This is a genomic window from Labrenzia sp. THAF187b (assembly GCF_009363375.1).
In the GTDB taxonomy this organism is placed as follows: domain Bacteria; phylum Pseudomonadota; class Alphaproteobacteria; order Rhizobiales; family Stappiaceae; genus Roseibium; species Roseibium algicola.
The window spans coordinates 4243579-4299335 of sequence record NZ_CP045344.1; the positions used below are offsets into that span (position 1 = coordinate 4243579).

At 57.1% G+C, this 55757-nt stretch carries 61 protein-coding genes (2 of these 61 only partly in view); 39 read left to right on the plus strand and 22 right to left on the minus strand.

Annotated elements, in window-relative coordinates; genetic code table 11:
- On the plus strand, positions 1 to 723 hold the 3' portion of the coding sequence (gene lpxI / locus FIV03_RS19565) for a UDP-2,3-diacylglucosamine diphosphatase LpxI (RefSeq protein ID WP_152510675.1). 183 nt of this gene lie to the left of the window's left edge; the window shows 723 of its 906 coding nt (coding positions 184-906); the start codon falls outside the window, past its left edge; the stop codon is at positions 721 to 723.
- Between the two features lie 11 nt (positions 724 to 734).
- Positions 735 to 1907, plus strand: coding sequence for a lipid-A-disaccharide synthase (lpxB, locus tag FIV03_RS19570; RefSeq protein ID WP_286202209.1), 1173 nt, complete (start codon positions 735 to 737; stop codon positions 1905 to 1907).
- On the opposite strand, the gene FIV03_RS19575 is transcribed toward lpxB, so the two are convergent.
- The 7 genes from FIV03_RS19575 to gltX form a co-directional block, all read right to left on the minus strand.
- Positions 1888 to 2937 (minus strand): aminotransferase class I/II-fold pyridoxal phosphate-dependent enzyme, encoded by a 1050-nt coding sequence (locus FIV03_RS19575; protein WP_152510677.1) that lies wholly within the window; start codon positions 2935 to 2937, stop codon positions 1888 to 1890. The genes lpxB and FIV03_RS19575 overlap by 20 nt on opposite strands.
- The gene (locus FIV03_RS19580; RefSeq protein ID WP_152510678.1) at positions 2912 to 3244 is read right to left on the minus strand and encodes a hypothetical protein; all 333 of its coding nucleotides are present in this window, start codon (positions 3242 to 3244) and stop codon (positions 2912 to 2914) included. Before FIV03_RS19580 ends, FIV03_RS19575 begins: the two co-directional genes overlap by 26 nt.
- A gap of 86 nt (positions 3245 to 3330) precedes the next feature.
- Complete coding sequence (locus tag FIV03_RS31625; RefSeq protein ID WP_173013890.1) at positions 3331 to 3492, minus strand: hypothetical protein; 162 nt, start codon at positions 3490 to 3492, stop codon at positions 3331 to 3333.
- Between the two features lie 68 nt (positions 3493 to 3560).
- Positions 3561 to 3977, minus strand: a complete 417-nt coding sequence (locus FIV03_RS19585; protein WP_152510679.1) for a hypothetical protein — start codon at positions 3975 to 3977, stop codon at positions 3561 to 3563.
- A gap of 400 nt (positions 3978 to 4377) precedes the next feature.
- On the minus strand, positions 4378 to 6804 hold the full coding sequence (locus FIV03_RS19590; RefSeq protein ID WP_173013891.1) for a methyl-accepting chemotaxis protein: 2427 nt from the start codon (positions 6802 to 6804) through the stop codon (positions 4378 to 4380).
- A gap of 435 nt (positions 6805 to 7239) precedes the next feature.
- Positions 7240 to 8532 carry a citrate synthase gene (gltA, locus tag FIV03_RS19595; RefSeq protein ID WP_022998477.1) on the minus strand — a complete coding sequence of 431 codons (1293 nt, stop codon included), beginning with the start codon at positions 8530 to 8532 and terminating at the stop codon, positions 7240 to 7242.
- Between the two features lie 236 nt (positions 8533 to 8768).
- Positions 8769 to 10193: a glutamate--tRNA ligase gene (gene gltX, locus FIV03_RS19600; RefSeq protein ID WP_152510680.1), complete on the minus strand. Its 1425-nt coding sequence runs from the start codon at positions 10191 to 10193 to the stop codon at positions 8769 to 8771.
- A 380-nt stretch (positions 10194 to 10573) separates the two neighbouring features.
- On the opposite strand from gltX, the gene FIV03_RS19605 reads away from it, so the two are divergent.
- A complete protein-coding gene (locus FIV03_RS19605; protein WP_173013892.1) occupies positions 10574 to 12733 on the plus strand; it encodes a ComEC/Rec2 family competence protein in 2160 nt (719 codons plus the stop codon).
- A gap of 4 nt (positions 12734 to 12737) precedes the next feature.
- Here the strand turns inward: FIV03_RS19605 and lexA are convergent, their stop codons facing one another.
- The 3 genes from lexA to FIV03_RS19620 form a co-directional block, all read right to left on the minus strand.
- Positions 12738 to 13448 (minus strand): transcriptional repressor LexA, encoded by a 711-nt coding sequence (gene lexA / locus FIV03_RS19610; RefSeq protein WP_022998485.1) that lies wholly within the window; start codon positions 13446 to 13448, stop codon positions 12738 to 12740.
- A 121-nt stretch (positions 13449 to 13569) separates the two neighbouring features.
- Entirely contained in the window at positions 13570 to 14373 is an 804-nt protein-coding gene (locus FIV03_RS19615; RefSeq protein WP_209009716.1) for a hypothetical protein, read from the minus strand.
- A 92-nt stretch (positions 14374 to 14465) separates the two neighbouring features.
- Complete coding sequence (locus FIV03_RS19620; RefSeq protein WP_152510682.1) at positions 14466 to 16046, minus strand: acyl-CoA synthetase; 1581 nt, start codon at positions 16044 to 16046, stop codon at positions 14466 to 14468.
- A gap of 153 nt (positions 16047 to 16199) precedes the next feature.
- Between FIV03_RS19620 and FIV03_RS19625 the strand changes: the two genes are divergently transcribed.
- Both FIV03_RS19625 and fumC read left to right on the plus strand, forming a co-directional pair.
- Positions 16200 to 17009, plus strand: a complete 810-nt coding sequence (locus FIV03_RS19625; protein WP_152510683.1) for an alpha/beta hydrolase — start codon at positions 16200 to 16202, stop codon at positions 17007 to 17009.
- A 21-nt stretch (positions 17010 to 17030) separates the two neighbouring features.
- Positions 17031 to 18416: a class II fumarate hydratase gene (fumC, locus tag FIV03_RS19630; protein WP_152510684.1), complete on the plus strand. Its 1386-nt coding sequence runs from the start codon at positions 17031 to 17033 to the stop codon at positions 18414 to 18416.
- Between the two features lie 59 nt (positions 18417 to 18475).
- On the opposite strand, the gene FIV03_RS19635 is transcribed toward fumC, so the two are convergent.
- The 4 genes from FIV03_RS19635 to FIV03_RS19650 all read right to left on the minus strand — a co-directional run bounded on the left by FIV03_RS19635 (position 18476) and on the right by FIV03_RS19650 (position 21749).
- A complete protein-coding gene (locus FIV03_RS19635; RefSeq protein ID WP_152510685.1) occupies positions 18476 to 19627 on the minus strand; it encodes a fumarylacetoacetate hydrolase family protein in 1152 nt (383 codons plus the stop codon).
- 196 nt (positions 19628 to 19823) lie between these two features.
- Entirely contained in the window at positions 19824 to 20582 is a 759-nt protein-coding gene (locus FIV03_RS19640; protein WP_152510686.1) for an FCD domain-containing protein, read from the minus strand.
- A gap of 243 nt (positions 20583 to 20825) precedes the next feature.
- Positions 20826 to 21026, minus strand: coding sequence for a hypothetical protein (locus FIV03_RS32055; protein WP_324252086.1), 201 nt, complete (start codon positions 21024 to 21026; stop codon positions 20826 to 20828).
- 177 nt (positions 21027 to 21203) lie between these two features.
- The gene (locus tag FIV03_RS19650; protein ID WP_152510687.1) at positions 21204 to 21749 is read right to left on the minus strand and encodes a hypothetical protein; all 546 of its coding nucleotides are present in this window, start codon (positions 21747 to 21749) and stop codon (positions 21204 to 21206) included.
- Between the two features lie 193 nt (positions 21750 to 21942).
- Between FIV03_RS19650 and flgB the strand changes: the two genes are divergently transcribed.
- The 31 genes from flgB to FIV03_RS19805 all read left to right on the plus strand — a co-directional run bounded on the left by flgB (position 21943) and on the right by FIV03_RS19805 (position 47535).
- Positions 21943 to 22323, plus strand: coding sequence for a flagellar basal body rod protein FlgB (flgB, locus tag FIV03_RS19655; RefSeq protein ID WP_022998493.1), 381 nt, complete (start codon positions 21943 to 21945; stop codon positions 22321 to 22323).
- Between the two features lie 12 nt (positions 22324 to 22335).
- Positions 22336 to 22752 (plus strand): flagellar basal body rod protein FlgC, encoded by a 417-nt coding sequence (gene flgC / locus FIV03_RS19660; RefSeq protein ID WP_152510688.1) that lies wholly within the window; start codon positions 22336 to 22338, stop codon positions 22750 to 22752.
- 2 nt (positions 22753 to 22754) lie between these two features.
- Positions 22755 to 23087: a flagellar hook-basal body complex protein FliE gene (locus FIV03_RS19665; protein ID WP_022998495.1), complete on the plus strand. Its 333-nt coding sequence runs from the start codon at positions 22755 to 22757 to the stop codon at positions 23085 to 23087.
- A gap of 48 nt (positions 23088 to 23135) precedes the next feature.
- The gene (gene flgG / locus FIV03_RS19670; RefSeq protein WP_075282136.1) at positions 23136 to 23924 is read left to right on the plus strand and encodes a flagellar basal-body rod protein FlgG; all 789 of its coding nucleotides are present in this window, start codon (positions 23136 to 23138) and stop codon (positions 23922 to 23924) included.
- Positions 23925 to 23937: 13 nt separating this feature from the next.
- Positions 23938 to 24393, plus strand: a complete 456-nt coding sequence (gene flgA / locus FIV03_RS19675) for a flagellar basal body P-ring formation chaperone FlgA (RefSeq protein ID WP_152510689.1) — start codon at positions 23938 to 23940, stop codon at positions 24391 to 24393.
- Positions 24394 to 24397: 4 nt separating this feature from the next.
- A complete protein-coding gene (gene flgI / locus FIV03_RS19680; RefSeq protein WP_152510690.1) occupies positions 24398 to 25504 on the plus strand; it encodes a flagellar basal body P-ring protein FlgI in 1107 nt (368 codons plus the stop codon).
- A 193-nt stretch (positions 25505 to 25697) separates the two neighbouring features.
- The gene (locus FIV03_RS19685) at positions 25698 to 26240 is read left to right on the plus strand and encodes a MotE family protein (protein WP_209009717.1); all 543 of its coding nucleotides are present in this window, start codon (positions 25698 to 25700) and stop codon (positions 26238 to 26240) included.
- Positions 26240 to 26944: a flagellar basal body L-ring protein FlgH gene (gene flgH / locus FIV03_RS19690; protein WP_022998500.1), complete on the plus strand. Its 705-nt coding sequence runs from the start codon at positions 26240 to 26242 to the stop codon at positions 26942 to 26944. The genes FIV03_RS19685 and flgH overlap by 1 nt, the downstream gene beginning before the upstream one ends.
- Positions 26945 to 26974: 30 nt before the next feature.
- Positions 26975 to 27475 (plus strand): flagellar basal body-associated FliL family protein, encoded by a 501-nt coding sequence (locus tag FIV03_RS19695; RefSeq protein ID WP_152510691.1) that lies wholly within the window; start codon positions 26975 to 26977, stop codon positions 27473 to 27475.
- Complete coding sequence (gene fliP / locus FIV03_RS19700) at positions 27472 to 28215, plus strand: flagellar type III secretion system pore protein FliP (protein WP_022998502.1); 744 nt, start codon at positions 27472 to 27474, stop codon at positions 28213 to 28215. Before FIV03_RS19695 ends, fliP begins: the two co-directional genes overlap by 4 nt.
- 307 nt (positions 28216 to 28522) lie before the next feature.
- The gene (locus FIV03_RS19705; protein WP_031268437.1) at positions 28523 to 29425 is read left to right on the plus strand and encodes a flagellin; all 903 of its coding nucleotides are present in this window, start codon (positions 28523 to 28525) and stop codon (positions 29423 to 29425) included.
- Positions 29426 to 29592: 167 nt separating this feature from the next.
- Complete coding sequence (gene fliF / locus FIV03_RS19710; protein ID WP_152510692.1) at positions 29593 to 31239, plus strand: flagellar basal-body MS-ring/collar protein FliF; 1647 nt, start codon at positions 29593 to 29595, stop codon at positions 31237 to 31239.
- Positions 31239 to 31877, plus strand: a complete 639-nt coding sequence (locus tag FIV03_RS19715) for a hypothetical protein (protein WP_055654457.1) — start codon at positions 31239 to 31241, stop codon at positions 31875 to 31877. Before fliF ends, FIV03_RS19715 begins: the two co-directional genes overlap by 1 nt.
- A complete protein-coding gene (locus FIV03_RS19720; protein WP_152510693.1) occupies positions 31877 to 33373 on the plus strand; it encodes a MotB family protein in 1497 nt (498 codons plus the stop codon). Before FIV03_RS19715 ends, FIV03_RS19720 begins: the two co-directional genes overlap by 1 nt.
- Positions 33373 to 34608, plus strand: coding sequence for a chemotaxis protein (locus FIV03_RS19725; RefSeq protein ID WP_152510694.1), 1236 nt, complete (start codon positions 33373 to 33375; stop codon positions 34606 to 34608). Before FIV03_RS19720 ends, FIV03_RS19725 begins: the two co-directional genes overlap by 1 nt.
- Positions 34598 to 35881 carry a flagellar hook-length control protein FliK gene (locus tag FIV03_RS19730; protein WP_173013893.1) on the plus strand — a complete coding sequence of 428 codons (1284 nt, stop codon included), beginning with the start codon at positions 34598 to 34600 and terminating at the stop codon, positions 35879 to 35881. Before FIV03_RS19725 ends, FIV03_RS19730 begins: the two co-directional genes overlap by 11 nt.
- Positions 35835 to 36410: a transglycosylase SLT domain-containing protein gene (locus tag FIV03_RS19735; protein WP_152510696.1), complete on the plus strand. Its 576-nt coding sequence runs from the start codon at positions 35835 to 35837 to the stop codon at positions 36408 to 36410. The genes FIV03_RS19730 and FIV03_RS19735 overlap by 47 nt, the downstream gene beginning before the upstream one ends.
- A gap of 169 nt (positions 36411 to 36579) precedes the next feature.
- Positions 36580 to 37854: a flagellar hook protein FlgE gene (locus FIV03_RS19740; RefSeq protein WP_022998510.1), complete on the plus strand. Its 1275-nt coding sequence runs from the start codon at positions 36580 to 36582 to the stop codon at positions 37852 to 37854.
- Between the two features lie 33 nt (positions 37855 to 37887).
- On the plus strand, positions 37888 to 39378 hold the full coding sequence (flgK, locus tag FIV03_RS19745; protein WP_152510697.1) for a flagellar hook-associated protein FlgK: 1491 nt from the start codon (positions 37888 to 37890) through the stop codon (positions 39376 to 39378).
- Positions 39379 to 39383: 5 nt separating this feature from the next.
- Positions 39384 to 40430, plus strand: coding sequence for a flagellar hook-associated family protein (locus FIV03_RS19750; protein ID WP_152510698.1), 1047 nt, complete (start codon positions 39384 to 39386; stop codon positions 40428 to 40430).
- 51 nt (positions 40431 to 40481) lie between these two features.
- Positions 40482 to 40832 (plus strand): flagellar biosynthesis regulator FlaF, encoded by a 351-nt coding sequence (gene flaF, locus FIV03_RS19755; RefSeq protein WP_022998513.1) that lies wholly within the window; start codon positions 40482 to 40484, stop codon positions 40830 to 40832.
- A gap of 4 nt (positions 40833 to 40836) precedes the next feature.
- The gene (flbT, locus tag FIV03_RS19760) at positions 40837 to 41310 is read left to right on the plus strand and encodes a flagellar biosynthesis repressor FlbT (RefSeq protein ID WP_022998514.1); all 474 of its coding nucleotides are present in this window, start codon (positions 40837 to 40839) and stop codon (positions 41308 to 41310) included.
- An 11-nt stretch (positions 41311 to 41321) separates the two neighbouring features.
- Entirely contained in the window at positions 41322 to 41717 is a 396-nt protein-coding gene (flgD, locus tag FIV03_RS19765) for a flagellar hook assembly protein FlgD (RefSeq protein ID WP_022998515.1), read from the plus strand.
- 14 nt (positions 41718 to 41731) lie between these two features.
- On the plus strand, positions 41732 to 41998 hold the full coding sequence (fliQ, locus tag FIV03_RS19770; protein WP_022998516.1) for a flagellar biosynthesis protein FliQ: 267 nt from the start codon (positions 41732 to 41734) through the stop codon (positions 41996 to 41998).
- Between the two features lie 385 nt (positions 41999 to 42383).
- On the plus strand, positions 42384 to 44474 hold the full coding sequence (gene flhA / locus FIV03_RS19775) for a flagellar biosynthesis protein FlhA (protein WP_152510699.1): 2091 nt from the start codon (positions 42384 to 42386) through the stop codon (positions 44472 to 44474).
- Entirely contained in the window at positions 44471 to 45247 is a 777-nt protein-coding gene (gene fliR, locus FIV03_RS19780) for a flagellar biosynthesis protein FliR (RefSeq protein ID WP_022998518.1), read from the plus strand. Before flhA ends, fliR begins: the two co-directional genes overlap by 4 nt.
- Before the next feature lie 30 nt (positions 45248 to 45277).
- A complete protein-coding gene (locus tag FIV03_RS19785; RefSeq protein WP_055656561.1) occupies positions 45278 to 45658 on the plus strand; it encodes a hypothetical protein in 381 nt (126 codons plus the stop codon).
- 179 nt (positions 45659 to 45837) lie between these two features.
- Entirely contained in the window at positions 45838 to 46260 is a 423-nt protein-coding gene (locus tag FIV03_RS19790) for a rod-binding protein (protein WP_031268441.1), read from the plus strand.
- On the plus strand, positions 46260 to 46688 hold the full coding sequence (locus FIV03_RS19795; protein ID WP_022998521.1) for a hypothetical protein: 429 nt from the start codon (positions 46260 to 46262) through the stop codon (positions 46686 to 46688). Before FIV03_RS19790 ends, FIV03_RS19795 begins: the two co-directional genes overlap by 1 nt.
- Positions 46685 to 47140: a hypothetical protein gene (locus FIV03_RS19800; protein WP_022998522.1), complete on the plus strand. Its 456-nt coding sequence runs from the start codon at positions 46685 to 46687 to the stop codon at positions 47138 to 47140. Before FIV03_RS19795 ends, FIV03_RS19800 begins: the two co-directional genes overlap by 4 nt.
- A 200-nt stretch (positions 47141 to 47340) precedes the next feature.
- Entirely contained in the window at positions 47341 to 47535 is a 195-nt protein-coding gene (locus FIV03_RS19805; RefSeq protein WP_152510700.1) for a hypothetical protein, read from the plus strand.
- A gap of 67 nt (positions 47536 to 47602) precedes the next feature.
- Here the strand turns inward: FIV03_RS19805 and FIV03_RS19810 are convergent, their stop codons facing one another.
- The 8 genes from FIV03_RS19810 to motA all read right to left on the minus strand — a co-directional run bounded on the left by FIV03_RS19810 (position 47603) and on the right by motA (position 53623).
- Positions 47603 to 47860, minus strand: a complete 258-nt coding sequence (locus FIV03_RS19810; protein WP_152510701.1) for a hypothetical protein — start codon at positions 47858 to 47860, stop codon at positions 47603 to 47605.
- A gap of 229 nt (positions 47861 to 48089) precedes the next feature.
- Positions 48090 to 48536, minus strand: coding sequence for a hypothetical protein (locus FIV03_RS19815; protein ID WP_209009718.1), 447 nt, complete (start codon positions 48534 to 48536; stop codon positions 48090 to 48092).
- Positions 48537 to 48561: 25 nt separating this feature from the next.
- Entirely contained in the window at positions 48562 to 49635 is a 1074-nt protein-coding gene (gene flhB, locus FIV03_RS19820) for a flagellar biosynthesis protein FlhB (protein WP_152510703.1), read from the minus strand.
- A 52-nt stretch (positions 49636 to 49687) separates the two neighbouring features.
- Positions 49688 to 50752, minus strand: coding sequence for a flagellar motor switch protein FliG (locus tag FIV03_RS19825; protein WP_022998527.1), 1065 nt, complete (start codon positions 50750 to 50752; stop codon positions 49688 to 49690).
- Positions 50753 to 50821: 69 nt separating this feature from the next.
- Entirely contained in the window at positions 50822 to 51214 is a 393-nt protein-coding gene (gene fliN / locus FIV03_RS19830) for a flagellar motor switch protein FliN (RefSeq protein ID WP_152510704.1), read from the minus strand.
- Positions 51214 to 51783, minus strand: coding sequence for a hypothetical protein (locus tag FIV03_RS19835; RefSeq protein WP_152510705.1), 570 nt, complete (start codon positions 51781 to 51783; stop codon positions 51214 to 51216). Before FIV03_RS19835 ends, fliN begins: the two co-directional genes overlap by 1 nt.
- Complete coding sequence (locus tag FIV03_RS19840; protein WP_006934597.1) at positions 51764 to 52723, minus strand: FliM/FliN family flagellar motor switch protein; 960 nt, start codon at positions 52721 to 52723, stop codon at positions 51764 to 51766. The genes FIV03_RS19835 and FIV03_RS19840 overlap by 20 nt, the downstream gene beginning before the upstream one ends.
- 3 nt (positions 52724 to 52726) lie before the next feature.
- Positions 52727 to 53623 carry a flagellar motor stator protein MotA gene (gene motA / locus FIV03_RS19845; protein ID WP_022998531.1) on the minus strand — a complete coding sequence of 299 codons (897 nt, stop codon included), beginning with the start codon at positions 53621 to 53623 and terminating at the stop codon, positions 52727 to 52729.
- A gap of 186 nt (positions 53624 to 53809) precedes the next feature.
- Between motA and FIV03_RS19850 the strand changes: the two genes are divergently transcribed.
- The 3 genes in view from FIV03_RS19850 to FIV03_RS19860 are tightly spaced (at most 3 nt apart) and all read left to right on the plus strand, a layout consistent with a single transcriptional unit that may run on beyond the window.
- The gene (locus FIV03_RS19850; protein ID WP_022998532.1) at positions 53810 to 54598 is read left to right on the plus strand and encodes a DUF1217 domain-containing protein; all 789 of its coding nucleotides are present in this window, start codon (positions 53810 to 53812) and stop codon (positions 54596 to 54598) included.
- A 3-nt stretch (positions 54599 to 54601) separates the two neighbouring features.
- A complete protein-coding gene (gene flgF, locus FIV03_RS19855) occupies positions 54602 to 55333 on the plus strand; it encodes a flagellar basal-body rod protein FlgF (RefSeq protein WP_022998533.1) in 732 nt (243 codons plus the stop codon).
- A protein-coding gene (locus FIV03_RS19860; RefSeq protein WP_152510706.1) for a hypothetical protein crosses the window boundary here: on the plus strand, positions 55330 to 55757 show its 5' portion. The gene runs 364 nt beyond the window's last position; only the first 428 of its 792 coding nucleotides appear in the window; the start codon lies at positions 55330 to 55332; its stop codon lies beyond the right edge, outside the window. The genes flgF and FIV03_RS19860 overlap by 4 nt, the downstream gene beginning before the upstream one ends.

Consider the following 55757-nt stretch of genomic DNA (forward strand, 5'->3'; position numbering starts at 1 on the left):
ATCGGCCGGCTTTACAAATTTCTGAAAAAGACCGGGTGCCGGGACGTGCTTCTGATCGGAGGTGTATCCAGGCGCCCCGATTTCACGTCCATACTTGGCGATTTGGGTACCTTGAAGCGATTGCCGACGATCATCCGGGCACTGGCCGGCGGTGATGACAGTCTGTTGACCAAGGTGATCCGGCTGTTTGAAGTTGAGGGGTATCGCGTTGTGGGGATCAAGGATGTGGCGCCGCAACTGCTTGCCTCAAGTGGTGTGCTTGGCAAAGTTCAGCCGAACCAGGGAGACTGGCGGGATGCTGAGCTGGCCTTGCGGGCGACGGAAAAGCTCGGTGAACTCGATATCGGTCAGGCGGCGATTGCCGTTGGTGGGCGGGTTGTTGCGCTTGAAGGGGCAGAAGGGACCGACGCCATGCTGCAGCGCTGCGCGGAGCTCAAGCGCATTGGCAGGATCCGTTCCAAAGGCCGCGCGGGTGTCTTGGTAAAGACAGCAAAGCCGAACCAGGACTTGCGGGTGGATCTTCCAACCGTCGGCCCGATGACTATTGACCTCGCAGCTGCAGCAGGCCTTGCCGGCATTGCAGTTGAGGCGAGCGGCGCACTGATCGCGGAAAAGGAAGAGACGCTCAGGAAGGCGGACAATGCCGGCCTTTTTGTCATCGGTATAGAGCACGGCACGAGGATTGGTGCCTCCTCAAAGGGACAATCGGACGAGCGTTCGTGATGACAGGAAAAATGCCCACGATTTGCCTGGTTGCAGGCGAAGAATCTGGTGACCAGCTCGGGTCGGAATTGATGAAAGCGCTCAACGAACGGTTGGGCGTAGGTGTCCGTTACTGCGGTGTCGGCGGCGAACGGATGATGTCTCTGGGCCTCAAAAGCTTCTTTGACATGTCTGATGTTTCCGTCATGGGATTGACGGCAGTACTCGCCAGATTGCCGTTGATCATCAAGCGGGTCTACCAGACCGTGGATGCCGTGGTTGCGGCCAATCCGGATATTCTGGTTATCGTCGACAGTCCGGACTTCACGCATAACGTTGCCAAGCGCGTGCGCAAGCGCGCGCCTCATATACCCATCGTTGGTTATGTTTCGCCTTCTGTCTGGGCTTGGCGTCCAGGCCGGGCCCGCAAGATGAGCGTCTACGTCGACGACCTTCTGGCCTTGTTGCCGTTTGAACCTGATGTGCACCGCAAGCTCGGTGGCCCGCGCACCCATTACGTCGGCCATCCCTTGAGTGAAATCGCTTCCGAACTGCGTCCTTCAACTGGCGAAAGAGCGCCTGTAGAGGCAGAGGAGAAGATCCTGCTTGTGCTTCCGGGGAGCCGGCGAAGTGAAATCGACAGGTTGCTAGGCGACTTCGCCAAGACCGTTGCGATCGTCAAAGAAAAGTTGCCCGGGCTCAAGGTTATTCTGCCGGCAGTCGCGCACCTTGAAGACAAGATCCGGCAGGATACGGCCCATTGGCCTGTTCCGGTCGAGATTGTGACCGGCCTGGACGCCAAGCGGGCGGCCTTCAGAAAGGCGCACGCAGCCTTGGCCGCGTCAGGCACTGTTTCACTTGAGTTGGCTCTATCAGGCGTTCCGATGGTCGTTGCCTACAAGGTCGACTGGTTTTTCAGACGGATGAAGGAACTCAACCGGGTCTTCAAATTCTCGAGCGTTGATTCCTTTGTCCTGCCAAACATCATCCTGGGAACAAAAGCCATTCCGGAGTTCCTTGATGAGGAAGTCCAGCCAAAGGTGCTGGCGAACCATCTCGTTGAGCTTCTGAACAGCGGTCCTGAACGCCAGCAACAGATCGAGCATCTGCAAAAGCTTGATGATGTTATGCGATTGCCGGACGGGCATAGCCAGCGCGGGGCTGCAGCCGATGTCGTGCTTGCTGCTATGAAGACAGGATCCTGACGATGTCGTCGCCTCGCTCAAAAGCGGCGGGGAACAGTTTCACCACGTCTTCATAGCCGGGCAGCGGTTCATAGGCGAGGGCGGGTATTCCACTGTCATTCATCGTGCGGACGATTTCGCTGCAATCGCTGCGTCCGGTGCGTATCAGAAGAAAGTCGCAACTACCAGAAACCGGATGGCATCGCGTCTCCTGCGCGATCCTGCGTCCGGTGTCGTCGCGCATGCCCGCGAGACGGGATGCCATGCGCCGGAGCTCATCGTATTTGCCGAACAAGCGTATCGCCATGGCAGCTTGAATGGCACTTATCATACTGCTCACGCGTGACTGGAGGAACTCCACGGCAGTCGTCTCGCTACAAAGCATATAACCAAGCCCAAGACCCGCAAGACCGCTCTTTGAGGTGCCGCGCAAAAGAACCAGGTTGGGATGCTTCTTCAAAAAGGCGAGGCGGTGTTCTGGGTCTTCTGAGAAAAGCACGTAAGCCTCGTCCAGGAGCACCAGTCCTTCTCTGGCACTCACCAGGTCCGCCAGTTCGCAAGGTGAAAGATCCTGCGTGGTCGGATTGTTCGGTGCACTTAGCAGGACAGTGTGATGCGAAGGAGATTTCCTGACCAACTCGTCCAGTGTCGGGAACTTCTCCTGTGCGATACCGAGTTTCATCAAGGTCTTGTCGAACAGGAAGAAATCCTTGTTCAAGGTCGCCACTGGATGGTTCTCGGATCGGGTGATCAGAACCTGCTCCAGGAGCTGGATAATACTGTGGCCGAAGACAGCCGAGACACCTTCCGAAAGTTCCAAAGCAGTGCGCGCTGCTCTCTCAGCTTTTTCCTGAAGGTCCGTTTCTAACCCGGCCAGTACGCCTGCGCTGGCAGCTTCGCCAATGTGGGCCGTTATTGCATGAATGTCAGCTTCGAAGGTTTTGGGCCACCTGAAAAGGTCTTGGCGCTCCTTCAGAAGATGATCCAGCCTGAAGGGAGCAGCAGTTCTCGGGTGTTTGAGACGGTTACTGGCCGGGCAAAACTGGTTCATGGTGCAGATATTGTCCGAAGACCGCTTCGCAGTCCTTGAAGTATTCTCGCGTGAAGAGGATGTGGGTGTGCCAGAAGATATCGACGACGTGGGTTGGCTGCAGGTGCACACTCATGTTGGCGCCATTTTGCATCTGGTCTCTGGCAGATTTGAGGAACGACCTGTAGGCCTCTTCAACCTTGCGGGCCGAGGAGACAGGCCAGTTGTATCCGCCGGCGGTATCCGAGGCGGTCAACTTGGTGATGATGCATTCCAGATCAAGCTCATCGACAGTATCGAAGGGCAAGGCAAATTCAGCTGTCGGCATCGCATTCCCTTTCTCCGTGATGCCCGATTCCCGGGGCAACGTAGGCTCACCTTTTGGTCCGGGAAACGGGTAAAATGTTGGAAGGGTTACTTCTTTTCTGACGTTTTACGGTCGACCGTTTCACCCTCGGCAGAGGGATCAATGTGTACAACGCAATGACCGCCGTAGCAGAGAGCCTTGCTGTCGGCCTGGTTGATGTCGTGCGGAAAACGATTTGCTTGCTGGTAGAGTTTCAAGAGATTTTTCATGTGATTTTCTCCCAATTCGATGAAAGCGGGAACAAAAAGGAAATTATGGAAGTTGCGGCTTCGCCGGTTCAGGACGCTGACATATCAACGTGGCCGCGGCAGGTGCCATCCGAGAAAGTTCCACGGAACACCGGTTCGCCGACCAGACCGGTCGCCCACAGTTCAGCTGAAACAGGGTCCGTTTCACCATCAAAGGACATCAGGTAGGTATTGTGAAACGAAACGACTCCCATGTTCTGAGAAACATCGTTGCTGACTACTTTGAACGAGTGTCCGTTGTCCGTCACCCGGTGCTCAGCACCTTTGTCAGATGCGCTTGTCTTGTAACCGGATCCATACCTTTTGGTGCACACCGACATGTCACCGTCAGCTTCGACAGTTGTTATCTTGTCAAAAGAAAGATTTATGTCGGCTGCGATTGCTGGCAACCCGAAGAGGCTAATTGTTGCCGCAACTGTAAGTGATTTAATACTACAAGCAGTCATTATTTTCTCCCTTCATTTCAAAGAAACGAAATGACTTAGGGAGCGTAGCAGCAAATTTTTTAAGTGATAATCGAATAAAAGTAATGAAATTACCAAAAATAACTTTAGGTGAATTTCAGCTTAATCGATAGTATTTTAACGAATATTGATTGGAATATTGTGAATATTCTTATCTTCTTCAAGTGATTGTTTTTACGCGAGAAACACTCAGCTTTCGCTGAAATGGCAACTCTGTCGCGACGACATTTTCATGCTGAAAATTAAGACATGAAGCAGTCGCGCCCCTGAATGGGGCAAACTTTTGGAAGCTCCGATGAACCGGTGCAGGCCAGACAAACAAAAAAACCGGGTGCAGTACGCCCCCGGTTTTTCCAAGTTTCGTGGGATCAGGTTGCTTTGCTCAGGCGTTCGCCACGTTGTCCAGGAAATGTCCAACTTCATTCTTCAGAATATCGGTTTTCTGAGACAATTCGCTTGAAGCGCCGAGAACCAGATTGGCGTTCTGACTGGTCTGGGCGACTGCCTGCGATAGATCCGACATGTTGGTCTTTACGGAACCAGTGCCCTCGGCGGCCCGCTGAACGTTGACCGAGATTTCGCTCGTTGCAGCACCTTGCTGTTCGACTGCCGCTGCAATGGTTGAGGTGTATTCGTTGACCTCTTCCATAGTCTGTGTGATCGCCTCGATTGCGACAACGGCGTCCTTGGTTGCGTTCTGGATTTCGGATATCTGCGAGCTGATTTCCTCAGTGGCCTTGGACGTCTGGGTTGCCAGTTCCTTCACTTCGGCGGCAACGACTGCAAAACCCTTGCCGGCCTCGCCGGCGCGTGCAGCTTCGATCGTTGCATTGAGGGCCAGGAGATTGGTCTGCTCTGCAATCGCCTGGATCAGGTTGACGACTTCGCCGATCTTGGTGGCTGCAGTTGAAAGGCTTTGAACCTTTTCGTTGGTAACCTGGGTGCCTTCGGTTGCCCGGTCGACAACCTGCGTGGTCTGGTTCACCTGACGGGAGATTTCCTGAATAGAAGCGGCAAGCTCTTCTGCAGCGCTCGCAACCGTCTGAACGTTCTGTGTCGCTTCGTCGGTGACGCCATAGGTGCTATCGGCAAGGCTGGAGTTCTGGCTGGCGATAGCGCTGAGATCCTGAGCGGTGCCATCAAGTGTCTGAGCCGTCTCTGCAACGGAGCCCAGGACTTCTGTCGCTTTCTCACGGAAACCGGAAATCAGCGCCTCAATGCGGGCTTGCCGCTCTGCACGCAGGTGCTGGTCTTGCTCTGTTTCCGACTGCAGGCGCAGTCTTTCAACGGCGTTGTCGCGGAAGACCTGCATGGTTCGGCTCATGTCGCCAATCTCGTCACCACGCCCGGTACCGTCGATCTCGACATCCGTGTCACCTTCCGCCAAGCGGGACATGGTTTCGGTCGTCCGGCGAAGAGGGCGTGTCACCGCGAAGTTGAGTGCGATAGCCATTCCAACGCCGGCCAGGATGGCTGTCAGAAGGGCGAGGCTGATAACGCCAAGTGCGCTGGTGCTGGAGGCCTGTGCAGCAGCGCTCTGATTGGTGGAGATGGTGGTGATTTGCGTCTGCACTGTCTGAGACAGATCCGTCATGGTATCGATCTGTCCGGCGAGCTGGAGCTGGTTTGAAGCCAGTTCGGAAAAACTCGCAGCGAAGCTGTCGATAGAGCTCTTCACCGCCGGAACGATGTCGGAGATCGCCGGGAAGTCCTTGGCGCTCGATTCGAGTCGGGACGCCAGTTTGTCGAGGCCCTCGAGACCGGTCGTCACGGCCTGCTGAGACGTGTCGCTCGGCGACAGCATGAAGTAGAACGCGGCGGCCTTTACCGCGTTTGCGTCTGCCTCGATCTGCATAACCGTGTCCGCGACGCTGTCGACGACATAGAAGCGCTGGTTGATCTGGTCGGCCTGTGCATAGACATTGTCGATGGCCACATTTGCCTGTGAACGGATTTCCTTCACATCGGAAACAAGCTGCTCGAACCCTGCCTTGGCGGCATCTGTCAGGTCGAAGATCGCGATGTAGTCCTTCGTCTCGGTCAGTTTGCCGAGTGTCTGCTCCAGTTCGGCTGTTTTGGCGGCAAGCTGCTGAAACTTGCCCGGGTCGACGCCGTCAAAACTGTTTGCGGCCATCTGCTTGGCAGAAGGCACAAGCAGGGCAACCCGGTCCTTGATGTCTGAAAGCTGCTTGGCGTTGTTGGCTGCGGCGTTGAAAAGATTTTGAAGGGTAAGTGCCTCTTCCTGAAAGCCGGCAGCAGCCTGGCCGACCTTGTTGGCGAGCACCAGCGTCTTGCGTGCGTTTGTCTCGTCCTGGCTGACGCCGTCTCGCGCCATCAGGGCCTTGCCGAGGATCTCCGAAGAGATCTTCTCAAGATTTTGCACAGCGCCATCAAGTTGCTGTTGCTTTGCGGTCTGTGTCTGCGTCAGGCCGACGACCTCTTCGAAAGCCTCACGGAATTGCTTTACAGCAGTAGCTGCTTCAGCGACGGGAACCTGAGCTTCGGGATCAGCCTTCAGCTGGTTCTGGAGCGTTTCAAGTTCGGCGCTCAACACACCGATGTCGGAGATCGTTGCCTCAGCTGTCTGAAGGTCCTGTGAGGACAGGAAGCTTTCCTTCTTGCTTGCGAGGTTCTGCAACTGCGCAATGGCGGAAGTTGATTGTTTGGCAACCTCCATGCGCTCCGAGAGGGTCAAGACGCTGTATGCGCCAACACCACCTACGATGCCTGTAAGGGCAACAACGGCAGCAAAACTACCGCCGACTTTTACCCCAAACTTCAAGTCAGAAGCGAACTTCAGGAAACTCATGTTAACCCCTCGAAACCCCGGCGTGTTCAATGCGCGCTATTTGTTTGAAAGGGTAAGCAAAGATTCCTTATTATTCGTGAAAATTTTCAATAATGGGAATTTATGATATAATTATAACGATCAATTCTTTATATCCGTAGTAATTTTGCAAATTAGAAGAATCCTATTTCGATTTTTGAACGCGTTATTTTTGTTTTTTATTTCTTTTTATTTTCTTGGTAAATATTCGATCATTTCTATTCTTTTTAGAAATTATGGGTGAAATCTTTTTTTCTCTCCTGGATTGAGCTGAAATAATATTTCTTGGATTTGTTTTGTTTCCGCTGGGTAACAAAATGAAGAAGACGCCCGGCAATAAAGTCGAGCGTCTTCCGTTTTGATATGCATACAGCTGAAATGCTGCTGCAAATTCCAGACGCTTGTCTGTGTGCTGTCTTAACGGCGCTGGTCGATCGGCGTGTAGTCGCGCAGTTTCTCACCAGTGTAGAGCTGGCGCGGACGGCCGATGCGCTGGGACGGATCTTCCACCATTTCCTTCCACTGGGCGATCCAGCCTACGGTACGGGCCAGAGCGAACAGAACGGTAAACATCGTGGTCGGGAAGCCAAGCGCGCGCAGCGTGATGCCGGAATAGAAGTCGATATTCGGGTACAGCTTCTTCTCGACGAAATATTCGTCGTTGAGCGCGATTTTTTCGAGCTCCATTGCCACGTCCAGCAGCGGATCGTCCTTGATGCCAAGCTCGCCGAGAACTTCGTGCGTGGTCTTCTGCATGATGCGCGCACGCGGGTCGTAGTTCTTGTAGACGCGGTGACCAAAGCCCATCAGACGGAATGGATCGTTCTTGTCCTTGGCGCGAGCGACATATTCCGGAATGCGGTCCACGGAGCCGATTTCCGACAGCATGTTGAGCGCTGCTTCGTTGGCGCCGCCGTGTGCCGGCCCCCAGAGGCAAGCGATACCGGCTGCGATACAGGCAAACGGATTTGCACCCGAAGAACCTGCCAGACGAACCGTAGAGGTCGATGCATTCTGCTCATGGTCGGCGTGAAGAATGAAGATGCGATCCATGGCGCGGGCCAGAACCGGGTTCACCTTGTATTCCTCGCAAGGGACCGCAAAGCACATGTGCAGGAAGTTTGCCGCATAGCTCAGGTCGTTGCGCGGATAAACGAATGGCTGACCAACGTGGTACTTGTAAGCCATTGCGGCGATGGTCGGCATCTTCGCGATCATGCGCAGGGACGCAACCATGCGCTGGTGCGGATCGGTGATGTCGGTCGAGTCGTGATAGAAGGCGGACAGCGCCCCAACCGTGCCGACCATGACTGCCATCGGGTGGGCGTCGCGACGGAAGCCGGAGAAGAACCGGTTCATCTGTTCGTGGATCATCGTGTGGTAGGTCACACGATTGACGAAGTCGTCCTTCTGGGTCTTCGTCGGCAGTTCGCCGTAGAGCAGAAGATAGCAGGACTCCAGGAAGTCGCCGTGGTCTGCGAGCTGCTCGATCGGGTACCCGCGGTAGAGCAGGGTGCCTTCGTCACCATCAATATAGGTGATCTTGGACTCGCAGGAGGCGGTGGAGGTGAAGCCCGGGTCGTAGGTGAACATGCCCGTGTCCTTGTACAAGGACGAGATGTTCACAACCGACGGTCCGATGGATCCGTCAAGAACGTCGAATGCGTGGTCGTTACCACCGACATTGAGCTTGGCGTTGTTGTCGGCCATTCAGAAACCCCTTTACGTTAAACGGATGTGCTGTCCTGGTTTGACCCTTCTGGCGATGGGTCCCGTTTCCGGTTGCCGGACCAGCACTGGAGACTTTTTCGCGTCTTGCGTAGCCCATTTACTGCACTGCCGCAAGCTGGCCGATATAACGCTTTGGTCAAAGACGGATTTCGCCAACCAGAGCGACTGCCGGAAGCTTGGCTTTTGCCTAAAAATGCATCCGGCAGTGCTTTGTCTCAGGCTGCCTGATCCTGAATTCTGGCAAGGGATTCTTCCCGGCCAAGAGCGATAAGGACGTCATAAATGCCGGGCGACGTGCCTCGGCCCGTCAGCGCGGCCCGTAGCGGCTGCGCCACCTTGCCCAGTTTCAATTCCTTGTCTTCCGCGTAGGCCTTTACTGCAGTTTCCAGCGGGTCCGCGCTCCAGTCAGAAGCGCTGGAAAGAACTTCGTGAAGATCCTTCAGGATCGCCCGGGCGTCGTCGTCCAGGATCTTCTGGGCCTTTTCGTCGGTGTCGAGCGGGCGCTGACGCCACAGGTAGGAAGCGCTTTCCGTCAGTTCGACCAGGGTCTTGGCCCGTTCCTTCAGTCCGGGAAGTGCTGCAAGCGCGGTGTTCTCGTTGTCACCATCGGCAAGCCAGGCGAGAATCTGGTCGCCGCCTTCGGCATGTGCGAGATAGACCTTCCAATGGCCCAGCAATTCGCCGTCATCGGTCGCGCGCATGTAATGGCCATTGAGGTTCTCAAGTTTCTTGAAATCGAAACGCGCAGCCGACTGGCCGACAGCGTCGAAACCGAACCACTTGATCATGTCTTCGAGCGAAATGATTTCCTCGTCACCATGGCTCCAGCCGAGACGTGCCAGATAATTCCGCATGGCCTGCGGCAGATAGCCCATCTCGCGATAGGCTTCGGCGCCGGTCGCACCGTGACGTTTGGAAAGTTTTGCGCCGTCCGGCCCGTGAATGAGCGGAATATGCGCCATCGCCGGCACATCCCATCCCAGAGCCTTGAAGATGAGCGTCTGGCGGGCTGCATTCGTCAAGTGGTCGACGCCGCGGATGATGTGTGTGATGCCCATGTCGTGATCGTCCACCACAACGGCGTGCATGTAAGTCGGCGTCCCGTCGGAGCGCATCAGTACGAAGTCATCAAGGTCCTTGTTCGGGATCACGACACGACCCTGAACGAGATCGTCGACCACCGTCTCGCCTTCCTGAGGGGCCTTGATGCGGATGACCGGGTCAACTCCGGCCGGGGCTTCGGAGGCGTCTCGCTCGCGCCATGTTCCGTCATAGCGGGGCGGCTTGCCCTCGGCGCGGGCTTTCTCGCGCATGGCGTCGAGCTCTTCCGGGGTGCAATAGCAGCGATAGGCCGTGCCGTTGGCCAGCATTTCCTCGACCACTTCCTTGTGGCGCTCAACACGGGAGAACTGGGAGATCGGGTCTCCGTCCCAGTCGAGCCCAAGCCAGGACAGGCCGTCAATCAATGCGTCCACCGCTTCCTGCGTGGAGCGAGCCCGATCCGTATCTTCGATCCGCAGCAGCATCTTGCCGCCGTGATGACGTGCGAAGAGCCAGTTGAAGAGCGCGGTGCGGGCGCCGCCGATATGCAGGAACCCGGTCGGGGACGGGGCGAAGCGCGTGACGATGTTCTGTGCCATGGTGCTTTATGAAAGTCTCTGTCAGTATGACGGCGCGGAGCGCGCCGGATTGGTGGCGCGGTCTTAGCACAGGCTTTGGCGAGGCTAAATAGGGGCTCCGGCCATTTCTTGGACCAAAACGAGGAGCTGAAGTGACGTCACGGTCCGGTCCGCTCGATATTTCTGCCGGCCGGTCGAAAACGGCAACCCTTGATGTTGAGCGCGAGGATTTATCACCTGCCGTGCTCAAGCCTGAAATACGCGAGAAACGACGTTCAAGGCTAGCGGGCGCTGGTCACACTTATTCCGCTCACAATGCGTCAGCAGATCGTCTTTGGGATTCGCAAGGGCTGTTGTGGTGTGCCTTCGCGTTTGCCGCGGGAATTGGAGTTTACGTTTCGTTGCCCGAAGAACCTTCCTGGGTTCTGTTGGGATTTCTGGTCGTGCTGGTAAGCGCGGTTCTCTGGCGTGTGAAGCAGCGAGGCACGGTGGCGGTTTCCGTCGTTCTCCTCCTGGCATTCTTTGCCGGACTGGCAGCCTCCAGTCTTCGCACGGCATATGTTTCGGCGCCGCGCCTTGCCGAACAGATGAACACGGATCTTGTTGGTTACATAGAAGAGATTGACAGCGGGGCAGCCGGTCACCGGATCGTGCTGGCCGTATCCACGGTCAATGGGCGTCCTGTCGAGGAAGGCGAGTTCCCCGTTAAGGTGCGCTTGCGCGTTCCGGCAGGAAGCGACATTGAAGTGGGGCGCACCGTGAGCGTCAGTGCGCGGCTGTTTCCTCCTGCAGGTCCCGTCTTTCCAGGAGGATACGATTTTTCCTTCCGGGCCTTCTTTCAGCAGATTGGAGCGACGGGTTTCAGTTTCGGGTCCCCCGAGGTCATCGATACTGAGGACGTTGGAAATGAATTTCGCCCGGCCGTTGCCGTTTCCAAGCTTCGAATAGACCTCGCGGAGCGTATCAGGGGCAATCTTTCGGAAGGGCCGGAAACAGCACTGATCGTTGCTCTTCTGGTTGGAGACCGCAGCGGAATAACCGAAGAGCATGAAGAGATTTTGCGGGCCGCCGGACTGGCTCACATTCTTGCAATTTCCGGACTGCATATGGCGCTCTTTGCCGGCGGCGCCTATGGCGCGGTCTTACTGCTCTTTTCGTTGGTGCCTGTCCTGACGCTCAGGTGGCCGGTGCACAAATGGGCTGCACTTTCAGCTCTTGGTGCTGCAGTTATTTATCTGCTTCTGTCCGGTGGTGCAGTTGCGACGCAACGCTCGTTCCTGATGATTGCGATTGTCTTTGTCGGAATTCTGGTGGGGCGGCGCGGCCTGACCCTGCGAAGCGTGGCGTTGGCCGGCCTCGTGCTCTTGCTGATTGCTCCCGAGCGGTTGTTTTTTCCCGGCTTCCAGATGTCCTTCGCTGCCGTGATCTGCCTCGTCGCCGTTTATGACCTGTGGCGGCAGCGAGATCGTTCCCTGTCATCTGGTGAAAGAGTGTCCGGATGGGGCATGGCGACTTGTCTTTACCTAGGCAAGTGGGTTGCGGGGCTGTTCGTCACCGCATTGGTCGCAGGGCTGGCGACCGGCATCATAGGAGCTCATCACTTCAGCCGCATCGCGCCCTATGGCCTTGTCGGCAACTTGCTGGGAATGCCGGTGTTTTCACTTGTTGTGATGCCGATGGGAGTACTTGCATTCGTTCTGATGCCCTTCGGCCTTGCAGCTCTCCCTCTGGCTGTCATGTCTCTAGGCGTTTCACTTCTGTTGAAGGTTGCTTCCTTTACCGCAACCCTGGATGCCGGCAGCGGAACTTCCGGAAGGCTCGACGGGGCTGCTGCGTTGCTGTTGCTATCAGCATTATTTGCCGGATTGTTGGTGCCTGGCAGAAAGCGTGTGCTCGCCGGACTGCCTCTTGTCGCAGGAATATTGATTATACTCACCAGCCGGCCTCCGGATATCCAGATTGCCGCAAGCGGCTCTCGAATTGCTGCCCGCGATGAATCGGGAACTTTGCGCTACGCAGCAAGGGGGAGATCGTTTGCAAGTGATCTCTGGCTGCAGTCGGAAGGAGTGAGGAGTGATGCGATCTTGTCGCACAAGATGAAATCGCCTCAAAGAAATTGCGATGGGGACGGTTGTGTCATCAGGGCCTACGTCAATTCAGAGGACGCAGAACGATTGGACGGCAGGCGATCCTTTCTTGCAATCGCGCAGCCAAAGACATTTGAAGCGTTTCAGCTGGATTGCCGATATGCCGATTTGGTCGTGACCGATCTTGTCGCTCCGGAGAGCTGCGGTGTAGCCCTCGTCCTGGATCACGGAACGCGCACCGAACGTGGTGCCGCCTCCATCTGGCTATCGCCCGGTGATTTCAGCCAGGCCACAGATGCTACGAGCGGTGCCAGTGCACCGGGCCATCCGCCAAACGAAAATCTGAAAATCGAGAAACTGAAGTTTGCCATCCCTGATCCACCGCGCCCCTGGCATCAGCAGGGAACGGTAACAAGAGACAGCTTGCGCCAAGCCGAGCGCGCCTCGGTGGCCGAAGCGCGCGCAGAGGAGTGACTGGTCAATACTGACGAAACAGGGCAACGAGGCGGCCCTGAACACGAACGCGGCCGGGGCCGAAGATCCTGGTTTCATACGCCGGGTTGGCTGCTTCAAGAGCGATGGAAGCGCCTTTCTTGCGCAGCCGTTTCAAGGTGGCTTCTTCATCGTCCACAAGTGCGACAACGATGTCGCCACTGTCGGCGCTGTCGGTCCGGCGGATAAGAACGGTATCACCGTCCAGAATGCCGGCCTCAATCATGGAATCGCCACGAACCTCCAGCGCGTAGTGTTCGCCGCGACCAAGCAGGTCCTGCGGCACTGTGATGGAATGGCTGTGTGTTTGAATGGCCTCGATGGGGACGCCGGCTGCGATGCGGCCCATGACGGGGATTTCAGTAACACTGGACACCGGAACCGGTGCAGCTTTTTCCGGCTCCGGTTTGCCGAGTGAGCCTTCAATGACTTCAGGTGAGAAGCTGCCTCTTGGCCGTGGAGCGCCCAGGCCGGGTGCGATGGAGTCCGGAAGACGAACAACCTCCATGGCTCTGGCCCGGTTCGGCAGGCGTCGAATGAAGCCACGTTCTTCAAGCGCGGTGATCAGGCGGTGAATGCCGGACTTGGAGCGCAGGTCGAGCGCATCCTTCATTTCGTCGAAAGACGGCGGCACACCGGTTTCTTTCAGTCTTTCGTGAATGAACATGAGCAGTTCGTACTGCTTGCGCGTCAGCATGTAGGCGTCCCCTGACCGAGAAAACATCTGGTACAAATCAAGAACATGGTACCTGTTCTCATTGTGTTCTTCAAGGGTAAATGTTCTCTTACTGTTCTTGGCGTCGAACAACGTGCCGTATTCAATCCGTCTCCGATATCGGATTTAGGTCGTCCTTCGATCCGGTCATGATCAGCAGTTCACAGGTGATCAAAGTCGGCGCTCCACCAGAGGCAAGAATGCCCCGATGCAGTCCACCGTCGAGATCAACGGCGCGGATTGGGACGCAAAGCTCTTGATCCGGTTTCGCGCCAGCGTTTGCAGACAGGAGTATCTCCGAAATCAGACCTGTCATCGGCTGGGCATCGCGGAACGCTGCTCCGGCCAGACTGCCCAGTCCATAGACTTCGTAGGAGGGGGCTTTCAGCTCTTTTGCGAGTTCTTGGATGCTTTCCGTCAGGTCGGCAAACGGAGCGAGTGTGGTGATGAGCGCATTGTAGTCGGTTGTCCGTGACTGTTCGTCATCCTGTTGCACACGAAACAACGTAAATTCGGTTTCCGGATCCAGCGATGCCACGAACGCTGCGCCTTGCAGGCCGTACCCCTTGATGGCCCCCTGATGCGCAACCTTCAGCGTATGCGGCAGTAAGTGGCCAAGGTGCTCGACTTCTTCCTCGTGCCAATAAGCGTGTACATGAGCGAACCATTCACCATCTCGCATCCCGAGAATGGCAACTGCGGACTCCAGTGTTGCGCCTTTCGAGGAGTGCGTGTCGCTGTACCAGGCTGCATGTCGGTCATCGATTGCACAGGCAGGCATTACGAAGTCGAACGCTTCGAGCATAAGCCCGGAAAGATCGAGAACGGCGGAGCTCAGTCCCTGGTGCGTGGCGAAACGGCCCAGCGCCTCCAGCAAGGGAGTTTGCTCTGCCAGGGAGATTTCCAAAGGATTCGCCTGACATCTGGCAAGGGGGAGCCGATTGATGGCAGAAGGGCCGGGATGACGAATGTCGGACAGAGACCTGGGGGCGGGCCGTCTCACAACAGGCCTTTCTCGGTCAAATGCTCCCGCACCAGTTTCTTGGTGATCTTGCCATAGGCGCTTGTCGGCATTGCGGGAATGAAGAGATAACGTGCAGGCATCTTGTAGCGGGCGATCTTGCCATTCAGATAGTCGCTGAGTTCCTGTGGGTCGGGTGACTTGTCTGGGGCAGGGACACAAACGGCAAGGCCGACTTCACCCCATTGCCGGTCCGGAATGCCGAGAATTGCGACCTCGGAAATATCCGGATGTGTAAGCAGCACTTCCTCGACTTCCTTCGGGTAGACGTTGGAGCCGCCAGAAATGTACATGTCCGAAGCTCGGCCTGTCAGGAAGAGGTACCGCTGTTCATCCATGTGACCGATGTCTCCGGTGCGGAACCAGCCGTTCCGGAAAGACTTCTGGTTGGCGTCTTCGTCTTCCAGATAGCCGGCACAGACTGCCGAACCGATGACGCAGACTTCACCCGTTTCATTGGGGGGCAGATGATTGCCATCCTCGTCCTGAATCGAAACCTCTATACCAGTGCGCTCCGTACCGCATGTGCCGCTGCGTGTCTCAGGTCCATCCTCCAGAAAATGATCCTGTGGCCGTAGCACGGTGATGTTTCCGGTGACCTCGCCAAGTCCGTAGTATTGCACCAGAACGTGCCCCAATTTCTGGAGAGCCAGCTTCTGGTCCTCCCTGTACATGGGAGCCCCCGCATAAATGACATGACGAAGGCTCGAGTGATCGTGCTGATCGACAGCAGGGTCTTCCACCAGGCGTTTGACGATTGTGGGAACAGTGAAGAGATTGCTGACCTTGTGTTTTTCGATCAACTCGAATGCAGTCGAGGGATTGAAGCCGCCTCCGGGCAAAAGAACATGAGTGGAACCAACTGATAGCTGGGCAATCAGTTGCAACCCTGCGCCGTGCGACAATGGAGCTATGACCAGCGACGCATCGCGCTCCGTCGTCCCCGGCAACAGGTCTGCCATGTAGTTGACGCAAACGAATCCGATCTGCCCGTGACTGAGGACAACTGCCTTCGGGCGGCCAGTCGACCCTGAGGTGAAGAACAGCCAACAGGGATCGTTATAGTCCACTGCCTCGTTCGGCAGGACCTGTCCCTGGTAACGGGAGAGGAGATCCTCATAGCTTGTGCCAAAGTCGCTGGCTCCAATTGTAATGCATCCTGACAGCTGAACTCTGGCGTTTCGTATTGCTTCGGCCTGAGCACCAAAATCCGCGTCACACAGGAAAACCTTCGCCTTCGCTTTTTCCGCAGCATAGGCCGTTTCCCCCGGAGCCTGTCTGAAGTTGCAGGGAACCCAGATGGCTCCAAGACGAAATGCGGCCAACATGATCTCGATCATCTGGTGCGAGTTCTGGGCCTGGACCAGCAAGCCGTCGCCCTTGGAAACTCCGAATTCCGATTGGAGGCCCTTGGCAAGTGCGGAGACACGCGAATCGATTTGTGACCAGCTCAAGGTGACCCCATCCTGGACAACCGCGGGACCTGAGGGCCACCGGGCAGCGTTCCTGGACAGAAAATGCGCAAGATTTGCCACGCGATTGGAACAGCGCTCCACCATCTAAGTTTGCCTCCCGACTACTGGTTTTTTCAGACGTTAGGTTGATGGCTGTCCGTTTGACAAGTTGAGATTGGCATTCAGACCGTTCCGCTTTCTAGGTAAATCGTGCAAGGATGCCGCCAATTGGTTTCGACGTTTGCCTGAGGATTTCGAATGAGTGAGATGACGACTTTTGATTGGGACGATGCCTATTCAAATGCTGCCTATATTCCGGGCGCTGACGATTTCATCGTGCGCTGGGCGCAGGAAGCGGAGACCTTCCGGAAAAGCTGGGTCGAAAAGGATCTGGATGTCGTTTACGGCGAAGGAGATCGTCAGCGGTTCGATGTGTTTCGGCCGCAGAGGAAGTCCAAAGGGCTCGTCGTGTTCGTGCACGGGGGCTACTGGCTGAGATTCGATAAGAGTTCCTGGTCGCATTTTGCTAGCGGCTGCCTGGCAAGAGGTTGGACCGTATGCATGCCGTCGTACGATCTGGCTCCTGATGTGCGGATCGCAGATATTACGCGGCAAATCTCCGTTGCGATTACGAAGGCGGCTGCTCGCGTTGGTGGCCCGATCCGTCTTGCCGGGCATTCCGCCGGAGGGCATCTGGTCACACGCATGATTTGCGAAGACAGCCGGTTGCCGAAAGACGTTCTGGATCGAATCGAGCGTGTTGTTTCCATCAGCGGATTGCACGACCTTCGCCCGCTCAGAAACACGGTGATGAACAAGTCCTTCCAGATGAACGAAGACGATGCCATGGCCGAAAGTGCGGCATTGATGGTGCCCGCCGTCGACTGTCCGGTAGTCGCCTGGGTCGGCGGAGCGGAGCGCCCGGAGTTTCTAAGGCAATCGAAACTCCTTGCGGATGCCTGGCCAATGGCCACCTACAAGGAGGATCCGGGCCGCCATCATTTCGATGTCATAGACGGTTTGAAGGATCCCGATAGTGAACTGACGGAAACCTTGCTGGCCCCTTGAGCCACTCACGAGGAGGCGCATATGCGTACTGAAAGCGACAGCATCGGCGAAATAGACGTGCCGGAGGACAAATACTGGGGGGCACAGACACAGCGCTCCTTGAAGTATTTTTCCATCGGTAGCGACCTGATGCCGATAGAGCTTGTCCACGCTTATGGCATTTTGAAGAAGGCGGCGGCCCTTGCAAACGAAGAGCTGGGGTTGCTGGATGCAGATCTTGCGCGGTTGATTGTCCTGGCAGCCGACGAAGTTATTGATGGAAAACTTGACGACCATTTTCCGTTGCACGTCTGGATGACCGGCAGCGGAACACAAACCAACATGAACGTGAACGAAGTGATCTCCAATCGCGCCATTGCCCTTGCCGGTGGTGTGCTGGGGTCAAAGGATCCGGTTCATCCGAACGATCACGTGAACCTGTCCCAATCGTCCAATGACAGCTTTCCCGCAGCGATGCACATGGCCGCTGCACTCCAGGTGACACATCGCCTCTTGCCCGGCGTGCAGATGCTCCACAAGAGCCTGCAAGACAAGGCCGACGCCTGGGACGACATCATAAAGATCGGCAGAACGCATATGCAGGACGCCACGCCTTTGACGCTTGGTCAGGAGTTTTCCGGTTATGCGGAAATGCTGCGTCAGGACATTGAGCGCATCAGTTTTGCCCTTAAGGATGTCTATGGACTGGCGCTGGGCGGAACCGCAGTCGGGACGGGCATCAACGCTCATCCCCTTTTTGCGGAGTTGTCTGCCACCCGGATCGCGGAACTGACGGATTTGCCGTTCTATACGGCTCCGAACAAGTTTGCGGTTCAGGGGGCGCATGATGCTCTCGTCATGTTGAGCGGAGCCTTGAAGACGCTTTCAGTTTCCTTGTTCAAGATCGCAAACGACATCCGCCTCTTGTCCTGTGGACCTCGCTGCGGTTTCTTTGAGCTGAAAATTCCGGCAAACGAGCCCGGCTCTTCGATCATGCCAGGCAAGGTAAACCCGACGCAGTGCGAGGCACTGGCGATGGTTGCGGCACAGGTGATGGGCAATGACGTCGTCGTCGGGATAGGTGGCGCCAGTGGCTACCTGGAAATGAATGTCTACAAGCCGCTGATGATCAATGCGATCCTGCAGTCGGTAAAGATCATGGGCGACGGTTGCACCAACTTCTCCCTTTTCCTGGTGGAAGGCATGGAGCCGAACGAGAAGCGCATCAGGGAGTTTCTGGATCAATCCCTGATGCTGGTGACAGCGCTAAGTCCGGTGATCGGATATGACAAGGCCAGTCATGCCGCACACCATGCGTTCGAGCACGATCTGACCTTGAAGCAGGCGTGCCTTGACCTTGAATTCGTCAGTGCGGAGGAATTCGACCGGGTTGTTGTTCCGGCGAAGATGGTCCAGCCGTCGCTTTAGGTCGGCCGAATGCTTCCAGATGAGCGCTTTCGTGATGCGCTGGGCAATTCGGCGTACGACTACAAGAGACCCCTTTGTGCGAGATTGCGCATGAGGGAGCTTATGCCGAATGTCCATTCCGGACATTCGGTCGAAAGCCGGACCGTGTTGCTCAATCGACCAAGGCCCGGACTTTCGATTGTGACGACGTCGCCCAGTTTGTGAGTGAAACCTTCTCCGGCAACGTCCCGGTCCTGCGTCGGTGCGAAGAGGGTACCGAGAAACAGCATGATCCCGTCGGGATACTGATGGTGACGGCCCAGGGTTTGCCGGACCAGATCCACAGGGTCCCGACTGATTTCCTTCATCGAAGATCTTCCCTTCAGGATGAAGCCGTCCGTTCCCTCCACCGTCAGGTCCAACTCTGCCAATCGAACGTCATCCAGCGAATATCCCTGGTCGAATAGTCGGATCATCGGTCCGATAGCACAGGATGCATTGTTGTCCTTTGCCTTGGACAAGAGCAGAGCCGAACGGCCTTCGACATCACGCAGATTGACGTCGTTTCCAAGAGTCGCGCCAACAATCACCCCCTTTGAGGTGACTGTCAGAACCACTTCCGGCTCTGGGTTGTTCCAGCTGGACACCGGGTGCAGTCCGACGTCGGCTCCGGTGCCGACAGAGGAAAGAACCTGCGCCTTGGAAAAGACCTCGGCATCCGGGCCAATGCCGACTTCCAGGTATTGGCTCCAGAGGCCCTCGGAGATAAGCGCTTGTTTGACCTTGGCAGCTTCTTCGGATCCGGCTCGCAGGTTACGCAGGCTGTCGCCGATGGTTGCACCTACCCGTGCCCGGATGGCTTCGGCCTTTTGAGGATCTCCTGCCGCTTTCTCCTCGATCACGCGTTCGACCATGGAATTTGCGAAGGTCACACCACATGCCTTCACTGCCTGTAAATCGCTGGGAGCCAGAAAATGCAGGTTGGCGAGATCGCTGCAGGTACCAGCCGCGATTTCATCCAGAGTGCCAAGATCTTCTCCTTTAGCTGCGGCAACATAGGCAGCCGGTTCCGTTAGTTCGCAAATATCCCGAACGGTGGGGGCGGCTGCGGACGTGATGTCGAAAACGCGGTTTTCTCGCAGTGTGACGACGGCAGGACCCTTGACATCGGGTCGCCAGACACGGCCCAAAAAAGTGCCGGAGGACAATTCGGTTTCTGAATAGAATTTCATGGCGTTCCCGGATTGGCCGTTAGGCCATCATTGTTGGTTTTCCCTAGTCTGCTGGGAAAATTCTCAGTTGTCCAACAAATGTGAAAACGCAGGCGTCACTCCACGGGTGCTCTTGAGAGAGCGGGTATCCGGTTAAGAAATAACCGGTGTCTGTCTCTGTTTACCAGACAGACCAACAGGTGTGCCGCGAACCACGTCACTCGTGGATGGTCGAAGCGACCAGCTTGTCCGCCATGGCCTTGTTTTGCACCAGCATGTCTTTCATGCGTCCACGCGCCAGTTCTGCATCTCCGGAATCGATCGCTTCAGCAACGCCGACGTGATTGCGACGCGCAATCTTTTCTTCCGGAGGGGTTCGTTGTGAGGCGGCATAGGAAAAGAGCATGACCGCGTAAATCAGATTCTGGAGCTGGGAAAGCATCTGATTGCCACTGGCCTGCAGGATCGTGGCATGGAACATGTAGTCGGCTCCGATCATGCTTTCCTGACCATCCAGGGGATGGATGGCACGTGCGGCTGCAAGAATGGTGTCGCGTTGCTCCCGGCTTGCGTTGACGGCCGCCAGGGCGGCGGCCTCCGGCTCGAAAATCAGTCTGAGGTCGGTTGCTTCCGCATAGATTCTCGCAGTTTGCGGACTTCTTGGGTCATGCCAGCGAATGACGTCCGGATCGAGAAGGTTCCAGTCGTCAAAGGGGCAGACCCGAGACCCATATCTGCGTGCCGTTCGAACGAGTCCCTTGCCGCAAAGCACCTTGATGGCTTCTCGGACCACAGTTCGCGAAACACCGAGGCTGTCGACAAGTTCGTCCTCACGCGGAAGGATCGCGCCTGTCGGATATTCTCCCCGCGCAATCTTTCTACCGAGATGTTCGACCGTATCTTTGACTGCCCCCGTCGGCAGGGATGTAAGGACCTTGTCCGGAAGTTCGAAGAAATTACGCTTTTTATTATCCATTCAACAGACTCAGGCAGTCGGGTCTTTCCAATCGTACTTGATCGGCGAGACCGGCGTTGTGTCCTGCGCATGTTTTACAAGCGAATTTTATAAAATACTAGATTTAATGAGTTGCCACGACCTTTTGCAAAGCTAATACGTCGCTTCTGGAGTCTCTTTATGTCGCTGCTGTTTGAATTATTGACCATTCAGGCAAGGAAATGAATTTGCTGCTTTGAAATTTGTAGGACAATTACTCGAGACCTAGCCATCCAGAGCATAAAGCCTCTGTGCAAGTTTTCTGACGCCGGTGTTCTTGAAGTGTCGGATACTTGCAGGTGGAACTAAATAGACAACTCCGGCGGCCAGTCCATCGCGCCAGCGCAGCTGCACTTCGGCAACCGTTTTGGGGACGGCATCGAAGACGTAGAACTCTTCCGGCAGGTCGGTAACCTCGTTCAGCACTAGACGGACACCTCCATCGGAAATGTCCCTGATCGTGCAATCGCAAATAAATTCATTGTCCAGACTTGCAAGTTTCGCGGGGCGCAATCTTGTGCGTTGGCGCGGATGCAGGCGACGCTGAATTGCTGCGGCAATGGAGTCCCGTTTCGAAGACAGAAATGAAAACATGGCACAACCTCAGTTGTTGGGTCTTGATGGGGCAAGCGGTCCCGTTGGCCTTAAGGGCTCTGGTCTGCTGGAACCGGGGAGTGCGGGCCGATAGCTGGGATCTCCCAGCGTCGAGGGGCGGTGTGTGACTGGTGATTGTGCGTTCCGGCAAAGGCGATATGCAAGATCGTACAAACCGCGCCAACCAGCCGGAGTGCTGCCAAGGTTGTCCAGCACTGCAAGTGCCCCGCCTGTCAATGCCCCCCTGCGTGCTCCACTTGGGCCTTCCCAGGCGCCACCTGCAACGGCTCCTTCCATCGCGCCGTCGACGATCGGCATGTCCGATTGATCCGGGTTGATATGCGCATCTGCGTAGGCTCTTGCGTAAGCGTCGCAGTTCGTGGTCTGGGCAGAAGCTTCTGGTACCAGGCAGGCAACTGAAGCAGCGATTGCAGCCTGCAGGAGCCCAGCCTTCACCAACGGGACACGGTGCATCATGAAGGCGCGATATATGAATGGGTGGCCCGAGGGTCTGGCTGCTTTCCTTGCGCAGGTCGGCGGCTGCAGACGTTTCATACGCTTCTCCCGAATACCGAATACTGAAAGGGCAGGGACGCCCGCACCGGTAATGCATGCACACCGAAGATTGTGCGAAACTTGCGTCGCAGGCGTCCGGAAAGGAACCCTGCCCAATCATCACGGTCGAACAGTTTCGGGCAAGCTTGGCTGACTATCCCTTGGGGCAACCTGAGCTGATAGGAGGTCTTCTATGGAACCTGTGTTCCTGACCAAACTCGTTTCGAATAGCAATGACTGGCTGTCCGTCCGCCAGGCGACCATTGCCGAAAACATTGCCAACGCCAATACGCCAGGCTTCCGCTCCAAGGACCTGGAACCTTTCACTACAGTGATCAGCAAGACCCAGCTTGCCATGACCGCGACCCATGACGGCCATCTTGGCCAGACCATGGAAGCTGCGCGCAAATCCGATGTCGAAAAGGCGGATAGCTGGACGGTTACGCATTCCGGTAACTCCGTCAGTCTGGAACAGGAACTCATGAAGGCAGGAGAGGTCGCGCGCGATCATTCGTTGAACGCCAGTATCGCGAAGTCCTTTCACCGCATGTACCTCTCCACAGTGAAATCCTAAAGGAAAACAATCATGTCCGATCCGCTTTCCGCAACCTTGCAGATTTCCGGCGCCGGTCTCAGAGCGCAGTCGGAGCGGTTGAGAGTTGTGTCCGAAAACCTCGCCAACGCCCGCTCCACCGGTGAAGCCGCCGGCGATGATCCCTATCGGCGCAAGACCATCACGTTTGAAAGTGAATTCAGCCGCGCCGTCCAGGCCAACCTGGTGTCCGTGAAGGACATCGGCAAGGACAAAGCCGAGTTCGCGGTGGAATACGACCCCGGCCATCCGGCAGCGGACGAAAGCGGCTACGTCAAGATGCCGAATGTCAACACGCTGCTTGAACTGGCCGACATGCGTGAAACCAACCGCTCTTACGAAGCCAATCTGAAAGTCATGACGCAGGCCCGCGAGATGGTCATGCGCAACATTGACCTGTTGAGGAACTGATCATGATCAATGAAATCTCCGCGCTGACATCGTCGACCGACGGCGTCCTGAAAGCTGCCTCCACCACCAGGTACACGGCGAGCACGCCGGATCTTGGCGGCACGGGCGCCGTAGGCGAAACCAGTTTCTCCGATGCGATGGCGAAAGTTTCGACCGATGCGATCGACAAGATCAAGCAAGGCGAAGCGGTATCGATTGCAGGTGTCGACGGACAGGCTTCGGTTCAGCAGGTGGTCGAGGCCGTAATGGCTGCTGAATCGACCCTCCAGACCGCAATTGCCATCCGCGACAAGGTCGTGAGCGCCTATCAGGAAATCAGCCGCATGTCGATCTGATCGAAGGCTTGGCCTCGATAAGCGATTGTAATTACCAGGAGAAAATCCATGAAAGCCCTTGCTATCGCCGCGACCGGCATGAGCGCCCAGCAGACGAATGTCGAAGTGGTCGCCAACAACATCGCCAACATGAACACCACGTCCTTCAAGCGTTCGCAGGCGGAATTCTCAGACCTTCTCTATCAGGCCGAGCGCCTCCAGGGCGTGCCGAACCGGGGTGGTGAAGATCCGGTTCCGGAAGGCGCTCAGCTTGGTCTGGGTGTTCGTACCGCCGGGATCCGCAAACTCCATGCCCAAGGCTCGCTGACCAACACCGGCAACCAGTTCGATGTTGCGCTCGACGGGCGGGGATGGTTCGAAATTACCGGCCCTGATGACGAAACGCTGTTTACCCGGGCCGGTTCGTTCAACAAGAATGCCGACGGCAGACTGGTGACCATTGACGGCTATGCCGTCGAACCGGCGATCATCATTCCGGAAGAAACCATTGAAGTTGTCGTCAATGAGTCGGGTCAGGTCTATGCCAAGGTCGATGGCGAGATGACGCCTCGTGAACTCGGACAGCTGACGCTTTCCAATTTTGCCAACGATGTCGGTCTGGAACCAGTGGGTGGCAACCTTTTCCGTGAAACCGAGGCCTCTGGCACGCCTGTTACCGGTGTTGCGGGTGATCCGGGTTTCGGCGTGGTTCGCCAGGGGTATCTGGAAAGCTCAAACGTTGATCCGGTGAAGGAAATCACTGCCTTGATCAGCGCTCAGCGCGGCTATGAAATGAACTCCAAGGTCATGAAAGCCGCCGACGAGATGGCCGGTACCGTCACCAACGGCATTCGCTAACAGGGAGAAGGTAATGACGATCCGATCCCTTTTCCTGGCGCTGGTCATGATCTTCAGCACCGGGGCAGCGAAAGCAGCGGGAGGCATAGATCTGCCGGTTCCGCGCCAGACCATACCGGCTGGAACCGAAATCACTCACCAGGATCTGATCGAACGATCGTTTCCAACGCGGACAGCGCAGCAATTCGCGGTGTCTACCAACAGGGGCCAACTGGTTGGCATGGTTGCACGGCGTACGTTGCTTCCAGGACAGCCGGTACCGATCAATTCGGTCGAAAAGCCGGTCCTTGTTCGTCGTGGTGAGCCGGCGCGACTGGTCTTCCGTGAGCAGGGGCTGGTGATCATCATGCAGGTGGAAGCTCTTCAGAACGGCGGAGCCGGCAACTTCGTACGCGTACGCAATGTCGATAGCGGTCTGGTTGTTTCCGGACGGGTTCAAGAAGACGGCACCATACGTGTGGAGAACTGAATTTATGACCCGGTTACTCGTTTTTGTTCTGGCTGCACTATTGGCCTTGCCGGTGTCGGCAATGTCCATGGTGCGGATCAAGGACATCGCCAGTCTGCAAGGGGTGCGCGACAACCAGCTTGTCGGTTATGGCCTCGTTATCGGTCTGAAAGGATCCGGCGATACGTTGCGCAATTCCCCATTCACGGAGCAATCGCTGCAATCGATGCTCGACAGTCTGGGGGTGAACGTACGCGATGCGCGGCTTCGGACGCGTAACGTAGCGGCCGTTGTCGTGACCGCCGAAATGCCGTCCTTTATCGGTCAGGGATCGACGATCGACGTAAGTGTCTCCTCGCTTGGCGATGCTACGTCACTTGCCGGGGGGACCCTCATCGCTACCCCTTTACTGGGGGCTGATGGGCAGATCTACGCGGTCGCGCAGGGCCCCGTTGCAGTGTCCGGTTTCGCGGAACTGGGGCAGGCGGAAAGCCTGACCCAGGGTATACCGACCGTCGGTCGGGTTCCAAACGGTGGTCTCATCGAAAGAGATTTGCCGGCTAAATTTTCGCAAATACCCAACCTGGTTCTCGAACTTTCCAATCCGGATTTCCGCACTGCAGTGCGTATTGCCGACGCGATCAACCAGTTCACCAGGGAGCGATACGGCATCAAGGTGGCCAAGGAGCGCGACTATCGCACCGTCGTACTCACTCCGCCGCAAAACATCAGTGTCACGCGGTTCATCGCGGAAATTGAAGCTATTCGGGTGACGCCTGACCAGATTGCGAAGGTCGTGATCGATGAGCGAACAGGGACTGTGGTCATTGGCAAGGATGTTCAGATTTCGACCGTTGCGATTACCCATGGCAATCTGACGGTTCGTATATCGGAAGCACCCGAGGTTTCGCAGCCGTCGCCGTTCTCGCTGAACGGCCAGACTGTGGTCGTGCCACGAACATATGTCGATGCTCAGGAAAGCGGTGGTCAACTGGCTGTTGTCGGTGGAACGGACCTGCCCACGCTGGTGCGAGGTCTCAACCGGATCGGTCTGCGACCAACCGGTATCATCGCCATCCTTCAGGCGATCAAGACAGCCGGTGCGCTACAGGCGGAACTCGTGGTGCAATAAGTCAGACCTGCTCCTATTCAGACAGGGAAACCAGCACTTATGTGGTCTGAAACCCTGAAGGGCGGGATGACGTCACCTTCATGAAAGTAATTCTGAAACGCCGCTTTTTGAAGCGGCGTTTTTTTGCGACAGCCTCACGCAAGCTCGATCTCCGATTGTGCGGTCAAAGAGGTTCTGCACAAGGGAAGGCCTTATGCCACGACATTTGGACCGCGGCCGCACATTCACGCTTCTGGTGCTTGCGGCAGTTTCGCTCACATTCGGCGGCCAGGCCATTGCCCAGGCGCCGCGTCAGAAGCCGCAGGCAGGCGAAAGCGCGATTGCGCCCGTACCGCCACAGGACAGCGAGCTCTATTGCAAGAACATCGCCGAAGCGGCTTCGGATGCGCGTATCAAGTGGCAGACCTGGAAACTGATCAGCCTGGAGGCAAGCCTCCGGGACAGGATTGAAGAATTGCAGCGCAAAGAGCGCGAATTCGAAAAATGGGTCGAGCGGCGCGAAGACCTTCTCAACGAAGTCGAGGACCAGGTCGTCTCCATTATCGGGCGCATGCGTCCGGAAGCAGCTGCGGCGCAGCTGCAGACGACCGACGAGGAAGCCGCCGTTGGCGTTCTCCTGAAACTGAAGGCCCGTGTTGCCAGCAGCATTCTCGACGAGATGGAACCTTCCCGTGCTGCCCAGCTGACCCAATCGATGATGGGCCTGACCCATCCCGAAATACAACGGAGTTTCTGATGCGCGCTTTTGTGATCTCCCTAGGAGCTGCGATGCTGACCGGCTGTGCCGGGCAGCTGGAAGACGTTGGCCGCGCACCGGAGATGTCTCCGGTCGGATACGGACTTGCCGTTCAACAGCCGGCAGCTTATCCGCTAAGCACTTTCGGCCAGGGCACGGTCAAGGACTACAACTCCTTGTGGGCCAGCGGTCGCGACAATTTCTTTGCAGACCCGCGTGCAAAGAAAGTCGGTGATGTGCTGACCGTGACCATCCAGATCAATGACCGCGCGAACATGGACAACAGTTCGGATCGCCGCCGCACTTCCGATATCGGCTGGGGCGGCACCATGGATTACGACTGGGATGGCATCGGGCATGGTGGCAGCGGCAATCTTGGCGTTGATTCCGGCTCCGGATCCGCAGGTTCCGGCTCTATTGATCGGTCGGAAGAAATCCAGCTGTCCGTTGCGGCCGTGGTCACGGACCGCCTGCCGAACGGCAACCTGGTGATCTCCGGCTCGCAGGAAATGCGCGTCAACTTCGAGATGCGCATCCTGCAAATCGCCGGAATCGTGCGTCCGCGGGATATCCAGGCCAACAACACCATTCCTTACGACAAGATTGCCGAAGCGCGGGTCTCCTATGGTGGCCGCGGCAGGATCACCGAGGTTCAGCAACCGGCCTGGGGGCAGCAGATCTACGACATCGTGACGCCCTTCTGAGCACTTCCTGAAAGTACCGGAAAGACCCAAATGCCTAATATCATCGAAGTTCCTTTTGAGGGTGCGCAGGAAAATCAGCGCAGCTCCGGTTTCGTCGCGGCGTTGGTGCTCCTGACGCTGATTGGCGGTGGCGCTGGAGCGGGCCTTGCAAAATATGTTGCTGACTACACCGAAGAGGAAGTTCATGGCCGGCTTCGCCAGCAACAGAGCTTCACCGAAACGTTGCCGTTTTCGCCTTCGACACGCCTGCAGACGCTTGAACCGCTCGTGACAAATCTGGCGTCGCCGCAAGATGCCTGGATAAGGTTGCAGGCTTCAATTCTTCTGGAAGACGATCCGGACGGTGATGTTGGTGTGCTCAAGAAAAAGGTCGAGGACGATTTTCTCGGCTACATGCGCACGCTTACGCTCTCTCATCTGGAGGGGGGGATCGGTTTGCAGCATCTTCGCGAAGATCTCACCGAGCGCGCTCAGACACGCACCAGAGGTCAGGTGAACGAAGTCATTCTGGAATCGGTGGTTATTCAATGAGCCGTCTTCTTGTTGCCGGCCTTGTACTGGTCGCGATGACGGGTGCTGCTGCTGCCCAGGTGCCGGATCTTTCTGCGTTGCTACCTGCAGGAGAGGGAAGTGCCAGCGGCCGTATCATCCAGATGATTGCACTCTTGACTGTGCTTTCTCTGGCTCCGGGCATCCTCATCATGGTGACGAGCTTCACCCGTTTCGTGATCGCTTTTTCGTTCCTGAGGTCCGGTATCGGTCTTCAAACAACACCGGGTAACCTGATCCTCATTTCGCTGGCCCTCTTCATGACTTTTTATGTCATGGCTCCAACCTTCGACAAAGCCTGGGAGCAGGGTGTTCAACCTCTGATGAACAACGAAATCTCCGAGGAAGAGGCCTACGTGCGGATCACAACTCCCTTCCGGGACTTCATGCTCAGCCAGGTTCGCGAAGAAGATCTCGTTCTATTTGATGACCTAGCGGCCGGCCGCGTGACAGAAAACGAAGCGGCCTCTGCAGAGGAAGTTGAACTGCGTGTCTTGATACCGGCTTTCATGATTTCCGAATTGCGCCGGGGTTTCGAAATCGGATTTTTGATCGCGTTGCCTTTTCTCGTGATCGATATGATCGTAGCAACGATCACCATGTCCATGGGCATGATGATGTTGCCGCCAACGGTGATATCGTTGCCTTTCAAGGCGTTGTTCTTTGTTTTGATCGACGGATGGAACCTACTGGTCGGTAGTCTTGTGCGATCATTCTTGTAACCGACGGGGGCGTCGGGGCGCAAAAGGGCGGGGCCGAAAGGCTCCGCTTTTTTGTTTTCAGCGATATGATCGCGAGCGATTATATCTTCCGATTTAACGTTGCGTCTCGGTGAAATTCGAAAAAGATCAAATTGCCCGTATCGACGTAAGCTTCACGCAAGATTGAGCCGCTAGGGTCATTTTCACAGCAGGTTGAACCCCAAACTACCCACGGTTCAAAAGCATGACGCTGCTCCTGCTGTGCCGGTGCAAACCCGGCATGTCCCAATCCAATCCAGTACACACTGACACATTGAAGGGACATATCATGTCTAGCTTGATGACGAACGCTTCCGCAATGACCGCTCTGCAGACTCTGCGGAACACCAGCGCCAACCTGGCAGAGACGCAGAACCGCATCTCCACCGGTTATCGCGTTGCCGGCGCGGAAGACAACGCTGCCTACTGGTCCATCGCAACCACCATGCGTTCTGACAACATGGCTCTTAGCGCCGTTGAAGACTCTCTGGGTCTGGGTGCTGCGACCGTCGACGTCATGTACACTGCTATGGACAGCACTGTTGATGTCATGAACGAAATCAAAGCCAAGCTTGTTGCTGCCCGTACTCCGGGTGTCGACCGCGGCAAGATCCAGTCCGACATCAACGAACTGCAGAACCAGCTTAAGTCGACTGCCGAATCCGCTGTTTTCAACGGTGAAAACTGGCTGTCTTCCGACGTGACCACCGTTACGTCGAAAGAAATCGTCAGCTCCTTCACCCGCGTCGGTGGTGCGGTTTCCGTTCTGACGACCACGGTTGATATCACCGCTACCCAGCTCTATGACACCACTGGTGGTGGTACCGGTATCCTTGACCGTGCTCTGACGAACGGTAACGTTGTCGACACCATCGACATCTCCGCTCTGACGGACAGCGCTGCCGACCTGACCACTCTGGAAGGCATGATCTCGGATGTCGACGAAGCTCTGGGCCTCATCACAGACTCCGCAACCCTGCTCGGATCCACCAAGAAGCGCGTTGATCTGCAGAAGGACTTCGTGTCCGCTCTGATCGACTCGATCGACCGTGGTGTCGGCCAGCTCGTGGATGCTGACATGAACAAAGAATCGACCCGCCTCCAGGCTCTGCAGACTCAGCAGCAGCTCGGTATCCAGGCTCTGTCGATCGCCAACCAGGGTTCGCAGAACATTCTGTCCCTGTTCCGTTAATCCAACCAGTTTATCTGACCGGATTTCCAGGCAAGAGGACCGCACCCTTCGGGGCGCGGTTTTTTTGTGTTCAGAATTTCCGTCTTCAAGCCCGGGTGACAGGCTCGCACAAGGTCCAGTTCCGATAGTGGGTCAAACAGAACGTTACGTGCATGAAGGGGTTATGCATGCCGGGCCGTGAACACGCCGAAAAACTATGGGCAAACCTGATGGAACTGGGAGTGCGCAGACTTATCGCGCTCGCCTTGATCGGGCTCGCCACAATCGCAACCGTCGGCGCGGGAGCATATTACTTGAGCCGACCGGAACAGACCGTCCTCTATACGGGTCTCGACGGTGAAGACGTCACTCGCATCGGTTCCGCGCTGCGGGACGCAGGCATTCCTTTCGACATCAATTCGGAAGGCTCCGCCGTCATGGTGAGCCATGCGCAGACAGCCAAGGCGCGCATGCTTCTGGCCGAAAAGGGTCTCCCGCGTGGAGCCAACTCCGGCTACGAGCTCTTCGACGAGTTGGGGTCGCTTGGCTTGACCTCCTTCATGCAGGAAGTGACCCGGGTGCGAGCGCTTGAAGGCGAGCTTGCCCGAACCATCCAGCTCATGAAGGGGATCCGGGCAGCGCGCGTTCATATCGTGTTGCCAGAGAAAGGATCTTTCAGGCGCGATCAGCAGCCGCCGTCGGCATCTGTCGTCATCCGTTCCGATGTGCCGGACGATGTTCGAACCGCCGATGCCATCCGCCACCTGGTTGCTGCCGGTGTTCCGGGCATGCAGGCCGACAAGGTTACAGTGCTCGACACGTCCGGAGGTATCCTGGCGGCCGGCAAGGATCCGACCAAGGCCTCCGCAGGCCAGCTTGCCAGCCTTGAGACTGCTGTCAGCAGCCGGATCCAGGAAAACATTCGCAAGACCCTGACACCATATCTTGGCCTGGACAACTTCGAGGTCAGTGTCGCCGCAGAACTGAACACGGACCGCAAGACGATTGCCGAGACGATTTTCGATCCGGACTCGCGGACCGAGCGATCCATCCGGACCATTCGCGAAAACGAGAACGCTCAGAATTCCAGCGTCTCGGCACCGACAACGGTCGAGCAGAACCTTCCTGAAGAGGATGTGTCCGCGGACAACGGTGAGCGTTCCAGCGAAGAAAACGAGCGGCGCGAGGAAACCGTCAATTACGAGATTTCCTCCAAGCGCATCGAGACCTCTCAGGATGGCTATCGTGTCGACCGTCTGTCCATTGCGGTTCTGGTTGATAAGTCCCGTCTTGCACAGTCTCTTGGCGGCGAACCGACCCAGGCTCAACTGGATGAACAGCTGACGGAAATCGAAGCTCTGGTTGCCTCTTCTGCGGGGATTGAAAAAGAACGGGGAGACCTGGTCAAGGTTGCTGTTGTCGACTTCATCGACGGCGGCCGGGCCATGGAGCCGATCCCGCCGATCAGCATCACCGAGTATCTGATGCGCCAGTCCGGCAACATCATCAATGCGCTCGCAATCCTGACCGTGTCGATGCTTGTTATCTGGTTCGGTCTGCGGCCTGCCGTGGCTGCCCTGGTGCCGCAAATGGCCAAGCCGCAGGTCGAAATGGCCGAACTCGGAATGCTGCCGGAGGCTGCGGAAGGGGCTGCAGAAGCAGTCGACGGGGATCAGACTTTCCTGATGCCGCCGGATCATTCCGACATGCTGCAGGACCTCAACAGCCGGCGCAACAAGTCTGCGCTCCGGAAGCTGGAATCCTTGCTGGAGTTCAACGAGGAACAGTCTGCAGCGATCCTGCGCCAGTGGCTCTATGAATCGGAGCGCATCTAATGACCACCTCAATCGCTTCCCATATTCCCGTCCTGTCCGCCTCCAGGTTCAAGTCCTTCGGTGCATTCGATCCCGCTCTCGTGGACGTTCTGGAGCCTTGCGAGGAAGCTGTGCCCGAACCCAGCCTGGAAGAACAGCTCCAGGCCGAATACGAGCGCGGTCTGGCGGAAGGCAGTGACCGCACGATGGCTCATTTTCAGGCCATCCTGGAACAGGAGCGCGAGGAGCACGCAAGGCAGCTCAAAGACGAGCGTGACCGGTTCGACATGCGTGAATCGGCCAACGTCAGCGCCTCCATCGAAGGCTTCCTCAATGTGATGGAGCAGCGGATCTCCTATTCGCTCTCCAAGCTTCTTCAACCTTTCCTGACAGAGCAGATCGTCGACCAGCTGGTCGATGCCTTTGCCGGCAATCTTCGGCAACTGACCGAGGAAACGGAGGGCAAAATGATCAGGCTGCGCGGACCGGAAACTCTGGTCAGCCGAGTGCTGGAGCAGTTGCCGGCCTTGAGAGACCGGATCGACGTTCAGCATGCTGATCAAGTCGAACTGGTGGCTCTGCTTGACGAGACAACCATTGAAACACGGCTCGGACAATGGCTCGGCCAGCTTGAAGCCTTGAAAGGGGAGGCAGACTGATGTTGGACGGCGTCCCGAATGAAATCGTAATTGTCCGGCGCAAGAACAGCTGGGAAGACGATCAGCTGCCACATGGCGTCTGGAAGATTGCCTACGCGGATTTCATGACCGCATTGATGGCCTTTTTCCTGGTCATGTGGCTGATCAACGTGACCGACGACAGCGTGCGTCGCGGCGTTGCGCAGTATTTCAACCCGGTCAAACTTGCCTCCACGGCTCCGAACCGCAAGGGCCTGAACGATCCGGAGATCAACGGCGATACCAACGAAGCCGGCACCAAGCTTTTCACCGGCAAATTGGGTGGGTCTGATGCGCCGGTCGATCAGGATGAGAACTTCGGTGATGGCCTGGACAAGGGACATAGACTGGAGGAGGTGGTCGAGACACCGGAGATGGGCGGAGCGCCGGCCTCGGGGCAGTTTACCCAGACCCATTCGGAATCGATCCTTTTCACGGATCCCTATGCCGTACTCGACACCCTTTCGCAGAAAATCCGTGTCGCTGATGTGCGGGAGGACAACCCAAAGGGTATCGGTACAGGCCTTCAGAAAAACGAAGGCGTTCAGGGTGGGCAGGCCTATCGGGATCCCTTTGATCCGATGTTCTGGCAGTTCCGTCCTGGCCGAGGTGTCGCCAGTGCCGAAGCAGCGCCTGACGTAAGTTTGCCGGGCGATGGTACCGCGCCTTCTTCCCAGGCTCTGGCCGGCGAATTCGCCTTTGCCGCGCCGTTTGAAGATGGCACGCAACCTGACACCGGCGTTACCCGTCAAAACGGAAACACTGCCCCTCGAAATGGGCCTAGCAACGGGGACTACATGGCGGAACAATCCGGAACGACGTCCTTTGAATTTGTCGGCAACGGCGCACTTCCCGACAACGGGGATACGACGGATCAGGTCGTCGCTCATGTGCTTGGCAAGTCGCTTGCGGCGTCTTCAACCGAGGTGATCGCTGAAGTCCAGACTGAAACGGTCATTGGTACTGGAGACGGTGAGGGCACCTACGAAGAAGACTTCACGGAAAGCAGCGCCGAGGTACTGGTCGCCCGTCTTTCGGAAGTCCTTGCCCAGACTGAAGGGACAGCTCTTGAGGAAACCGCCAGTCAGATTACGGTGACGAGAGAAGGTGAGGGAGCCTTGATCAGCCTTACCGATGACCAGAACTTCGGTATGTTCGCAATCGGGTCTGCCGAGCCGCGCCCGGAACTCGTCAAACTGCTTGAACGGATTGGCAAGGTGGTTGCCGAAACTCCGGGACAGATTGTCATCAAGGGTCATACGGACGCGCGCCCTTTCAAAAGCAAGACCTATGACAACTGGCGCTTGTCGTCGGCACGCGCCCACATGGCTCTCTACATGCTCACTCGCGGAGGTGTCGGCAAGGACAGGTTCAACCGGGTCGAAGGCTATGCCGATCAGGATCTGAAGGTTCCGTCCGATCCTCTTGCTGCCTCCAACAGGCGGATTGAGATCTACTTGCTGGAAGGGGCTCGGTAATGTGCTGCCTTTCCATCAGGATCCCTTGCGTCAAAGGTCTGCTCCTTGGCTTGATGGCGGCCGTCTTCTGGGCGTCGGCTGGCTGGGCGCAGCAGGTTGGCAAGCAGACTTCGGATCCGGAACCATTTGAAATGATCCGGTCGCTGCAGTCCCTGCAGGAGCAGATCGCACAGGGCAACAGCCATGCGATGCAGGCGCAGCGAGCCTTGCTGACAAAGATGGACGCAAGTTTTGTCGTGTTGCCAGCCGATGCGTGGCAGGAACCGCGCAACGCCCGGGCGGCCGTCATCCATCTTCTGAGTGGCGGACATCCAGACGTAATGCGGTATCTCTTGTCTCTAGATCCGGCACCCGCTGTCGACCGCAAACTTATGGAAGCGTCGCTTGCCTATGTCGAAGGCAGGGAAGAGGACATGGTCGTTCTTCTGGCGGAGATCGATCCGCTGGAACTGCCGGCAAGCCTGGGGGGGCATGTCGCACTGGTAAAGGCTGCACCCTACATCCGCACGGATCCGGAAAAGGCGATGGAACTGCTTCAGGTCGCCAGCCTACTGATGCCTGGAACGCTCGTTGAGGAAGCTGCTCTTCGCCGGGAAGTCTTCGTCGCTGGGATGACCGGCAACGTCGATCGCTTTCGAGTTCTCAGCATCCGGTATCTTCGCCGGTTCCGCACGTCGGTCTACGCTGGTGATTTCCGCAGGCGATTTGCCCTGTCACTGGACACGCTCGGATTTGTCAAAAGCGAGGACAAGTTCGCGCTCCTGGATGACGTGCTGCACGAATTCGATGCCGACAGCAGGCGCGGTCTTTATCTTCGTCTGGCCCGTTCCGCCCTGCTGGCAGGCCATCTGAATGTCGCGCGAAAGGCAACGGGAGAAGCGCTGACGCTAACCGTCGACGGCACCAAGGAAAACGAAATCCTGAAGATCTATCTTGCGGCGACCCGTCTCGACCCGGAGTTCATTACAGCAAACCGAGACCTGTTGTGGTCGATCGACAAGTCGATCCTGACTGCGCAGGACCTGGCGATGCTTGACGGCGTCTACACCGTGCTCAACTCGGTCCGGCATTTTCCGGAGCCGCCGCCCAACGTGATCGGCGAATTCAACGTCGCGACCAATATGGACGCTCCTGAAGATCAAAGCTGGGTCAGCGCGGACATGGAACTTGCGAATGTTCTGTTGCGCCGGACGGGAAAGTCCCTCGCTCAATTGGGAGAACAGGATGAGCGTTAACACTCAGGCTTTCGTTCCGACTGCGCCGAAGTCCGGCAAGTCGACGGACGCTGGAACGGGCGAGCGCGGGCAAACCTCTTCCAAAGAAGCCGCGGCTGCATTCCAGGCCGTCATGCAGAACATGAAAAAAGGCGAAGCTGCCGAAGATGCGGCAGGAAAACCCGGGTCTGAAACATCTGATCAGGCAGACGGGGCTACGGGCGGCGCCCACGGCAAGACCGGTTCCGGCAAGGAACAGGCGGCAGGTTCGGCGGCGTTTTCGACCAGCAATCTTGTCGACGCCCTGCGGCAGGCTTCCCAGAACGCACTGTCACGCAAGGCGAAAGATGGCGAAGGCCTGGATGGTGCGGCAGAGGGACAAACGGACCCGAAGGCCGAAACCATGTTGCAGAGTTCAGCAGCCCATGTGGGATTGTCACTAAATGCGGTGCTGGCTGGAAAACCCGGGCAGGTTCCCTCGTCACAGGCCCAGTCCGGTGCAGCCCCGATGCCTTCGCTCCTGCAAGGGCAGGCCAACGGCATGCCGGTTGGCGATCCCGATGGACCTGTACAGACCGGAACGTCTTCGCTCTTCGCGCAGTTCGGCGTCGAACCGGAGGCAATTTCCGACGGCGAGGGACGTGGGGCTATTGGCCGGTCCATGTTGCCGGAGGAAGCGGCGGGCACCGTCAAGGTTTTGCGCCAGGAAACCCACTTTGCACCGAATATGCGACTCTCCCCCGCGCAACAGGTTGGTGACCAGATCGCCGCTGCGGTCAAGGATATGGCTTCCAGCTCCGCATCACTTGACGGTGGCATATCTGCCAAGGCGGAAGGCCCTGTTCTGAAAACACTGGATATCCAGCTCACGCCACATGAGCTGGGCACCGTGAAAGTGTCTCTCAGGATGGTCGGTGATACAGTGGAAGTGTCGCTTGTAACGAGCAGGGCGCAAACTGCGGAACTCCTGAAGCAAGACCGGCAACTGCTCGATCAGATGCTCAGGGCGACCGGGTTCAAGGCTGATGCCATCACGATCCAGGCCGGAGACGACCGGATCCAGGTCCAGGCGGGAAGCAACGCTTCAGGCCCTCAGGCCCAGAACCAGAATGGCGCTGGTGGCGGCAACCCGTTTGACGGCCAACCGCAGAGTTCCGGCAACGGTGCCGGACAGCAGAATGGGCGTCCAGGACAAAACACCAGAGAAGACGCGTATCAGACTTCTGAAACAAAAAGAGGAACAGGTCATGAGGAAGGTTCTGACATCAGCCTTTCTGACGGCATCTATCTTTAGTGCTCTCGCCGTTAGCGTGCCTGCGGCTGCCGAGACCCAGAACGTTTGCGAACGCGAGATGATCTCGGCAGCGCGAAAGTACAACGTGCCGCTCGGCGTGCTTTATGCGGTCGGGCTGACGGAAACCGGTCGGCGCAACTCGCTGTACCCCTATGCCCTCAATATCGAGGGGAAGTCCGTGTTTCCTCCCAGCCGGCAAGCCGCGAAGCAGGATGTGATTGATGCACAACAGCACGGCAAGAAGCTGATCGACATCGGCTGCATGCAGATCAACCATCACTACCACGGTGACCAGTTCCGTTCGGTGGATCAGATGCTGGAACCACGTGCAAATGTGCAATATGCGGCAAGGTACCTGAAGGACCTGAGGCGGCGCCAGGGATCCTGGACGATGGCTGTTGCCCGTTATCACGCGGGGCCGAACAATGATCCCGCGCAAAAACGGTATGTCTGCACGGTGATCCGCAACATGGTTGCTTCCGGTTTTGGAAACTGGACACAGCAGTCAAAGCAATTCTGCGGCGCCTGATCTCTGAAAAGCACCGGACAGCTTGACCGGTGCTTTCGTTTTGTTTGATAGATAAATTTTTACATAATTAAGTATCTGAATGGAAAGAATAATTATTTTCTCGCAACAGCTTCGCGCAAGTTAGGTCGGTTTGACTGTCTCCAGTTGATTTGGACACAGGAGACCTGTCATGGGCCTTTTCGGAGTTATGCGAACCGGCGTTTCCGGCATGAACGCGCAGTCGAGCAAGCTCGGCACAGTTGCCGAAAACATTATGAACTCGAGTACGACTGGCTATAAACGCGCCCAGTCGGAATTTTCCTCACTGGTCGTTTCGCAAGGGGCTGGCTCGTTCAACTCCGGCGGCGTCGAGGCGCACACCCAGTACCAGGTTTCCAAGCAGGGAAACATCAGCTTCACCACGTCGAAGCTTGATCTTGCGGTGGATGGCAACGGCTTCTTTGTTGTCGGCAACGAGGCAGGTGAAAGCTTTCTGACCCGCGCCGGTCACTTCGTTCCGGATGGAGATGGCTATCTCCTGAATACGGCCGGCTATTATCTCCAGGGTTATCCGATCACGGGCAACACCGCGCCAACAACCGTTGCCAACGGTCTTGGTGGTCTGGAGCGGATCAACATCACCCAGAACCAGCTGGAAGCCACTCCCACCAGCGAAGCGTTCCTGCGCGTGAACGTGAGTGAAGACGCGGCGATTGTACCGGCGGCGGATCTGCCGTCTGCCAACGCAGCGACCGCGAGCTATTCCCACAAAACTTCCATGATCGTGTACGACAACCTCGGCAACGAGGTGAAACTGGACGTCTATTACTCCAAGGTCACGGAAACGGCTGCAGACAGTGACTGGGAAGTCTCGATCTACAACGCGGCGGATGCCGCACCCGGCGGCGGGTTTCCCTATACTGCTCCGGCATTGAATACCCAGACGCTGACCTTCGACGTCACCACAGGCAATCTCACCGGTGCCAGCGCGACCGCAATCAATATCGCGGTTCCCAACGGTGGTACCTTCGACCTGGACCTTGATCAGTCGACCTACCTGAATGCCGATTTCACGGTCACCAACGTTGATGCGGACGGGAACGCACCGAGTGCGGTGAAGAACGTCGAGTTCTCTGACGACGGCACTCTGTTTGCCATCTACACCAACGGTGACCGCCGGGCGATCTACAAGATCCCGCTGGCGGATGTACCGAGCCCGGACAGGCTCTCCAACAAATCCGGCAACGTCTACAGCACCTCCTTCGATTCCGGTGATGTCCGGGTCGGTTTTGCGGGCGAGGGCGGCCTGGGCAGCATCAAGGTTGGTGGTCTTGAGGACTCCAACGTCGATCTCGGCAACGAGCTCACCTCGATGATCGAATCCCAGCGCACCTACACGGCCAATTCCCAGGTGTTCAAGGCCGGTTCCGACCTGCTCGAGCAGCTCGTCAACCTGGTCCGCTAACACGGCTCACCCGCCAATCGGAAAGTTATTGTCATGAGTTTGTCTGTAGCCCTCAAAGTCGCCCAGTCCGCGCTGGCCGCAAGGCAGACAGAATCCTCCGTGGTTTCGCGAAACATTGCCGGGGCTCAGGACCCCGGCTACTCGCGCAAATCCGTTCTGTTGAGCCAGACCTACACCGACACCGGTCAGGCCGGCGGCCTCAAGGTCGACGGTATCGGCCGGGTGACGGACAGCGCGCTGTATTCGTCGCTCCTGTCCTCCACCTCCACTGGATCCTCCCAGGAAGCGGTCCTGGCGGGCCTTACCCGTCTCGCTGAGACCACAGGCGATACCCAGAACCACATGTCCGCTGCGGCAAAGCTCGGTGCGCTGAAGCTGTCGCTTCAAAACTATGCTTCCGACCCCAGCAACGCGATCCAGGCTCAGGACGTTCTGCAGGCCTCCAAGGACATGGTGCAGACGCTCCAGTCCGGGACGGCACTGGTGCAGGATGTGCGCACCAATGCGGATGCGGACATGGCGACCTCCGTGCGTGAGATCAACACGCTGTTGAAACAACTCGAAGATCTCAACTCGGTTATCGTGCGGGGAACGCAATCGGGGGCTGATGTCACCGATGCCCACGACAGCCGCGACCAGGTTCTGCTCAAGCTGTCCGAGGAAATCGGCATTACCACGCTGAACCGCAGCAATGGCGATATTGTGGTCTACACGGACAGCGGCGTGACGCTGTTTGAAACCAAGGCCAGAGCGGTCACCTTCGAGCCGACCATTGTTTATGGTGCTGCTACCACGGGTAATTCCGTGATGGTGGACGGCGTTCCCGTGGCGGGACCGGGCGCACTCATGGAGATCAAGTCCGGCAGGCTGCAAGGACTTGCTGAACTGCGCGACGAAGTAGCGGTAACCTATCAGAGCCAGCTCGACGAAATCGCGCGTGGTCTGATCGAAGCCTTCGCCGAAAGCGATCAGAGCGGTGGCGGCAATCCGAATCAGGCTGGCCTGTTTACTTGGTCCGGTGCACCGGCGGTGCCTGCATCCGGCACCCATATTACCGGGCTTGCTGCGGAAATTGTCGTCAATGCCAACGCCGATCCGGATCAGGGCGGCGACCTGGACAGGTTGCGCGACGGCGGCATCTCCGATCCGTTCGATCCCAACTACAACTACAACCCGTCCGGCGCTGCCGGGTTCTCCGACCGTTTGCAGGAACTGGTTTCCGCCTTTGACAAGGACACCGTTTTCGACAGCGGCGTGGAACTCGATCCGACCGATACGCTGTCCGGCTTTGCCGCTTCGTCCGTCAGCTGGCTGGAAGCCGGTCGAAAGACCATGACGAGCAATGTCGAGGTGCAGACCGTCATTCTCAGTCGGACGGCTGAAAACCTCAACAACAAGACAGGCGTCAACATCGACGAAGAAATGACGCTGCTACTGGAAATCGAGCGATCCTACTCAGCAGCGACACGGCTCATCAGCGCCGTCGACGGCATGCTGGAAGACCTTCTGGCTGCGGCGAGGTAACAGTTATGAAAACCACCTATATCTCCACGATCACACTCGCCGATGCGTCTCGTCGGCAGATCCAGAACCAGTCCAGCCTCGTGCAGAAGCTCAGCATCGAGCTGTCCTCCGGCCGTAAATACGACGTCGGCCTGGATCTTGGGACAAAGACCGGCGAAAGCGTGTCGCTTCGGTCCGAGTTTCATTTTCTCAATGGCATCATGGATACCAACGCGCTTACCGCGTCGCGGCTCGATGTCAGCCAGGCGGCAATGGGCGACATTCTGACGGATGCACAGGACTTTCTGGCGACCCTTGTAGCCCTGCGCGAGAACAACGGCAGTTCGGATATCGTCAAGGCGGATGCCGTCGGCAATCTGGAGCTTCTGTCGTCCCGTCTGAACACCCAGCTCAACGGCAATTTCGTCTTTGCCGGCATCAATACGGATCAGGAACCCTTCGCGGACTATTCCGATCCGACGTCTGCGAACAAATTGGCCGCCGATGCAGCGTTCATGACCGAGTTCGGGATGGCGCAATCCAACCCGGGCGTTTCAGGCATCACACCTGCGGCAATGTCCACTTATCTGAACGGTGCCTTCGAGACGATGTTCCAGAACCCGGCCTGGGGCACGTCCTGGTCGAGTGCGTCCAGCAACGTGATGGTCAGCCGCATTTCGGCGAGTGAAACGGTTTCCAGTTCCGTCAGCGCAAACGAGCAGGCCTTCAGAGACCTGGCCGCGGCCTACACGATGATGTCCGACCTCGGTAACGAGGACCTTGATCCCGAAACCTGGAAGGTCGTGGTCAACAAGGCGATCGAGAAGCTCGGCACTGGTATTGCCGATGTCACCAGCCAGATGGGCAAGCTCGGCAATGTGCAGGAGCAGGTCAAGCTGGCGAGTGAACGGTTGAAGGTTCAAACCGACATCCTGAACCGGCGCATCAACGACCTTGAAAACGTCAATCTGGAGGAAACGTCGGTGCGTCTCAACACGGCTCTGACACAGCTTGAGACCACCTATGCGGTCACGGCCCGCATGCAGGGTCTGAGCATTCTCAACTACCTGTGATCGTGGCCGAATGTCTGATTTTTCGTATCAAACCCAACCTTGAGAGGGCCCATGTACAATCTGTCTTACGCTGAGGTTATGGACGATCTTTGCTCTGACCAGCGGCTCAACGAACATGAGGCAATGTCGATCGTTATCGGCAAGCTCAACGTCGCCCAGGAGCGCGGCGTCAAGTCTCCCGAAGCCGTCGACGCGCTGTTCTACACACGGCGCCTGTGGAGCTACTTCCTGGAACACCTGGCGGACGACGCCAACGAATTGCCGATCGAAACGAGAGCCAATCTGATCTCTGTCGGCATCTGGGTCCTGAAAGAGGTCGAATCCTTGCGCCAGTGGGAGCAGGAGGATTTCTCCGACATCATCCAGATCAATTCCATCATCCGTGACAGCCTGGACGGTTAAACTCATGAAAATCGGTTTGAAAGCGGGCGAACGCCTGTTCATCAACGGTGCGGTGATCCGGGCCGAACGGAAAACCAACATCGAACTGCTGAATGATGCCGTATTCCTGCTGGAAGCCCATGTGCTTCAGCCAGAAGAGGCGACGACGCCGCTTCGCCAGCTCTACTTCATTCTCCAGACCATGATCATCGATCCGGCAGCCGCTGGTGCGGTTCAGGACATGTTCCATCTCGTGCTTGGTTCCGTGAAGTCGGCGTTCTCGAACAAGGAGGTGCTGATGCATCTCGACAAGGTCGAGGAGCTGGCAAAAACGGATCGGTGGTTCGAGGCAATGAAGGTTGTGCGTGCGCTCTATCCGCTGGAGGCAAGCCTGATGCTGGCTGAAAAGAACCGGCGCGCGCAGGAGACCCGGCAGACCGCGCCCCGGCCGGCGCCAAGAGAAAATTTTCAGTACGGCCCCCGGCTGGCCGTTGTTTAAGGAGTGATTAGATGACCAGTGTTGAAGGCGTCAGCGCCACCCAGGGTGCTGCCTCGACTGCATCCGCGCAGAAGCAGCTGACTGTCGACTACGACACGTTCCTGCATCTGATGATGGCTCAGATGCAGAACCAGGATCCGACCAATCCCATGGACGCGTCCGAACAGCTCGCGCAGCTCGCAAGCTTCAGCCAAGTTGAGCAGTCTATTCAGACCAACGCCAAGCTGGAAACGCTTCTGACCAACCTTTCGTTCGGTCAGGTAGATGATCTGATCGGGCGGACCGTGACCGACGCCAACGGCACGACGGGTGTCGTGGAAAAGGTTGAAGTCTATTCCGACGGCACCGTGCTCGCGCTCGACAACGGTCAGGGTGTTCTGCTTGGACCGGGTGTAACCATTTCCTGAGCGGATGGAATGACATGAATGAAGTTGATGCCCTGGACCTGGTCCGGACTGCAATCTGGACGATCCTCGTCGGATCTGCCCCAGCGATCGTACCGGCGATGATTGTCGGTATCGGAATTGCGTTGCTGCAGGCCTTGACCCAGGTTCAGGAAATCACCCTTACCTTCATTCCGAAGATCGTGGCGATTCTGGTCATGATCGTGGTCGCCGGACCTTTCATCGGCGGCCAGATCTACTCGTTGACGACCCTGATCTACAATCGGATCGAAACGGGGTTCTAGCGACGGTCTGCAGCATTGCGCTTGCTTGGTTTCAGGTGCAGTCGTGGTCCTGAATTTATTTGTCGTCCTGATTTGCATCGAAAGCTGTAAGCCGGGATCAGGTACTTTGCGTTGTCGGCGAAACATTTCACCTTGGCGTATGTAGCCAATGGATCCAGGCCTTTGCCGGGATGACAAGGTAGATGCGTTTCTAGTATCCATTTCTCCTTGAACCACGATTTGCTTCAAGTGCGACCGCGGCTCCCTTCGGAGCGTGGAGTGACCATCGTCGGTCAGAGCACTCAACCTTTCCCGAACTTCCCTCCTGAAATCCTTCTTCAAAAAAGCCTCGCGCAAGCTTCACGGGCGAGGTTGCCAGGTATCAGACCTGCAGCAGAGAGAAGGCATGACAGACACCTCCCTTTCGCCGGCTGCCGGCAATGCGCCGGACAGCCGCCGCGACGTCGGCTTTGCCATAGGCATCGTCCTAATCCTGGCCGTTCTTTTTCTGCCAATACCGACATTCCTGATCGATATCGGCCTGGCCATGTCGATCGCGCTGTCGGTCTTGATCCTGATGGTTTCGCTCTGGATCCAGCGTCCGCTCGATTTCTCGTCTTTCCCGACGATCTTGCTGATCGCCACCATGCTGCGGCTGTCGCTCAATATCTCGACAACGCGCATGATCCTTGCCAACGGCCACGAAGGGCTGAATGCGGCAGGCTATGTGATCAACGGCTTTTCGCAATTCGTGATGAGCGGTGACTTTGTCATCGGTCTGATTGTTTTTGCGATCCTGGTCATCGTCAACTTCATGGTCATCACCAAGGGCGCAACCCGTATTGCGGAAGTCGGCGCACGCTTCACTCTGGACGCGATCCCGGGCAAGCAGATGGCGATCGATGCGGATCTTTCCGCAGGACTTATCGATGACAAGGAAGCACAGCGTCGGCGCAAGGAACTGGAAGAGGAAAGCTCCTTTTTCGGCGCGATGGACGGTGCCTCCAAATTCGTTCGCGGCGACGCGATTGCCGGCCTTATCATTACGGCTGTGAACATCCTTGGCGGCATCGTCATTGGCGTGACCCGCTATGACATGACGGTTTCCAACGCGGCAGACGTTTTCACCAAGCTCTCCGTCGGCGATGGCCTCGTCTCTCAGATCCCGGCGCTGATCGTTTCACTGGCGGCTGGTCTGCTGGTGTCCAAGGGCGGCACCAGGGGGTCGACCGACAAGGCTGTTCTCGGCCAGCTTGGCGGCTATCCGCGTGCCCTGTTCGTGGCAGCGATCCTGATGGCCATCTTCGCGTTGATGCCGGGCCTGCCCATGTTGCCGTTCCTGCTGCTGGCGATGCTGATGGGCTTTATCGGTTATGCCATTCCGCGGCGCTTGGCAGCGGCGAAAAAGGTCGAGGACGACAAGAAACGCGCAGCGGAGGAACAGGCAAAGCTTGAGGAAAAGGACTCCGTCAAGGAAACGCTAAAGTCGGCTGAGGTCGAACTGGTTCTTGGCAAGCAGCTCTCCGCCGAACTGCTGACGCGAACCGGTGAACTGTCTCGCCGCGTTGCGAAGATGCGCCGGAAGTTTGCCGAGCAGTATGGTTTTGTCGTGCCCGACATTCGGGTTACCGACAGTCTGACGCTTGATCCGAAGAGCTACCAGATCAAGATCCACGGCACCATCATCGCCTCGCAGCATCTGAAAGTGGGTGAACTGCTGGTCATTCCGAACAATGACGAGGCACTGCCGGTACCGGCTGACCAGACGCGTGAGCCTGCATTCGGGATGCCAGCCTACTGGGTGCCGCCTGCGTACAAGGACGAACTCAAGCGCCGCGGCATGACGCCGGCCGAAAACATCACGGTCATCCTCACGCATTTGAGCGAAGTGATCCGCAACAACCTGCCGCAGCTCTTGTCCTACAAGGATATGCGCAAGCTGTTCGACAGGCTGGACCCGGAGTACCAGAAGCTTCTCGACGATATCTGTCCGGCGCACACGTCTTTCTCCGGACTGCAAGCGGTGCTCAAGCTTCTATTGGCGGAACGGGTTTCGATCCGGAATCTCAACCTGATCCTGGAAGCCGTTGCCGAGATCGTTCCACACGTCCGCAGATCGGAGCAGGTGGTGGAGCACGTTCGAATGCGCATCGCCCAGCAGATTTGCGGCGACCTTGCAGAAGGCGGCTCTCTGAAAGTGCTGCGTCTCGGAAACCGATGGGATCTAGCCTTCCACAATGCCCTGAAACGGGACGGGAAGGGCGACGTCATCGAGTTCGACATCGAGCCGCAACTGGTGGAGGAATTCGGCACGCAGATGTCCGACGCCGTCAAGAAACACATGAAGGACGGCAGCCGCTTCGCGGTGGTAGCGGCACCTGATGCCCGGCCATATGTACGCATGATCGTGGAGCGCATGTTCCCGACCTTGCCGGTGCTGTCGCATCTTGAAATCGCACGCGGAGTGGATGTTTCAGCGCTTGGAAGCGTCTCGTGATTTCCGGCGGTCTCTTTTTCAGCACCTTCAGCTCGTCGCTGCTTCTGGCGGTCTTCCTGTTGTTCTGCCGGATAGGAGCCTGCCTGATGGTGATCCCGGGGTTCGGCAGCAACCGTGTGCCTGTGCATGTTCGCCTGTTCATCGCGCTTTCCGTCGCGTTGGCCTTGTCGCCTCTGTTGGCGCCAGGCGTACAGGCGTCCTTGCCGGATGAGCAGCTCGGCACTGTTGCCGGCTTCATCGGGGCAGAGTTGCTGACCGGAGCCTTCATCGGTTTTCTGGGACGCATCTTTCTGGCGGCTCTGGAGACTTTGACGACGTTGGTGTCCATGGCAATCGGCCTGTCGAACATGCCAGGCATGCCGATCGATGGCGTGGATTCCCTGCCGCCTGTCGCAAACCTTTTCACGGTGACGGCAACGGCGATGGTGTTCATCACCAACCAGCACTGGGAAATTCTGCGCGGGCTGGCAGCCTCCTATGAAGCGATCCCGGTCGGGCAGCCGCTGGCGGCCGTGACAAGCCTTGAGCAGTTTGCCGAGCAATTGGGCCGGACCTTCATCCTGGCATTGCGGGTGTGCAGCCCGTTCATCGTCTACACGGTCGTTGTGAACTTTGCCGTCGGCCTCGTCAACAAGCTGACACCGCAGATCCCGGTCTACTTCATCTCCATGCCGTTCGTGATCGCGGGTGGTCTCTACTTTCTTTATCTCGTCATCGCGGAGGCCATCATGATCTTCCTCGACGGCTACTTCACTTGGCTCCAGATAGGTTAGGCAATCCTGACCGTGAAAGGTTCCTGTTCCATGGCAAGAAAAAGTCAGGATATTGAACGTTTGTTCCGGATGCAGAAGCAGATATTCCTGTTTTCATCCTGGCTACTTCAGAAGCTTGACGCTCAGGTCTATCAGCTGAACGAAAAGGAAAGACGCATTCTGCTGGCCCTTTCGAATGGCGATCTGGCACAGCACGACAGGTTTATCGCCAACGCTGCCGAGCGGCTGAGACGTATCATCGAGGAGATGTCACGGCTCAGCGAAGCGCGCGCAAAGGTGAACTCCGAATATGATCGCCAGCGGTTGATGCTGAAACTCATGGCTGAACGTCTCGCCAGGATGCGTGGGGAGGAACAGCGTGCTGAAGAAGAACGGGACCTGATGGATCTGCTCGACCGCAGATACGGGTGAAAGCCACTTGGCGTGAACGGGGCATATTCGTCGCGGTCCAGTAAGAAGACGCAAGCCTCCCGCAAGCTGCGCAGGCTATTCCTGAGGATGCAAACAAGGTTCGGTTCAAGTGTATTGCTTGCCTTGCCCTGTCGCCTGCCGGGCCTTGTTTGCACCTTATGTTTTTCGAGGAGCCCAGCATGGCGATTTCGCCTCCTTCAGATCTGATCCTGGATGTGTCCAAGGCTGCCGATCCGGTGAACCTTGCCGACGCCACGAACCGTCTCAGGTCCATTTCCGCTGGTGGTTCGGGAGATGGCTTTGCACTTGCCTATGCCGGTGCGACGAACCGGGCAGGAGCCACTGAAGGCAGTTTTCGAACCGCCAATTACGAAGGACCGTCCCAAAAATCTCCTGCGGAGAAATTCGAGGCGATGATCCTCAGCCAGTTCGTCGAAACAATGCTTCCGGATGACTCCGAAGCGGTCTTCGGGTCCGGAACCGCCGGGGAAATCTGGAAATCGATGCTTGCCGAACAGGTCGCAAACCAGCTTGCCGCCAGTGGCGGTGTCGGTATTGCCGGCCTGATTTCAGATACGCTTGAAAAGGGAGTTAAAGCCTGATGGACGCTGCCAACGATGTTGACTTTCAGGACGTTGCCGTGACCGATCTCGCACTTCAGGAATTCACCCCCGATCCGGTGCGGTCCATGCCGCTGGTGGTCGCCGTTCGCCGAGCAATCGGCGCTGTGCGCGAGGAAACCCGGGCGCTTCGTGCAAACCCGACAGCGGACCTGAAGATCTTCGAATACGGCAAGAGCCAGGCTTTGCTTGACCTGTCCAGGGCCCGGACACTCGTGCCGCCGGCGTTCTATTCCGAGGAGTTGCGCGAAGACATCGCCGAATTCAAGGAAGTGCTCGACGAGAATGTCGGCCTGTTGCAACTGCACATGAATGCGGTGACGGAAGTTGTCGGCATGATGTCCAGAACCATGATCGACTATGAATCCGACGGCACGTATCAGGCACCGTTTCCGGAGAGGGCTCGATGATCAAGACCCTCGTTGCCGGCCTCTGGATGTCTGCCACCATGCTGGCGTCCGGTTACGGCACCACGCAGTATCTGGCAGCCCAGAAAAGGGTCGGCGACGATGAGCCGGCGTTTGTGGGGCTGGATTATGAGACCGTGAACCCGGTCAACGTGCCGATCCTGTTTGATGGCACGCTGCAGGGATATGTGGTGATCAAGATGGTCTTCACAGCGGATGGCGATACATTGCGCCGCCTGCCTGTGCCGCCACACCCTTTCCTGGTGGATGAAGCCTTCCGGGTACTCTATTCGGACGAAACCCTCGATTTCCGTAGCCTGGAACGTTACGACCTGGAGGCTTTCACCGAACGTCTCAAGAAAACCACCAACGCGCGTCTCGGCCGGCCCGTGGTGCACGACGTCCTGGTGGAGGAATTCAACTATTTCGACAAGGAAGATGTGATCACGCACTAGCCGCTGATCCTGATCTTGTACTGAAAAACTTCTTCTGCCGCCTCCCAGGCAATTGGCGCTCAGTTTCGGCTGGGCGCTTTTTTTTGATCCTCACCGCGGCCTGTTTTGTGCTTGATGGAACAGGACTGTTTGGAAAACCTACGCAATAGACCGAGCGCCGAGTGCGCTACTTTGCCTGGCGCGGTTTGGAGGATAGGCCCATGAAGACGATAACGGTATCGAGCAGTCGTGGCTCAATCGATCTGACTTCCGATGATATCCAGGTTTTGGAAAACGCGGTTGAAATCCTGCTTTATTCCGATGTTGAAGACTGTGAGCAGGCGAGAGAAATGCTGCTAACCGGAAAAAGCCTGCACGAAATCATGGAGCGCTTGTCGACACTTCTGGGAGAGTGAATTGGAGCGTTAGCAGGTCAATATAAATTCGCGGCGTTTGTTTCGCGCCATTTAGTGAATGCCGATTTCAGCCATCAGCATCGAAAATCGTGTCGATAGCCTGGAAGATGGTCTTGTAGACACCGATTTCGTCTTTGGCGAAATCTCCATGAGGCACCGCTCTTTTTGCTTCGGCAATCAAGTCAGCCTTGATGGCTTCCAGATCCACTTCTGTACCCATCGGCCGATTTGAGAGCTCCACGTGCAGACGTTTGGCAATCCCGGCATAGGCGACGATTGCAGTCACCATGTGGGCGGGATCCTCCGGGATCTGGATTTTTTTCATACGCGCCGTTTCTCTGGTTTCAGTTGCAGGTAGTTTCCAGGTCCGTAAGACCCGAAACGCGCGACAGGCCTAACAGCATATGGTGTTAGGCTGGCAGAATTGAAGCACGTTGGCGAATTTCGGTAAGTTGCCGCTGTATCAGGCGAAATTGCAGGCCGGCACGTCGCTCGTATCTGTGCGAACGAGCTGCCTGACCAACCGGAAATGATTTGGGATGCCTGAGACCGAACTACCGCAACCGGGCGTCCTTCAAGGCCTCAAGCAGCAGTTCCGTTTCTTTTGTCTTGTTACCACCGGCGTCAGGAACTTCGACATAGGAAACGTTGACTGCATTGTCCGGCCAGGCGAGGACAGCGGTAAAATAGATCCAGACACCCTTGTTGAAAAATTCGAGATCCAGGGAAATGCGCGGGGTGGTTTCCCACTCGACATCTGCCTGTGCGGCCATGGAATAGCGCAAGGAGCCTTCCTTGAAGAAGAGCTCGGCCGATGTCTTGATCAATTCGTCGATATTGCCGTGCTGGTCTGTTCGGATATAGGCAACAAAGTCGACCACATCGACCAGTTTCAGATCTTCGATAAAATCGGTCAGAGCAGAGGCAATTGCTTCCTGGCGCTGCCGGTCGCATTCCAGTGGCGACGGTTTCGTGCCGTTGCCTTCAGGCATATCGTGCATTCCCCGGACCTCCAAATACATTAAATTATACAGCAGTTTTGGTCTGGCGTGAGTACACGTAGCAAATGATTTCCGCAACTGCTCTGTAGAATTCCGGCGGGATCATCCTTTCAACTTCTGTAGCGGCGTAGAGGGACCGTGCAAGTTGCCGGTCCTCGATCACGGGAATATTGTTCGCCTCGGCGATCTCCCTGATCTTCAGCGCAATCAGATCCTGTCCTTTAGCTACAACAACCGGGGCAGGGTTTTGGTCCCCGTCGTAACGCAAGGCAACAGCGAAGTGTGTCGGATTGGCAACAATGAGGGTTGCTTGCGGCACGGCTGACATCATGCGGTTTCGTGCCCGGTCGCGTGCGAGCGAGCGTTGCCGGGCCTTGACGATCGGGTCGCCTTCCATCTGCTTGTGCTCGTCCTTGATCTCCTGCTTGCTCATGCGCAGGTTCTTGCGCCAGTGTGAGCGCGACCAGAGAATGTCGACTGTAACCAGTAGAATGGTAACGATGCAGACGCCGGCGATCAGCTTCATCGATATCTGAAGGATCGCTTCGGGAAGTGCGCTTGGATCTGTGAACATGGCGTTGATCAGTTCCGCTTCATTCGCCCGGAACTGGCCATAGACGATGGCACTGACCGTGGAGAACTTGAAGACTGCCTTGAGGAACTCCACAAGGCCCTGGGCTCCGAATATGCGGCTCCAGCCCTTCGCCAGCGAGAGCTTGGAGGCATCCGGCTTGATGCGGTGAAAAACGATGCTGGGCGTGTTCTGCAAAAAGGCGGACGCAAGACCGGACACGGCAAGCAGTGCGACAATCGGGGCGAGGAAGACCATGACCTCGATCGACACCGCATGGGTGAGCAACAATGCGTCGGCGCTGTTTCCAAGATCCACTCCTCCCGAAAGGTCCAGAAGATGCGTCAGCGTTTGCACGAGCTGACTCGATGCCGATGTAACAACGAAACTGCCGATCAAGAGTGTCGCGATAAATGTTGCCAGAACGGGGGCTTCCCGTGAGACCGGGGTGTTGCCCTTTTCTATGGCATCGCTGATCTTTTTCTCGGTCGGTTCCTCTGTTTTTGAATCCTTGTCTTCTTCCGACATCCAGCCACCCGGTGTTCAGGCTCAGATCACGTCGAACCGCTTGCAAAGACGATCACGCAAAGAATGCGCCTTCGTCCTGCTTCGGATTCAGCTCGATTTCACCACGCGATGCCATTTCCAGCGCGAGGTTGGTGATCGCACTGCGGGCATCCAGAACGTCGCGCTGAGCGGCCGGTTCGCCGGCAGCAAGTTCGTGTTCGGCGATACGACGTGCGCGGGATGTCAGCGATGACAGGATCACTTCCCGGAACTGGGCATTGGTTCCCTTCAGGGCCAGCACGATCCGGTCCGTCGGGATCTGATCGAAAATCGCCATGCGGGTCCGGGCGTTGAGATTGGTGATGTCGTCGAAGGTGAAGAGCAGACCTTTCAGAAGTTCTGCGGTTTTCGGTTTCACCTCGTTCAGGTTCTCCAGAGCGTCTTCCATGTGCTCGCGGTCCATCTTGTTGAGAATGTCCGCCATGCGAGCATGGGAATCTGCTTCCAGGGTGCCCGACAGGTTGAGCATGAAATCCTCATGCATGGTCTTTTCGACGTCGCGCATGATTTCCGGCACAACCGCCTTGATCGACAGCATGCGCCGGACAAGAGAGTTGCGCGTCTGGTTATTGATCTGGCCGAGAACCTTTGCTGCTGCACTCGGCTTTATCTTTGTCAGGATCAGCGCTGCGGTTTGCGGGTGTTCCTTCAGGAGATAGTTTGCGAACACCGTTTCGGAAACCGTGGTCAACCGGTCCCAGATGGACCGGTTGGAGTTACCAAGCACGTCCGACATGATGTCTGCAAGCTGATCGTCCGGCAGGACACCTTCCAGCATTTTCTCCACTTCGTTGGCCGAACCATAAAGCGTCGTGCCATGGGAGAACTGCTCGATGAATTCTTCGGCCAACCGGTCAAGCTCTTCCGATGCCACCGTGCCGAGCTGAGCCGCGGAGACGGTGATCATCCGGATTTCTTCCTGATCGAAATGCCGGAGCAGTTTCTGCGAACTCGTCTTGCCCAGCGACAGCAGCAGAGCGGCTACGCGTTGTGTACCGTTCATTCGGCGGGCAGGCGGCGCAGGCGGCTTGGCCAGGTTTGCAGCGGTTGCTGCGGCAGCGTTGGCGGAATTCATCATTTTGTCACTTCAATCCTAAGGAAACAGCCTTGGGCAAACCGGAGAAGGTGAGGCCGGAAAAATCCGACCTCAGATGTCCAGACCGCCGGCCTGGGCGCTGATGATCTCCGTCAGCGAAACGCCGAAGCGCGAGTTGTCGTCTTCCACGACCACGACTTCTCCGCGGGCGATGACGCGGCCGTTGACCACGATGTCGATCGGTTCGCCGACACGATGATTGAGTGGAATAACTGCGCCGCGACCGAGTTTCAGCAGGTTGGAAACCAGCATGGTCGCAGATCCGAGAACCACCTGGATGTTGACGGGAATGCCGAGGATGGTGTCGAGATTTCGGTCGTCGCCGATGGTATCGCCATTCTGGTTCTTTTCCGGCGATTCCACCTTGGCGAAACTCGCGGCATCGGCCGGGCGGGTTTTCGGGCCTTTTTCAGCGTCGATGTGATCGATGATTGTTTCGGACATTACATCTTATCCTTCTGGTTCATGGAGACCGTGCGGAACGGGCTTTGCAGCGAATTGTCGATACGGTGGACGCGTGTCGGCGCCTGTTGATGGACCTGGCCGCGATGAATGGTCGTTTCCTTGCGCCCGCCGGACTGAGCGGAACCGGCAACGCCAGCTGCCTGCTCGCCTGCCGTGTCTTCGGCGAAGATGTCGATGTCGTCGCGAACAGGCGCAAAGCGTTTCGGGTCATGCAGGACGGCGGTTGCCTTGGAAAGCTCCTTCAGCTCCGCGCGCAACACGGACTGCTGGCGCTTTGCCTCACGGGTCAGACCGTCGATTTCCGCGATCAGCTCCCGCGCATCGTCCATCCGGTTGCCGAGCGCATTGAGGATCTGGGCACCCTTGACGTTGATCTCCTGGATCGAGACCTCGATGCCGTCGAGCGCGAGGGCGGTCTGATCGAAGATACGCTGGTAGTCATCATGGTAGCTGCCCAGTCGGCGCAGCTCCCGGTGCATGGAAAGCATCCGGACCGTGGTCGCGACCAGCGCGAGCAGGAGAACGCCATCAACGATTGCGGAGATCATCGAACAGATCCTTTTCTTCCTCATGGATGAGCTCATCGATCTGCAACGTGTAGGATCCGTTCAACTGTCCAAGCTGGCAGGTGAAGACGGGCTGGTCGTTGCAGGCGAGTGTGACCGGAGAGCGGGCTGTCGCCTGAAGTTCGATGACCTGTCCGACCCGGAGGTTTGCGAGGTCGCCGAGCGACATTTCACGTTCTTCGAGAATGGCTTCCAGCTTGACTTCGGTGCGCTGGATCTCGTTGTGGAAATGCTGGGTCCACTGTTTGTCGCGGCTCGACATCTCGCCGGACAGAACCTGGGAAAGGCGCTGCCGCAGCGGGTTGAGTGTCGAGTGCGGCATGACGATGAACACTTCGCCGCCGCGCCCGATTGCCTGTTGCAGCAGGCGAGCCACCACGGCCGGGTTGTTCCGCCGGCCGACCACCGCAAAGTCCATGCGGCTTTCAATGCGCTCGATCTTCAGCGTTGTTTCGGCAATCGGGGCAAAGCTTTCGGCCAGTGCCTTGGCAGCTACCTCGAACATGGTGCGCGCGATCCGCGTTTCGATGTTCGAGAAGGGGCGCTCGTCGTCGATGGGAGGCTCGGTCCCGTCAGCACCGAAGAGGACATCCACCAGTGTGAAGATGAAGTCCCGGTCGAAGCCGACGAGTACACGGGCATCCCATTCCGGAGAATAAAGCACGGCCACCAGAGCATTGGATTCGAACTCGTCGAGTACGTCGCCGATGCGGTTGTTTTCAACGTAGCTCACCGAGATGTAGGACGGTGAGGGGGACTTCTGGCGCATGGCGTCGGCCATCAGGCGGGCCATGCGGTCGAACACCACCGGAAGCATCGGCAGGCGGTCAACGGAAATTCCGGCGGCATCCAGCAGTCTGTCGGCGATCATCGCGCGTTCGGAGCTGGAAGCATTGGAGCTTGCGGTCGCTGCTTCGATCATGGCTTAGGCGGCTCCCTGCAGGTCCTGGACGTTGTCGGCACCAGCGCCACCGGCACTCATCGTCTCGTTTTCAACTTCGTCGATGGTTGGACGGTCGTAGTCGGAAATGGTCTTGCGGCCATGTTCCAGGGCGATCTGCGGATCGGCGCCGTTCATGAAGGCAAGCAGGGTCTGCTTGACGACGATGTAGGTACGAAGGCGGGACTCGCGGACGTTTCGGATCTTGGAGGCGATCGGGCCGAACAGCGAGTACGAGAAGAAGATGCCGACAAACGTGCCCACGAGTGCCGCACCAATCAGGCTGCCCAGCAGCTGAGGAGACTGGTCGATTGCGCCCATCGCCTTGATGACACCGAGCACGGCCGCGATGATGCCGATGGCAGGCAATGCATCAGCGATGCTGCTCATGGCATGGTACGGCTTCATCTGGTCGCGGTGGATCGTGTGAAGTTCTTCGTCGACCAGCGCTTCGATTTCGTGAGCACGGGCATTTCCCACGATGATCAGCCGGAAATAGTCGCAGATGAAGGTTGTCAGGCTGGCATTGCGCAGGACCGACGGATACTTCTGGAAAATCGGAGAAGTATTCGGGTCTTCGATGTGCGGCTCGACCTGGTTACGCCCCTTGGCGCGCAACTCACGCATCAGGCCGTAGAGAAGTGCCAGAACGTCGAGATATTCCCGCTTGTTGGGAACTGCGTTGCGCAGCGCATCCGACACGGCAACCAGGGTTCCCCTGATTACCTTCATTGGATTGGCAACGACAAAAGCACCGATAGCGACGCCAAGAATAATGACGAGCTCCCACGGCTGCCAGAGGACGGAGACCTTGCCTCCGAGTGCGGCAAAGCCGCCTATAAGGGACGCGCCTGCTATGATCAGGCCGATAAGAATAGTCACCTAACAGCTCCCAACTGGTGTGGATTGCAACTCTGATTGGGAGGACGCTAGCGGCCGAGACTTGCCTGAAGCTGACGCGTGAAAGCCTTTTGAAAATCATCTCCGGGCCGTCAGCCTGGCGTAAGGTTTGCGAGTGAGTGTTCCCCGAAAGCCTGCCCGCCATGGGCCCGCAATGGGGATAGATCCATGATCAATACATTGAGCCAGGTTCAACTGGTCAGAACCAATATGGAACGCTCGCTGAAGACGGTCGCCGCGGACCCTATGGTCGAACGTCAGACCGAGTACTATCGCGAGAACATCCGCAATATTAAGTCCATCGACGAATTCCTGGCTGATGATCGCATCTTCAACTACGCGATGACTGCCATGGGTCTGGAGGACATGATCTACGCGAAGGCGTTCATTCGGAAAGTGCTGGAAGAAGGCACGGACGAACGTGGCGCTTTCGCCAATCAGCTGGCCGATACCAAGTACAAGAATTTTGCTGAAACCTTCAATTTCAAGCGGTATGGCGAAACGACGACTTCTTTTGCCCGGACGCAGGACGCGATTGTACAGAAGTATCATCGGCAGACACTGGAAGTGCGCGAGGGTGAACAAAACCAGGGTGTCCGTCTGGCACTCTACTTCGAACGCCGTGCGCCCGATATCACCAACGCGTACGATGTTCTGGCCGACCGCGCACTTGCCGAGGCTGTTTATACTTCCCTTGGCCTGCCGCAAGAATTTGCGATGACCGACATCGACAAGCAGGCAGCCTACCTGGAAGAACGTCTGGATTTCAGCAAGTTCGGAGATGCGGACTACCTGGCGAAATTCCTCAACCGGTTCTCGGCTCTCTATGACCTTTCCAACGGCCCGTCCGGCAACATGTCGCCAACACTTGCTCTTTATGGCAACGGCCGAGGGGTTATCCAGATGGGCGAGGGACTGTTGGCAAGCATCCAGAATTTCCGCCTCGGAGGCTTTTGATCCATGGAATCCGCACTTTATGTTGCGCTATCTGCGCAGGTTGCACTTTCGAACCGGCTGGAAACGGTTGCCAGAAACGTTGCCAACATGAACACAGCCGGCTACCGGGCAGACGAGGTCAAGTTCGCAGAGCTCGTCTCAAAGGCAGCGCAGGACAAGGTCAGTTTCTCCACCGGTGGCGAGAAATACATTTCCCGGCAGTACGGCAGTCTGAACAAGACCGACAATCCCCTTGATCTCGCAGTGGAAGGCGAAGCCTGGTTTGCAATTCGCGATGTAAACGGCAACCTGTCCTATACCCGGGACGGGCGCTTGCAGATCGGCAATGACGGAACCTTGCGTACCTTGACCGGACAACAGATCCTGGGAGCAGGCGGGCAGCCGATTGCACTCGATCCGGATGCCGGGACACCCTTGATCACGCAGTCGGGCGAGATTTCCCAGGGCGACGTTGGAATTGTCGGCCAGGTCGGTTTGTTCCTGATCCCCGACGATGCCCAGCTCACGCGTGCTGAAAACTCGGCGGTCATTCCCGACAAGCCGGTTATTCCCGTGCAGACCTATGACACAAACGGTGTTCGCCAGGGATATGTCGAAGGCTCGAATATCAATCCCGTCCGGGAAATGACCAAGATGATCATGATCTCGCGCGCCTTTGAGAGCGCGACGAAGATGATCGATACCAGTAATGAAAGTCAGGAGAAGGCCATTCGCGAACTGGGGGCAACCTCATGACGGCGGTGGATGCAACACAGGCGGTGGGCAAGCCGATGGACCTCAATGCTGTCATGGATGGTTCGCCCGTCAAGGCAACGCGGCCCGGGGTTTCGCCCAAGGCTGAAAAATCTGCCTTCAGCTTCGGTGACTTCATCGACGTGATCAATCCCTTGCAGCATATTCCGGGGATTGCGGAACTCTATCGATCGGTAACGAACGACGAGATTTCCGACAACGCCCGCAAGGCCGGCAATGCTCTATACGGCTTCGCACTCGGCGGGCCGGTCGGGCTGGGAGCCATGCTCGCCTATAACGAAGTCGGCGATCGCCTGAACAGCAGTCAAGAAAATGTCACGGCACAGCCCGTCGAAGTTGCGGAAGCGGCTCCTGTCGGCGAATCTGCGCCAGCAAGCGATGTTCCTGTGCCGGTGCGCAAGCCTGT

Bases quoted from the DNA above. Each gene is read 5' to 3' on its own strand.
- lpxB (WP_286202209.1), top strand. From the start codon at position 735: ATGCCCACGATTTGCCTGGTTGCAGGCGAAGAATCTGGTGACCAGCTC.
- FIV03_RS19575 (WP_152510677.1), bottom strand. From the start codon at position 2,937: ATGAACCAGTTTTGCCCGGCCAGTAACCGTCTCAAACACCCGAGAACT.
- FIV03_RS19580 (WP_152510678.1), bottom strand. From the start codon at position 3,244: ATGCCGACAGCTGAATTTGCCTTGCCCTTCGATACTGTCGATGAGCTT.
- FIV03_RS31625 (WP_173013890.1), bottom strand. From the start codon at position 3,492: ATGAAAAATCTCTTGAAACTCTACCAGCAAGCAAATCGTTTTCCGCAC.
- FIV03_RS19585 (WP_152510679.1), bottom strand. From the start codon at position 3,977: ATGACTGCTTGTAGTATTAAATCACTTACAGTTGCGGCAACAATTAGC.
- FIV03_RS19590 (WP_173013891.1), bottom strand. From the start codon at position 6,804: ATGAGTTTCCTGAAGTTCGCTTCTGACTTGAAGTTTGGGGTAAAAGTC.
- gltA (WP_022998477.1), bottom strand. From the start codon at position 8,532: ATGGCCGACAACAACGCCAAGCTCAATGTCGGTGGTAACGACCACGCA.
- gltX (WP_152510680.1), bottom strand. From the start codon at position 10,193: ATGGCACAGAACATCGTCACGCGCTTCGCCCCGTCCCCGACCGGGTTC.
- lexA (WP_022998485.1), bottom strand. From the start codon at position 13,448: ATGCTGACGCGCAAGCAGTACGAACTGCTCATGTTCATTCACGAAAGA.
- FIV03_RS19620 (WP_152510682.1), bottom strand. From the start codon at position 16,046: ATGGTGGAGCGCTGTTCCAATCGCGTGGCAAATCTTGCGCATTTTCTG.
- FIV03_RS19625 (WP_152510683.1), top strand. From the start codon at position 16,200: ATGAGTGAGATGACGACTTTTGATTGGGACGATGCCTATTCAAATGCT.
- fumC (WP_152510684.1), top strand. From the start codon at position 17,031: ATGCGTACTGAAAGCGACAGCATCGGCGAAATAGACGTGCCGGAGGAC.
- FIV03_RS19635 (WP_152510685.1), bottom strand. From the start codon at position 19,627: ATGAAATTCTATTCAGAAACCGAATTGTCCTCCGGCACTTTTTTGGGC.
- FIV03_RS19640 (WP_152510686.1), bottom strand. From the start codon at position 20,582: ATGGATAATAAAAAGCGTAATTTCTTCGAACTTCCGGACAAGGTCCTT.
- FIV03_RS19650 (WP_152510687.1), bottom strand. From the start codon at position 21,749: ATGAAACGTCTGCAGCCGCCGACCTGCGCAAGGAAAGCAGCCAGACCC.
- flgB (WP_022998493.1), top strand. From the start codon at position 21,943: ATGGAACCTGTGTTCCTGACCAAACTCGTTTCGAATAGCAATGACTGG.
- flgC (WP_152510688.1), top strand. From the start codon at position 22,336: ATGTCCGATCCGCTTTCCGCAACCTTGCAGATTTCCGGCGCCGGTCTC.
- FIV03_RS19665 (WP_022998495.1), top strand. From the start codon at position 22,755: ATGATCAATGAAATCTCCGCGCTGACATCGTCGACCGACGGCGTCCTG.
- flgG (WP_075282136.1), top strand. From the start codon at position 23,136: ATGAAAGCCCTTGCTATCGCCGCGACCGGCATGAGCGCCCAGCAGACG.
- flgA (WP_152510689.1), top strand. From the start codon at position 23,938: ATGACGATCCGATCCCTTTTCCTGGCGCTGGTCATGATCTTCAGCACC.
- flgI (WP_152510690.1), top strand. From the start codon at position 24,398: ATGACCCGGTTACTCGTTTTTGTTCTGGCTGCACTATTGGCCTTGCCG.
- FIV03_RS19685 (WP_209009717.1), top strand. From the start codon at position 25,698: ATGCCACGACATTTGGACCGCGGCCGCACATTCACGCTTCTGGTGCTT.
- flgH (WP_022998500.1), top strand. From the start codon at position 26,240: ATGCGCGCTTTTGTGATCTCCCTAGGAGCTGCGATGCTGACCGGCTGT.
- FIV03_RS19695 (WP_152510691.1), top strand. From the start codon at position 26,975: ATGCCTAATATCATCGAAGTTCCTTTTGAGGGTGCGCAGGAAAATCAG.
- fliP (WP_022998502.1), top strand. From the start codon at position 27,472: ATGAGCCGTCTTCTTGTTGCCGGCCTTGTACTGGTCGCGATGACGGGT.
- FIV03_RS19705 (WP_031268437.1), top strand. From the start codon at position 28,523: ATGTCTAGCTTGATGACGAACGCTTCCGCAATGACCGCTCTGCAGACT.
- fliF (WP_152510692.1), top strand. From the start codon at position 29,593: ATGCCGGGCCGTGAACACGCCGAAAAACTATGGGCAAACCTGATGGAA.
- FIV03_RS19715 (WP_055654457.1), top strand. From the start codon at position 31,239: ATGACCACCTCAATCGCTTCCCATATTCCCGTCCTGTCCGCCTCCAGG.
- FIV03_RS19720 (WP_152510693.1), top strand. From the start codon at position 31,877: ATGTTGGACGGCGTCCCGAATGAAATCGTAATTGTCCGGCGCAAGAAC.
- FIV03_RS19725 (WP_152510694.1), top strand. From the start codon at position 33,373: ATGTGCTGCCTTTCCATCAGGATCCCTTGCGTCAAAGGTCTGCTCCTT.
- FIV03_RS19730 (WP_173013893.1), top strand. From the start codon at position 34,598: ATGAGCGTTAACACTCAGGCTTTCGTTCCGACTGCGCCGAAGTCCGGC.
- FIV03_RS19735 (WP_152510696.1), top strand. From the start codon at position 35,835: ATGAGGAAGGTTCTGACATCAGCCTTTCTGACGGCATCTATCTTTAGT.
- FIV03_RS19740 (WP_022998510.1), top strand. From the start codon at position 36,580: ATGGGCCTTTTCGGAGTTATGCGAACCGGCGTTTCCGGCATGAACGCG.
- flgK (WP_152510697.1), top strand. From the start codon at position 37,888: ATGAGTTTGTCTGTAGCCCTCAAAGTCGCCCAGTCCGCGCTGGCCGCA.
- FIV03_RS19750 (WP_152510698.1), top strand. From the start codon at position 39,384: ATGAAAACCACCTATATCTCCACGATCACACTCGCCGATGCGTCTCGT.
- flaF (WP_022998513.1), top strand. From the start codon at position 40,482: ATGTACAATCTGTCTTACGCTGAGGTTATGGACGATCTTTGCTCTGAC.
- flbT (WP_022998514.1), top strand. From the start codon at position 40,837: ATGAAAATCGGTTTGAAAGCGGGCGAACGCCTGTTCATCAACGGTGCG.
- flgD (WP_022998515.1), top strand. From the start codon at position 41,322: ATGACCAGTGTTGAAGGCGTCAGCGCCACCCAGGGTGCTGCCTCGACT.
- fliQ (WP_022998516.1), top strand. From the start codon at position 41,732: ATGAATGAAGTTGATGCCCTGGACCTGGTCCGGACTGCAATCTGGACG.
- flhA (WP_152510699.1), top strand. From the start codon at position 42,384: ATGACAGACACCTCCCTTTCGCCGGCTGCCGGCAATGCGCCGGACAGC.
- FIV03_RS19785 (WP_055656561.1), top strand. From the start codon at position 45,278: ATGGCAAGAAAAAGTCAGGATATTGAACGTTTGTTCCGGATGCAGAAG.
- FIV03_RS19790 (WP_031268441.1), top strand. From the start codon at position 45,838: ATGGCGATTTCGCCTCCTTCAGATCTGATCCTGGATGTGTCCAAGGCT.
- FIV03_RS19795 (WP_022998521.1), top strand. From the start codon at position 46,260: ATGGACGCTGCCAACGATGTTGACTTTCAGGACGTTGCCGTGACCGAT.
- FIV03_RS19800 (WP_022998522.1), top strand. From the start codon at position 46,685: ATGATCAAGACCCTCGTTGCCGGCCTCTGGATGTCTGCCACCATGCTG.
- FIV03_RS19805 (WP_152510700.1), top strand. From the start codon at position 47,341: ATGAAGACGATAACGGTATCGAGCAGTCGTGGCTCAATCGATCTGACT.
- FIV03_RS19810 (WP_152510701.1), bottom strand. From the start codon at position 47,860: ATGAAAAAAATCCAGATCCCGGAGGATCCCGCCCACATGGTGACTGCA.
- FIV03_RS19815 (WP_209009718.1), bottom strand. From the start codon at position 48,536: ATGCACGATATGCCTGAAGGCAACGGCACGAAACCGTCGCCACTGGAA.
- flhB (WP_152510703.1), bottom strand. From the start codon at position 49,635: ATGTCGGAAGAAGACAAGGATTCAAAAACAGAGGAACCGACCGAGAAA.
- FIV03_RS19825 (WP_022998527.1), bottom strand. From the start codon at position 50,752: ATGATGAATTCCGCCAACGCTGCCGCAGCAACCGCTGCAAACCTGGCC.
- fliN (WP_152510704.1), bottom strand. From the start codon at position 51,214: ATGTCCGAAACAATCATCGATCACATCGACGCTGAAAAAGGCCCGAAA.
- FIV03_RS19835 (WP_152510705.1), bottom strand. From the start codon at position 51,783: ATGATCTCCGCAATCGTTGATGGCGTTCTCCTGCTCGCGCTGGTCGCG.
- FIV03_RS19840 (WP_006934597.1), bottom strand. From the start codon at position 52,723: ATGATCGAAGCAGCGACCGCAAGCTCCAATGCTTCCAGCTCCGAACGC.
- FIV03_RS19850 (WP_022998532.1), top strand. From the start codon at position 53,810: ATGATCAATACATTGAGCCAGGTTCAACTGGTCAGAACCAATATGGAA.
- flgF (WP_022998533.1), top strand. From the start codon at position 54,602: ATGGAATCCGCACTTTATGTTGCGCTATCTGCGCAGGTTGCACTTTCG.